Below are 57,671 nucleotides of genomic sequence, written 5' to 3' on the forward strand. Positions count from 1 at the left end.
ACGCGGGGCTGCCGCCCGCCGTGGCGCCCGCCGGCCCGGCGCTGACGATCTCAGACAGGTGAGCCTGCTAATGATGATCACGATCACAGAGCTGCAGAGCGAGCGCCTCATCCTGCGCGCCCTCGGCGCCGACGACGCCCCCGCCGTGCTGGAGTACCACCGGCGCTGCTGGCCCTCCGTGGCCCCCTGGATGCCGCTGGTCGAGCCGCAGTTCTTCACCGTGGAGGCGCACCGCGCCCGCCTGGAGTCCGAGCGCACCTCCCGGCTGGTCGGCAGCGCCGTGCGCTTCTACCTGTTCCGCCAGAGCGACCCCGCCGGCCCGATCATCGGCGACCTGAACTTCTCATCGATCATCCGCGGGGCCTTCCAGTCCTGCTTCGTCGGATACAAGATGGACGGCGCGGCGGCAGGCCAGGGCTATATGACCGAGGCGCTGCGACGCGGGGCCGAGTTTGCGCTTACGGAGCTGAGGCTCCACCGCCTAGAGGCCAATATCATCCCGCGCAACCTGCCCTCGCGCCGCGTCGCCGCCAAGGCCGGATTCGTCGAGGAGGGGCTGTCGCACAAGTACCTGAGGATCAACGGCGTCTGGGAGGACCACCTCCACTACGTCCTGCTAAACAATGACTACGATGACGATCCCAGCGCTGGTACTGGTCGATTCACCTTGGGGGCGCGGCTAACGATTGATAACTCGTCTAATGATTCTTGAGTTCGTTGCGTATCGCCTCCTCATAGACATTCTCGTCTGGTAGATTGCTCGGCGATGTGAAAGCTAATGCAACTTGGTCTACAGTAGTGGTGAGGTTTCCCTGCAATATGAGATCACGTGTAGCCCCATCGGCTACCGAAGCCCCCAAGTCATACCACATAAATGTCAGAGAGCCTGGCTGTAAGCCATAGCCTAATAACTTCCCACCTAATCGCTCACGGATCTTTTCATAAACTGGCTTGGGGCAGACGAAAAAGAGGCCGCTCTTGCACAGGCGTTCTCTTCGGAGAACATGCCCTTTATAGATGATTTGAGGGAGAATGCGCTTGTTGACATTCTCCCAGTTAAAACCGGCTGTGCTGTAACCTTCAAAAGAGCTTTCTTTTAAGTAGGCAGTTCGTTCAGATTGGTAATTTCCCGTTGTGTCAATGCTCTGAACTTCAATGGCGACAAATTCTTCTAGATCATTTCTAGAGTTTAGCTTCGCTAATACCCAATCTACAAAGTACCCCCCTGTTTTTCCTCGGTTAGGCAAGCGGAGTTCCTTTCCCCATCTCTTGCCAAAAACAGCAATCTTTGTCTTTCCTGACTCAACGCTCTTAGATCGCGCCTCTTGGCCTGATACTAGTTCTACGTTGTCACCAAATGCCTTGCGGGCAACATCTACCAATATACGATACCTGTTAGCATAGAGCCTATATGGACAGCAAATAACAGCGCCAGAAGTTGCGGGCTTTAGTGTGCAAGCCCCACTAATAGCGCCATCGCTAAGGTTCTTCTGGCAGGTATCACCTAGAAATGGGCACCGCTTGTCTTCGCGGGCCGCACGAGCCGCTGTAGAGCGATCATCAGGAGAGTAGCCGAAGAATTCGATGATATTGCTAGCCAACTTCTATGATCTCCCTATGATTAACTTCACCTTCAGGTTCAATGCTATGCAGATGTTCTCTTAGCTTTTGAGCAATAGCTTTAGCCATAAGAACCGGCACTGCATTTCCGACCTGCTCATACTGTGACACACGAGGCCCAAGGAACTGGTATGAGTCTGGGAAGGATTGAAAGCGAGCCGCTTCTCTTACGGTCAATGAACGGTCTTGATATGGTAAGAAGACAGCTCCCCAATGGGGATCGCATTTCGTCATGACAGTACCGGAAAGACCATCCGGTCTAAGGCGGCCATACCTCTTTGTGTGATCTGACTTACGTGCTCGCTGCATACCCTTCGGTAATAGCTCAAAGGGGATATCGCGCCAAGATCCGCCAGGTTTGATGTACTTCATTCGCTCTACATTCGTTTTAGATAATTGGGCTGCAAAATGATTAAAGGTGAAGCCCTTTTCATTGCGCATAAGCTTGGAATATTCGCTTTGCGGATCGCAATCATAGCGAATAACTTCGTCCCCTTCACCCATAGATAAGCGAGGTAAGTCGTCGATAGCCTCACTTACGGTGACTGCGGGCTCTAAGAGTTGTTGATCGCTTGGATCTAGGCGAAAGACTAACGTTCTGCCACCTCTAAAATTCGCCCGTCCCATTGCATAATGAGTTGGCTCGGGATGCTGTACTTCGCCAAAACGTGATCCGAGCAATATGAGCCGCCATCTCTCTTGAGGTACACCATAGTGTGCCGCGAAGAGGATCTTTACAGATACCTTGTATCCTAGACCCGAAAATATCTCGATGATTTGCCGAAAAACTTTGCCATCCTCAAGCGATAGCAGGCCAGGAACATTCTCGAAAAGAAAAACCTTAGGTTCGAATTCCTCTAGAAATCGCTCGTAATGCCGAAAGAGTTTGTTGCGAGGATCATCGAGAAATCTTTCAGGGGCGTTAATGGAAAACCCTTGGCACGGAGGGCCGCCAACAAGCACATCTAAATCGCCGCGATCCAAGCCTAAGCTTTTTCGAAGCGAATAAGAGTCAACGTCCTCAATAGGTCGATTATCTGCTATAGCCTCAGGATGGTTGTGCTGAAAGGTTTGTATGGCTTCTGGCATAATATCATTGCCATATAAGCACTTAAAACCAGTCTGTCTAAAGCCCTCAGTGATTCCACCTCCGCCACAGAAAAGGTCAAGCGAGGAAAGCACTCTGTAATTTGTATTTTTCGACGGGGTGTTAGCGTAAGATGGTACTGTCGCCTGACTCGGCTCTCGGTTGGGGTGATGCGGGTTTCGCCCGTTTACAGTCATGATCTGTGCTCCTTCATCAGACGGCAGGGTGATTATAACATGGAGAGCTAGGTGAATTGAGAGCAGCTTGCCCTCAATCAGTTGGCTGCCGCCTGCGCGGCAGCTTGCGCTCAAGGCGGCGCAACTCGCGCTGCATGCACGTTTCTTCTACGCGACGTGCAGGGGAAGGAGGTGCTGGGCGGATTGTTGCCGCCCTCGCCGCTCCCACTACAGCCCTGCATGAAGCATGTGCAGCCCTGCCCACCGCGTGCGCAATAACCTCCAGACGATCTCTGCCCTGCTGGCCATGCAGCTGCGCCGGGTCGAGCCGCACAGCCAGGGAGCTAAGGCCCTGCGCGAGAGCGCCGCGCGCATCCAGTCGATCGCCGCGATCCACAACCTGCTCTCCCGCGAGGATGTCGGCGTCACCACGGTCAACGCGGTGGCCCGCCAGGTGGTCGAGAGCGCCCAGGCCACCCTGGTCAGCAGCGACGCCCCAGTGAAGTTCGCGATCACCGGCGACGCCGTCCGGGTCGGCTCGCGCGATGCGACGGTCCTCGCCCTGGTGATCAATGAGCTGATCAGCAACGCCCTCACCCACGGCATGGCCGCCGAGGGCGGGCGCGTCGAGATCGTCGCCCTCCTGTCCGACGGCATGGTCACGGTGAAGGTACGCGACGACGGGCCGACCCACCCGCCGCCGCCCGCCAGCCACAGCAGCGGCCTCGGCCTCCAGATCATCGAGACCCTGGTACACGAGGATCTCGGCGGTAACTTCCTGCTCTTCCGCGAGGAGGACGGCGGCTGGATGTGCGCCCGCGTGCAATTCCCTCAGCGCATGATTACTGAGGAGAATTGAGAATTGGCAATACCGCAGAAGTCACGCTGTCACCCAGGAAGCCACATCTCCATGTCACCCTGAGCGCAGCGAAGGGTCTTCCCACAACGGTCATGGGAAGATTCCTCGCTGCGCTCGGAATGCACCATTGGCACGTGACTTCTGCGGTACTGCGAACATTGAGCATGTTCAATGCTCAATGTTCAATGCTCAATTCCTAATGGAGGATCTGTGGATATAAGCATCTGGGCCTGGGTGGGATTCCACGCAGTCATCTTCTTCCTGCTCGCCCTAGACCTGGGAGTCTTCCACCGCAGCGCCCACGAGGTGAAGGTTCAGGAGGCAGCGATCTGGACGGTCATCTGGATCTCGCTCTCGCTGCTCTTCAACCTGGGGCTCTCCTTCTGGCTCGGCCAGGAGGCCGGGCTGAACTTCCTCGCTGGCTACCTGATCGAGTACTCGCTCAGCGTCGATAATATCTTCATCTTCGTCCTGCTCTTCTCCTTCTTCCGCGTCCCCGCCGCCTACCAGCACCGCGTGCTCTTCTGGGGCATCCTCGGCGCCCTGATCATGCGCGGCAGCCTGATCCTGCTCGGCTCCGCCCTGATCGAGCGCTTCGAGTGGATCATCTATATCTTTGGGGCGTTCCTGGTCTTCACCGGCCTACGCATGTTCTTCAGCGGCGACGATGAGGAGGAGGATGTCCACCCCGAGGGCAACGTCCTCGTGCGGGTGGTGCGCCGCTTCCTGCCCGTCACCAAGGAGATGCGCGGGCCGCGCTTCTTTGTGAAGGAGGACGGGATGCTCATGGCCACACCGCTGCTGATCGTCCTGCTGATCGTCGAGAGCACCGACCTGATCTTCGCCGTCGACTCGATCCCGGCCATCTTCGGGATCACCCACGACGCCTTCATCGTCTACACCTCGAATATCTGCGCCATCCTCGGGCTGCGCTCGCTCTACTTCCTGCTCGCCGGCGTGATGGATAAGTTTCACTACCTGAAGACCGGCCTGGCCGTCATCCTGACCTTCGTCGGCATGAAGATGCTCTGGCCCGAGATCACCTACCTCGCCCTCCACGAGCGCTACGAGATCCCGAACCTGCTCTCGCTCGGCGTGATCATCGCCACCCTCTCGGTCGCCATCATCGCCTCGCTTATCCGCGCCCGCCGCCTGGAGGGGCAGCAGCCGGCCGAAGTCGGACAGTAGGGGACAGTAGGGGACAGGGGACAGCGCACAGGGGACAGGCCGGGCGCATCGCGCCTATAGATGTGCGTTTCCTCTCCCCTGTCCCCTGTCCCCTGTCCCCTGTCCCCTGTCCCCTGTCCCCTGTCCCCTAATTCATAGCAGCGAGGGTTCTCTCCATGTTCCAGGCGCTCCTCTCGACGATCCAGAACGAGGCCTCCGGCGTTGCGGCCAAGGGGCTGGCCGCGAAGATCAGCCAGTGGCACCGCATCCAGGCCAGCCCGATGTACCGCGAGGCGGCCCACTGGCTCCACACGACGCTGCGGGGCTGGGGGCTACAGAGCGAGCTGGAGTCCTACCCGGTGGCCGAGGGGGCGCTGGCATGGGGCGAGCTGCTGTTCGACGAGTGGAGCTGCGAGGAGGGCTGGCTCGACCTGCTCCAGCCGGGGGGCGGCGCGCTGCGCCTGGCCGACTACCGGGCGGTGCCGCTCTCGCTGCTGCCGCGCAGCATATCGGCCGACGGCGAGTATGAGCTGGTCGTGGTGGACGGCGGCGACCGCGAGGAGGACTACGCCGGCCGCGATGTGGCCGGCAGGCTGGTGCTCACCCGCTCCTCGCCGATGAGCGTCCACCGCATGGCGATCGAACGCTTCGGCGCGGCCGGCGTGATCTTCGACGGCATGCGCTCCATCCCCGAGATCTGCCCGCCCGGCGACCTGCCCGACGACATCCAGTACAGCTCGTGGTGGTGGTACGGCGGCGAGACGCGGGCCTTCGGCTTCGCGCTCAGCCCGCGGGCCGGGGCCGCCCTGCGCCGCCGCGCCGCCCAGAGCGACCGCCCGCTGCGCCTGCGCGCCCGCGTGCGTAGCCGCCTCGCCCCCGGAGCCATCGAGGCGGTCAGCGCGCGCATCCAGGGCGAGAGCGATGAGGAGGTGCTGCTGATGGCCCACCTCTGCCACCCCGCGCCCTGCGCCAACGATAACGCCAGCGGCGCCGCCGCCACCATGGAGGTGGCCCGCGCCCTCCACGAGCTGATCGGCTCTGGCCGCCTGCCCCGCCCGCGGCGCTCCATCCGCTTCCTCTGGGTGCCCGAGATGACCGGCACCTACCTCTACCTGGCCCACCACGAGGAGCTGATCGGCAGGGTCGTCGCCGCGCTCAACCTCGATATGGTCGGCGCCGACCAGGGCCTCTGCGGCAGCGTGAATATGGTCGTCCACACCAGCGACGCCCTGCCCAGCTTCGTGGGCGACCTGTTGGAGGCCATCCGCGACGGGATGGGCGGCGAGTACCACACCTTCAACGGTCGGGCCGACCCACCGCTCTTCCGCTACGCCTCGACCCCGATCTCCAACGGCAGCGACCACTACATCCTGGGCGACCCCTCGGTGGGCATCCCCACGCCGCTGATCATCGAGTGGCCCGACCGCTTCTACCACACCACGGCCGACACGATCGAGAAGGTCTCGCCCGTCACCCTGCGGCGCAACATGGCCCTGGCCGGCACCTATATCGCCTTCCTGGCCTCGGCGGGCGGGCGCGAGGTCGCCTGGCTGGCCCGCGAGATGAACGCCCGTTTCACCGAGGGCCTATCGCGCAAGCTACAGAGCGCGGTGACGGCGGCACTCGGCGACGAGCGGCCGATCGGCGCGCCATGGGAGGCGCGGGTGGCCTTCCGGATCGACCGGCAGCGGGCGGCCCTGGCCGACCTGCGCCGACTCGACCCGACCTTCGACCCGGCGCCCTTCCAGGCGGCCGCCCGGGCCAGCGGCGAGCTGCTCTGGGCGCAGTCCCGCGAGGTGCTGGCGGGATGGCACCCGGTCGGGCGCGAGGATCTGACTGCGGAGACGGCGGCCCTGGTGCCCCGGCGGCTCCAGCGCGGCCCGCTGAGCCTGGGCCCGCACCTGGCCCGCCTGCCCGCCGCCGAGCGCGAGGCGGCCATGGCCGAGCTGCGAAGACACCGCGGCTTCGACGGCCTCACCGCCGATATCGCCCTCTACTGGGCCGACGGCCGGCGCAGCCTGGGCGAGATCCTCGACCTGGTGGAGCTGGAGACGCAGACGCGCAGCCCCGGCGGGCTGCACGCCCACTTCGCACTGCTGGCCCGGCTGGGGCTGGTCGAGCTCGGGGGCGGGGGCGCGTAACAACACGCGCACCCGGCGTAAAGGGATCATCCCGCACCGCGCGCGCTGCGGGTGCTATGATCAGTGCAGGCGGCAACGTGGCCGCCTGTTAGGTATACCACCGAGCAGGGGGCTGCGCTGGCTAGCCATCTACTCCCTCTCACCTCTCAGATAATGCAGCTAACCGGCCACTCCCGCAGAGGCACAAGGGAGGTGGCATATGCTGTCCCGCACCATCCTCCTAACAATCTCACTCCTCATCGGCGTCATCCTCACGCTCCAGACACCTCCACAGCCCACCCCCGCAGATCCAGCCCTCGACGCCACGCCGGCATGGGAAAACCGCACCCTGATCATCACCAATATGCGACGCCTGCGCGGGCTCTACCCCGACGACCCACAGCTCGCAGCACTGGCGTGGCGGCTGGGTGAGCTTGCCGCCCGCCCGCAGGTGCGCGGGCGGCTGCTCGACATCGGCCTGGACCCGGAGACCTACCTGGCCTACAGCGACTGGGATCATGAGCTGGCGTTCTCAGACCAGAGCTTCTGGCGGGCCTCGGGCGAGAGGTGCGCGGTGAGCGCCCCGAGGGCGGCGGCCCAGCGGCGCTGGTCGGCGGCCAGCAGCACCACCGGCCAGTCGCTGCCAAAGGCCACCCGATCCTCGCCGAAGACCTCCAGGGCGTGGGCGACATAGGGGGCGAGGTCATCGACCGTCCAGCGCTGATGGTCGGCCTCGGTGACGAGGCCGCTCAGCTTGCACATGACATTGGGCAGGGCGGCGAGCTCGGCGATCTGGGCGCGCCAGGGCTCCAGCTCGCCGGCACGGGCGGCCGGCTTGCCCAGGTGGTCGAGGATGAACGACACCTCGGGGCAGCGGCGCACCAGCTCGGCGGTGGCGGGCAGCTGGCGGTGGGTGATGCAGAGGTCGCAGCTCAGGCCGTAGCTAGCCAGGATGCGCACGCCCGCCTCAAAGCCGGGTCGCAGACAGAAGGCCGGGTCGGACTCGCCCTGGGTGAGCCGGCGCACGCCCGTGATCAGGGGGCTGATCTGGGTCAGGGCGTCGAGGTAGGAGCGGGCCTGCGGGCCATCCTCAAGGGGCGCATAGGCCACGATCGCCTGGATGCGCGGGTCGCGCCGAGCCATATCGGCGACCAGCTGGGCCTCGACGAGGCCATAGGCCGGAGCGACATCGACCTGGACGTAGACGATGGCCTCGACATCGTCAGCGCTGGCGGCGTACTCGGCCATGCCGTAGGGCCGGTTGAGCGCGGGGATGCCGTCGAGCCAGGGGATGCGCATCTGGCCGGGGTCCCACAGGTGGACGTGCGAGTCGATGATGGGCATAGCCTCCTCCTCTCCCTGGGCGAGCGGGCAGCGCGCTGCGCCCTAGCGTACGACAGGGACACCCTGCAGCGCCCGCCGCAGGTCATCGATCTGCATCGGCTTGCCGAGGCATGCGTCCATGCCGGCCCGCAGGCACGCATCGCACCCAAACGCCAGATCGTGGGCAGTCAGGGCGATAATGTAGGGCTGATGGAGCGATCTGCCAAGCTGGCGGATATGCATCGTCGCCTCAAAGCCATCGAGCTCAGGCATCTCCAGATCCATCAGCACCACATCGTAGGATCCCTGGCGAACCATCTCGACGGCCTGGCGGCCATCCTTCGCCACATCGGCCGCGTAGCCGAGCCGCTCAAGGAAGCGCACCGTCACCAGCTGGTTGATCGGGTTATCCTCTGCCACAAGCACGCGCGTGGGGCGGGCGGCGCCCGCCCCACGCGCGGAGGCGAGCAACACGGCGGGGGCGTCCACCAGCCGAAGCGGCACCACAACCGTGAAGGTCGTGCCGACACCCAGCTCGCTCGCAACGCTGATCGTGCCGCCCATCAGCTCGACGAGCTGGCGGGATATCGCCAGGCCGAGGCCGGTGCCGCCGTAGCGGCGGGTGGTGGCGCTGTCGGCCTGGACAAACGGATCGAAGATCTGCGCGACCTGTGACTCGGCGATGCCGATCCCCGTATCGCGCACCTCAAAAGAGAGGGTCTCAGGGAGGGTTTCACCCTCCCTGAGACCCTCCCGAGTGACGCGCAGCGCCACCGTGCCGCGCGCGGTGAACTTGACGGCGTTGGACAGCAGGTTGATCAGCACCTGGCGCAGCCGGACGACATCGCCGAGCACCATGCGTGGCAGGTCGGGGGCGATCTCTTGGGTGAGATTCAGCCCCTTATGCTCGGCCCCATAGGAGAGCAGGGCGCAGGCATCGCCGACGCAGGCGATGAGGTCGAAGGGCTGCGACTCAAGCTCTAGGTGGCCAGACTCGATGCGCGAGAAGTCGAGGATGTGCGTGATCACCGCGAGCAGCGTCTCCCCGCCGGTGTGGATCGTCTCCACATAGCTGCGCTGCTCGGGGCTGAGCGGCGTGTCGATCAGCAGATCGGCCATGCCGATCACCGCGTTGAGCGGCGTGCGGATCTCGTGGCTCATGGTGGCAAGGAAGGAGGACTTGGCCCGGTCGGCGGCCTCGGCCGCATCCTTGGCCCGCAACATGGCGGCGGCGGCCTGGCGGGCCTCAGTGATATCGCGTATGACGCAGAGGATCTGGGTGGGGTCAATCGGCACCATGCGGGCCTCGAACATCCCCACCGTATCCGGCAGGCGCATCTCGTACTCGATGATCTGCATCGCCCCGCTCTGCATTACCGCGTGGATCGCCGCCACCAGCTGCGGCCCGACGGAGGAGGGCAGCACCGCATCCACCCTGCGGCCAAGGAAGGACTCCGGTGGGACGTAGAGCTGCCCAAGCGACGGCGAATGGTAGCTCAGAATAACCGCGTCACTATCCACCACAAAGAGCAAGTCGGGGAGGGCGTCGCGCAGGGCGCGCAGGCTGGCCTCACTGGCGGCCAGCGCCTGCCCAGACTCCCAGCCCTGGGTGAAGGTGACGATCATCTCGGCGGCGGTGCGCAGCAGCTGGAGGGCGCCGTCGTCCCAGCTGCGCTCGCGGCGGTGGTCGTTCACGCTGATATGGCCCCACCAGAGACCGGACACGAAGATCGGCACAAAGACCGCCGACCTGATGCCATTCGCAGCCTGGTAGCGTTCGAAGATCGGGTTGTTGGGGAAGCGTCCGGCGACCGGCCCGTTATAGCCTCGCCCATCTCGCAGGCATGAGCTCAGCCCCTCGGGAATGTCGCGAAGTTCCTCAAGGGTGGCTGCGCGATGGGGCGGCAGGTGGGGCGCGTCCACCGCACCGATCATGCGAAGCTGGAGCGAGGTGCGGGTGATGCACTCCGCCCAGTCGGGGTAGGCGTAGACCGCCACCCGATCGGCCTCGACGGCGACGCGCAGCACCTCCAGGGCCTCGGCCAGGATCGCGTGGTAGGCCTCGCCGCTGGGGTCGCGGGTGAGCATGATCCGCGAGCACTGGGCGAGGGCCTCGGCATAGCGTAGCTGGCGGGCCAGGGCCAGCTCGGCATCCTTGCGCACGGTGATGTCGCGGGCGAGGCCGACCATGCCCACCAGGTCGCCGGCCTCATCGTAGATAGGCGTGCGGCTGCTGTCGAACCAGCGCTCGACGCCGGCACGATCGCGGATAAACCGCTCGCCATAGTAGCTCTTGCCAGAGAAGACCTCACGGTCGCCGGCGGTGATGAAGCCGGCGAGATCGGGGGCGTAGACCTCATCGACCCTGCGTCCAACCATCTCCTCGGGGCGGTAGCCGTGGTAGGCGGCGAGGGCGCTGCTAACCATAAGGTAGCGGCCCTCGGCGTCCTTCAGCCAGAACTGCTCGGGGATGGTGCGCAGAATGAGCTGGAGATGACGCTGCGCCTCATCGAAACTGGCGGTGCGCTCCTGCACGCGCCGCTCAAGCTCGGCGTTCGCCGCCTCGGTGGCGGAGAGGCTCTCGCCCAGCCGACCGATCAGCGAGGTCAGGACAGCCAGCAGGAGCCAGACGATGTAGATGATGAACATCGCGTTCAGCAGGATCATGAGTGGATCTGCCAGGCGTTCGGCGAGGCCGGAAGAGGGCGTCACCAGCCCCACACCAACGCCGCCGAAGATGGCCACAACCGTGAGCGATACGAGCGAGACGATCAGGATGGCGCCCCGCGTCGAGAAGAGCAGGGTCGCCATCACCGCCGCTATCAGCAGAAGCAGGACACCGACGCCGGCAATGCCGTTCTGATAGGTCAGCGCCGCGCCAAGGAGGTAGCTGATCAGCACGATCATCTGCCCACGAACCTGCACCGAGAACTGCGGCAGCAGGGCGCCGGCGACCATGGTGATATAGCCGACCAGGGCAAAGAGCGCGGTGATCGGCCGCCCGACCTGCCAGTTATACCAGATGCCCATGAGTACGATCGGCAGAGTCACAGCCAGCGAGAGGCGCAGGAAGAGATCCAGGAGGGAGCGCCGCCACTGCTGGAGTGCGGGGGGGTCGGCGGGGCGATACAACAAACGATAAATATTCATAGCGTAGGCGCGCTCAGTCATCGAGTACTCATAAGGCAATGGAGCATACGTAACGCGGTCGCTCAGGAAACCACCTCCCCATGTCACCCTGAGCGAGGCGAAGGGTCTGCCGGCGCAAGGCTGGTAGATGCTTCGCTGCGCTCAGCGCGACAGAGCGCTCACCGCGTTCCTTCTGCGGTATTTCCTAATCAGGATCAGCGCCGCGGCGGTGGTTGGCAGCAGTGATGTGGGCATTGGGTATTATACGCGTTCTACCCGGCCCAGGTGGCTATCCGACACTCGTGACGGGCGAGGGTCCGACACCCCAGATGACACTTTTGTTATCAGGCTGTAACCATCCGTAACCATGGCGACATAGCGCGCGTTTTGAATTGTAAGTTACGTCTCACACATATATCACCGCGCACCCAGCAACACGAGCAATCACATCCCACACCACATCCCACCACGAGCGAAGCAGAACATCCGGTTCTGAGGCAACGAGCGGCGCTGCTCCACGCTCCAACGGCGTCCCCCACATATCGGGTATCTCTACCAGTGATCACCGTGTTGCTCGCCCACGCTAGCAGGGCTATGGCACCTGCGATCATGGTTGTGCATACCGCAACCTTCCGACATTTCGTAGTAGGCGCGGGTTGTCACCTGATAGGGTGTGGCTCCTCCACCACACCGCATCAGAGACAATGACGGGGGAGCTGTCATCGTGACAGCCGGAAGGCGTAATGGCAACGGCGCCATTATTCCTCCCAATCCACGTCATCCATCCGACAACAATCGATAATCGACGCCCTGGCTGAAGGCGGAGTGGGGACAGCCAGGCAAGCACAGAGGTTCCTATGCAGAAAGTCTTGGTCAGCGTAGTGGTGCCAGCCTGGAATGAGGCCGAGAATCTCCCGCATGTTCTACCGCGCATCCCGCACGACGTCCATGAGGTCATCCTTGTTGACGGGCACTCGACCGATGGGACACCCGAGGTCGCGATGCAGCTCCACCCCCAGGTGCGGGTTGTCTACCAAGATGGCAAAGGAAAGGGCGCGGCGCTGCGGACAGGGTTCGCGGCGGCGACTGGCGATGTGATCGTGATGCTTGACGCCGATGGCTCGACCGACCCGGCGGAGATCCCGGCCTATGTTGGCTCGCTCCTCTCCGGGGCAGACTTCGCCAAAGGGTCGCGCTTCCTCCAGGGCGGCGGCACAAGCGATATGTCGCCGCTGCGCTGGATGGGCAACATGGGCTTTGTGATGGCCGTGCGGGTGCTGTTCGGAGGCCAGTACAGCGACCTGTGCTACGGGTACAACGCGTTCTGGCGGCGGATCCTCCCCCAGCTCGACCTCGACGGGGACGGCTTTGAGATCGAGACGATGATGAATGTGCGGGCGCTCAAGGCCGGGCTGAGGATCACCGAGGTGCCGAGCTTCGAGCACGAGCGCATCCACGGCGAGAGCCACCTGCGCACCTTCGTCGACGGCTGGCGCGTGCTGCGGACGATCCTGCGCGAAGGGATGGGCAGTGTGATGGATGCGCCCAAGCCACAGCCGGCCATGCCCAGAATGCCAGCGCGGGATGCGATGTCCTACTTCTTGCCGAGCCACGATCCCCAGCACGGGATCATCCACCCGGTGGAGCTTGAGCGCGAGGTAGGTGGCGTGTGACAAAGGTTGCGCGCCCCATCTCGGTTATTATCTGCGCCTACACGGAGGCCCGCTGGGATGATCTGCTGGCGGCGGTGGAGTCGGTGCGCCGGCAGACGCTGCCGCCCGACGAGATTATCGTGGTGATCGACCACAACCCCGCCCTGCTCGCGCGCGCCAGATCGATGATCGGCGGCGCGCAGGTTATCGCCAACAGCGAGGCGCGCGGGCTCTCGGGGGCGCGCAACACGGGCCTGTCCGTCGCACGCGGGGCAATCATCGCCTTTATGGACGAGGACGCCGTGGCCGCCGAGGACTGGCTCGCGACGCTGGACACCCACTACGCCGAGCCCGAGGTGGTGGGGGCAGGCGGCGCGATCAAAGCCGCATGGGCGCATGGGCGCCCCAGCTGGTTCCCCGAGGAGTTCGACTGGGTGGTGGGCTGCACCTACACGGGCATGCCCGTGGCGCCCGCGCCGGTGCGCAACCTGATCGGCTGCAATATGTCGTTTCGGCGTGAGGTGTTTGCGCGGGCCGGCAGCTTCAAGGACGGGATCGGCCGGATCGGCACCCTCCCGGTTGGCTGCGAGGAGACCGAGCTCTGCATCAGACTGGCCCAGATCTGGCCGCAGAGCGTCCTCCGCTACGACCCGCAGGCCCGCGTGCGTCACACGGTGCCGGCGGCGCGGGCGCGCTGGGGCTACTTCCGCTCGCGCTGCTACAATGAGGGGCGGTCGAAGGCGCTGGTAGCCAAGCTGGTCGGATCGCGCGACGGGCTCGCGACAGAGCGATCATACACGCTGCGCACGCTTCCCCTCGGGGTGGCCCGTGGCATCGGCGACGCCCTGCGCGGCGACGGCGCGGGACTCCTGCGCGCCGGCGCCATCATCGCGGGGCTGATCGTCACGACGGCCGGCTATGGGGTCGGCCAGGTTGAGTCTCTGCTAGAGGCGCGCCGCGCCCCCGTCACCATAGCCACGGCGCCAGAGCCCGCGAGCGACACCGGATCACGATGAAGATCTTGCAGATCACGCCACACTACTATCCGCAGCGCGGCGGGGTCGAGCGACACGTCCAGTCGATCAGCGAGGGGCTCGCCGCGCACGGTCACGAGGTGGCGGTGCTGACGATGGCCGCCCCCGGGTCGGGCGGGGCCGTAGAGGAGATTGGCGGAGTCCTTGTCTTTCGGCTGCTGGCAACGGGGCCAGCGCCGGCCTACCATGTGCCCATGGGGCTGCTCAGCTGCCTTGGCAGCAGCGGCGGGTATGACATCATCCACGTCCACAACTATCATGCGGCGCTGCTGCCGATCGTCGCCGCCCTCGCGCCGCAGCGTATGGTGGTAACGCCGCACCTGAATGATCGGCCGCACAGCCGCCTGGCCGAGCTCCTGCACGTGCCATACCGGCTGATCGGCGGCTGGAGCCTGCGCCGTGCCCGCGCCATCATCTGTGTCAGCGAGGCCGAACGCGAGCGCCTGATTGGCCGGTTCGGCCTGCGGGCGTCGGTCGCCACCGTGATCCCCAACGGCGTCGATATCGCGCGGGCTATGCGGGGCGAGACAGAGGCCCGCGACCCGCGACAGCTCCTGGCCGTCGGGCGGCTCCAGGCCTACAAGGGGGCGAGCCGCGCCGTCGCGGCGATGGCCGATCTCCCGTCAGGCTACCGCCTGACGATCATCGGCACAGGCCCATGCCACAACGACCTACAGCGTCAGGCCCAGGCGCTTGGCGTGGCCGACCGGGTCGAGCTCATCGGCGAGGTCGGCGATACAGCGCTGAGCAGCTGGTATCGACGATCAGGCGTGGTGCTGAATATGTCATCGGCCGAGGCATTCGGGATCACGGTCATCGAGGCGCTCGCGCACGGATGTCGGGTTGTCTGCAACGACATCCCGGCATTTCGCGACCTCGCGTCCCGTTTCCCCGCCAACATCGCCCTCGTCGATGCAGCGCGCGCCCCCAGTGTGGCCGCCGCAGCGCGCCAGGCGGCCGATACGCCCGCCCCATGCGCTGATGTGTCGGTCTTTAGCTGGGAGCATATTGTGGGGCAGCTTCTATCCACCTATGCGATCGTGCGTGCGGCGGAGGGCGCAGACGCCCCCTCACGGTATACGTCAACCCTGGTATAGCAGAAGAGCGTGCGGCGCAGATGAGACGTAGCGCCCCCGGCGCGCATCACTGGCGCACATGCACCTCTATGAGGCACGGATATCTTCCAGGAGGGGGGCAGCGGAGACAGTCATACGTCAATCAACCTCCCAGCGAGATACAAAGGATCTATCGGTTGAATAAGCGAGCGACAATTGCACGAATATCGAGCGGGGCCATCTTCTCAGTGGGCGCGCACGGTGCAGATCACAATACCCACGCGACGACCCAGTCGACCACATGGGAGCCCGGCTGGTTGCCAGCCATCACCGCCTTGGGAGCATTCGGGCTGCTGCTGGTGGCGCTGGCCTATAATGGCTCACGCCAGAGCGCGCCATGGGCGCTGCTTGCCTTCTGGGCCGGCGTGACAACGATGATCGCCCCGATTGCGCTGCGGCAGCTGGCACCTGGGGTGGGGCGTGGAGAGCGCGCCGGGCTGGTGATATGGCTCGGGCTGAGCCTCTACCTTATCAAGGTGCTCCAGAGCCCGCTAGGGTTCGCCCTCCACGATGAGTTCCCGCACTACCGCACCGCCAACGACATCCTGCTCAGCGACCACCTCTTCCACATCAACGCCCTCCAGAATGTCAGCGCCCTCTTCCCAGGGATGCAGATTGTGGTGAGCGCCATCGCGCAGATGAGTGGCCTGCCAATCTACCCGACGGCGCTGATCATCATCGGCGCGGCGCGGCTGCTGGCCACCGTGTCGGCCTTCCTGATCCACGAGCGGATCAGCGGCTCGGCGCGGGTGGCGGGGGTGGCCTCGCTGATCTACTGCTCCTACCCGAACTTCGTCTACTGGAGCGCGCAGTTCGGCTACGAGTCGCTGGCGCTGCCGCTGGCGACGGCGGCGCTGTTCATGATCCTCATGGGTGAGCCGATCCAGGCCCGCTGGCGCTGGCCCTGGATGCTCGCCCTGATGACCATCGGCGCGGTGGTGGTGAGCCACCACGTGACATCCTATGTGATGACCACCCTCCTGATCCTGCTGGCGGTGATCACCTTCTTTCACCGGCAACTGCTGATCATCGGCGAGCGGGTGTTCGGGCTCGCCCTGGCGAACCGGCTCGTCCGACCGCTGGCGCGCTGGGCGGGCGGGCCGATCTTCCCATCGCTGCGCGAGCGCGACCCTTCGGCCGGGCAGGTGCCAGAGCGGCGGCGCGTCGGGATCTTCTGGATCTTCTCGCTCTCGCTCGTGGTCATCTGGCTGTTCACCGTGGCCCAGCAGACGATCCCCTATCTGGGGCCGCATATTGTGAAGGCGGCGAACTCGGTGGTCAAGCTGATCATCCGCGAGGAGAGCAGCCGCACGCTCTTTCGCTCGGCGGCCCCCGAGTACACGCTGCCAACCTTCGAGCGAATCATGGCCCTCGCCTGCGTGGGGCTGATCGCCGTGGCCATCCACTTCGGGTTGGTCTTCGCCTGGCGACGCTACCGCCGGCACCCGATGGCCATGCTGCTCATGGTTGTTGGCGGGATCTACCCGGCCACCCTGATCCTGCGGATCACATCGAGCGGCGCCGAGATCTCGAACCGCTCATCGGACTACCTATTTATCGGGGTCTCGTTTGTCGTGGCGGTGGCGATCGTCGAGTTCGTGTCGGCGCTGCGGCTCACAGGCCTGCGCCGGGGCATCGCCACAGGCGTGATCGGGCTGATCCTGATGGGCGCGATCGTGATCGGCATCCCGCCCTGGGCGCGGATGCCCGGCCCCTACGCGCTGATGGGCGATACGCGCGGGATCCAGCCCGAGAGCATCGCGGCGGCCGACTGGGCCCGCCCGCGGCTTGATCGCTCCTACAACCTCGTCGCCGACAAGACGAACTGGCTGCTGATGGGCTCCTACGGCGAGCAGAACCCGGTCGAGACGCTCTCGTGGATCTACTTCTCGCCGCGCATCGCGCAGCTTGAGCGGCGAGACATGCGGCGCGACAATGTGCGCTATGTTGTCGCCGACTACCGGATCACCCGTGGGATTCCGGTGAGCGGGATCTGGTTCGCCTCAGGCGAGCCAGAGGCGAAGCAGCACGAGGATCCGTTTCCGGTCGAGAAGCTCGCCAAATTCGACAGCGTGCCACAGCTCAGCCGGATCTTCGACAGCGGCAATATCCAGATCTATGATACGGTGTTACTGCTCCAGCCGGAACCCAGCGTCTCGCCGTAGCCTGCTCTGCAACCTTTGGATTGGAGATCGTCCCATGCGCGTGCTCCTGGTCTCGAATATGTACGCCTACCCGGGCAACTGGGACAAGCTCGACGAGCTGGGCAAGCGGGTAGAGCTCGGCGTGGTGATGCCCTCGGACTGGCATACGATCGAGCTGCACCCGATGCAGGCGGTGCCAGCCAACGCGCCTGACGCGAGCTGGACCCAGTACCGGCTCGACACGCTGTTCCAGTTTCAGGGCAACCCCTTCCGCTACTTCTATCGGCCGCAACAGCTGGCTGCGGCGATCGCCGAGTTCCAGCCAGACCTGGTGCATGTGGAGCAGGAGCCCGAGAGCCTGAGCCTGCTTCAGCTGAGCGCGCTGAAGCGCCGCTATGGCTACCACATGATCTTCGTGGCGTGGGAGAACATCCACCCGCTGCGGCTGGGGGCGCTCTTCCGCAAGCTGAACTATGCCGCCGCCGACGCCGGGATCGTGGGCAACCAGGCGGCGCTGGAGCGCAGCCGGAGGCTGGGCTTCCACAAGCGGCTCGATGTCATCCCGCAGTATGGCTTCGCCATCGACGAGGAGCTGCGGTCGGCGGGCACCGCCGAGCGCCCCTTCACCGTGGGCTACGCCGGCCGGCTGGTGCCCGAGAAGGGCATCCACTCGCTGCACGCGGCCGCACGGATGCTGCCCGATATACATGTGCGCGTGGCCGGCGACGGCCCCCTGGGCGATATGCTGCGGCCCGAGCCGCAGTTCGAGCTGCTCGGCATTATGCCGCGCCGTGAGATGCGGCAGTTCTGGCAGAGCATCGATGTGCTGGCCGTGCCCTCGCTCACCACACCGCGCTGGGCCGAGCAGTTCGGCCGGGTGATCGTGGAGGCGATGGCCGCCGGCGTGCCGGTGATCGGGTCGAGCTCGGGGGCTATCCCCGAGGTGATCGGCGACGCCGGGCTGGTCTTCCCCGAGGGCGACGCGGCGGCCCTGGCAGACGCGATCCGGCGGGTGCGCGATCAGCGTGATGAGCGCGCTGCCCTGATCGCAAGGGGCTATGAGCGCGTGCGTACCTGCTACAGCTATGAGGCGATTATGGGGCAGACGGTTGCCTTCTATCAGGATGTGCTCGCCACATCGAGGGCCGCTGCGCCATGTGCGCCATAGGGAGAGCTTCTGTGCCGCGCAAGTCTATCGATCTGCTTCTGGTGATCGCCTTGGCGGCGGTTGGGGCGGCCGTCGCCCTCGCTCCGGGCCTGCCCACGCTCCTGCGTGCCCCGTTCACGATCACCCTGACCCTAGCCCTGCCGGGCTACGCGCTGCTCGCCGCGCTCGACCCGGGCCGGGAGATCGGCGGCATCGAGCTGCTGGTGCTGCGACTGGGGTCAAGCATGGTCATCGTGATCCTTGGCGGCCTGCTCCTCAACCTGACGCCCTGGGGTCTGCGCAACGATCTCTGGGCCGCCCTGCTCATGACGGTGACGATGGTCGCGGCAGGTGTGGCGCTGGCCCGCCGACGACTGGCCGCTGAAGAGCGGGGCTCCGCCGAGCGGGCGGCTCACCGGCCAGCCCTGCGCCTACGCCCAATCCAGCTGGCCCTGCTCGCCCTGGCCGCCCTGCTGCTGGCGAACGCCGTCGGCACGGCCCGATCCGGGGCGCTCACGCAGCACACCACCGGGTTCACGCAGCTCTGGATGCTCGAGGTGAGCGGCGCCGCCCCGGGGACGGTGCGCCTCGGCGTGAGCAACCAGGAGCTGCGGCCGATGAGCTATGTGCTGCGCCTCACGGAGGGCGGCCGTGTACTGAACGAGTGGGCCGACCTGGAGCTTCAGGCGGGGGCGCAGTGGGAGATCACCGAGGTGCTCCCCATCGCGGACCAGCAGAAGAGGCCGGTGGAGGCGAGCCTGTACGTGGCCGATGACCCGAACACGATCTACCGCCACACTGTCCTCTGGCCCGGGACGGACGATATCAGCCAGTAGCCAAAGCGCCTCCGCCGCCTTCCGATATCGTACTATGGACACATCGATGCACGCCTTACGCACACGACTCAAGCGGATCAGCAACCTGGATATTCTGCTGAACACCGGCTCGCTCGTCGCGACCACCGGAGTCTCGGCGGCGCTGGGGTTTCTCTACTGGTGGCTAGCGGCGCGCGCGTTCACCCCGGCAGAGGTGGGGTTTGCGGCTGCGGCAATCTCGACGATGACCCTGATCGGCACGGTGAGCATGCTGGGCCTGGGGACGATGCTGATCGGCGAGCTGCCGCGCCGATCCGGCCATCGGGCCGCGCTGATCGCCACGTCCCTGGTCGTGGCCGGGCTGGCGGCCACCCTGATCGGCGCGATCTTCGCGATGCTGTCGCCCTACCTGACGAGCGACCTGGCGCTGCTCTCATCGAGCCTCGGGATGGTGGCGACCTTCGCCCTCGGGGCCGGGCTGACGGCGGTGGCCCTGGTGCTCGACCAGGCGCTGATCGGGCTGCTGCGGGGCGGGCTCCAGTTCTCGCGCAACACGATCTTCGGGCTGGTGAAGCTCGGGTCGCTCTGGCTGGCGGCCGCCCTGATCGTCGACACCACCGGGATGAGCATCTACGTCACATGGCTGGTTGGGAACCTGGCGGCGCTGGCGGCGCTGGCGGCCTATGTGGTGGCCCGGCGCGGCCTCAGCGGGATCACGATGCAGTGGGCGGTGCTGCGCAGCCTGGGCTGGACATCGCTCCAGCACCACATGCTCAACATGGTGGTGCTCGCCCCCGGCATGATCCTGCCGCTGATCGTCACTGCGGTGCTCTCGGTCTCGGCGAACGCCTACTTCTACACGGCGTGGATGCTGGCAAGCTTCGTCTCGGTCGGCCCGGTGTCGCTGGCGACCGTGCTCTTCGCGGTGGGGTCGGGCAACCCGGCGGCGCTGGCGCAGCGGCTGCGCTTCACCCTGGCGGCGGGGTTAGCTATCGCCCTGGCGGCGAACCTGGTGCTCTTCCCCGGCGGCCACCTGCTGCTCTCGCTGTTCGGCAAGGCCTACGTGGCCGAGTCGCTCTGGCCGCTGCGCATCCTGGGGTTGTCGGTCTTCCCGCTGATCATCCGCGAGCACTACGCGACGATTGCGCGCATCCACGGGCGTACGCTCCAGGCCACCAAGCTGATAGCGGTGGTAAGCCTGCTCCGCCTACTGGCGGCCGCAATCGGCGCCTCACTCGATGGGCTGGTTGGACTGTGCCTCGGCCTGCTGATTGTCGAGACGATCGCCGCCGTGATCATGTCCCCGCTGGTCTACCGGACGGCGATCTTCGACCAGGGGGCGACGCCAACACACACTGAGCAGGTCGGGAAGCATATCGCGTGATCGGAGCGAAGCTTGTGGGAGATCTGCCCGACATTATCGACGCCGCGAGGATCGCCCTGGCGCTCGCCCTGACACTGTACGCGCTCTACCGAGCCGCCCAGGCATACGGGCGCGGCACGCAGGCGCGCGCCGCGCGGCGCTGGGCCCCGCCGCCGCCGCCACAGCGCTGGCCATTGGCCACGCTGATCATCCCATCATGGCGCGAGCGCGGCACCATCGAGATCCTTATGCGCCAGCTGCGCGCCCTCGACTATCCGAAGTGGACGGCGGTGGTGGTGGCCGGGGGGCCTGACGGCACCTACGCGGCAGCCCAGGCCGCCGCCGCTGACCCGCGGATCGTGGTGATCGAGCAGCGCCCGCGCGGGAAGAACGCGGCGCTCAACGATGGGCTGCGGCTCGCCACAGGCGAGGTTGTTGTCATCCTCGACGCCGACACGCAGATCGAAGCGGGATGGCTGCGCACCATGGTCGCGCCGCTTGCCGCTGGCGCGGCTGTGGCCAGCACCGGGAACTACCTGCCGCTGCGCCGCACGCCTTTCTCACTTCACGGTCAGATGGAGAAGATCGCCGCCTACCAGATCCACGGCCACGCCCACCTCCAGGGCAGCGGTGGCATCGCTATGCGCCGCACGCTGATCGATCAGCTCGGCGGCTTCCCCGAAGATGTCCCGGTCGGCGTAGACTGGGATCTCGACGCGCGGGTGGCCGCCGCCGGCGCGGCGCGGGCCTACTGCCCCGACGCACTCGCCTACACTGAGCGCCCGGCGACCCTGGGCGAGTGGTGCAAGAACGAGCTGCGCTGGCGGCGGGCGCACCTCGCCTCGCTGTTCCGGCACCGGACCTATTTCTTCCGCAGCCCGATGGAGACCCTGGGCAGCATCTACCCCTACGCCGTCGGCTGGCTCTGCGCCATCGCAACACTGGCGGCCGTGGCGCTCGCCATCGCCGGCCCGCCCGACCTGGCCGCCGCTGGGCTGACAGTATGGGCCGCCCTGATCGCATGGGCCGGCCTCTCACGGATCGGGCTCGCCATCGAGGTCGCCGCCTATACCCGCGAGTCGCGCTGGCTCGCCCTGATCTGGGCCCCACCATTTCTTTGGTACCTCACTCTGGCCGCCTCCTGCATCGCAACCCTCACGATGCGCGCGACCACGATGCACTTCAAAGGCCCGCGCCACCATATTGAGCACGAGCAGCCCTCAGCGCACTCGTAGGCGGCGTGAGCGCTGCTGAGCAGCAACGAGCGTCACTCCATTAGCTCGCAGCTCGCGCTGGTTTTTTCGTCCGGCCATGGCGTATGATGGAGGAAGATGATGGGCCCAGGAGAGGCGTTAGGGAAGTGGAAGAATTTAACTATCCCGATGGATGCGTGATGCGTGATGCGTGGCCGAGTTACGGATCACGCATCACGCATCACGACGGGACGATTAAAAAGATCCGTTTCCCTTATTGAAGAGGTGCGATGGCACGACCGGATCGAACGCACAACACAGGACGGGCGGCCATGATCATCGGGATCGCAGTGATAGTTATCACCCTAGCGCAGTGTGGTGACGCAGCCCGGCCAGCGACACCGGCCCCAGCCGCCCCGCCGACACCCTCGCCCATCCCGACCCCGACCATCGCCGCCACCTTCGTAGAGCGCCAGGGGAGCACCCTCACCCTCGCCGCACAGCCATTCCGCTTCGCTGGCAGCAATATCTACTGGCTCGGCCTCGATGAGAATGTCGGCGGGGTCGATTACCCGAGCCCCTTCCGGGTGAGCGACGCCCTCGCAACCGCCCGCGAGATGGGCGCAACGGTTGTGCGCACGCACGCTGTCATCTCTGCTGGCTGCCCACGCTGCATCAAGCCTACCCTCAACAGCATCAATGAGCAGGCCCTCGTCCACGTCGATTATGCCATCGCGGCGGCGCAAACCTACGGCCTGCGGCTGATCATGCCGCTGGTGGATAACTACAACTACTATCACGGCGGCACTGGCACCTTCGCCCGCTGGCGCGACAAGCCCAACGAGGCCTTCTACACCGACCCCGAGGTGATCGCAGACTTCAAGGAATATGTCGCGCTCATCCTGAACCGGGTCAACACCTATACCGGCGTGGCATACAAAGACGACCCAACGATCATGGCCTGGGAGACTGGCAATGAGATCCGCCCGCCGACATCGTGGACGCGCGAGATCGCCAGCTACATCAAGCAGATCGCCCCGAGGCAGCTCATCATCGACGGCAACGTGCGAGTCGATGAGGCGGCCCTGTCGATCCCTGCGGTCGATATCTACACCCTGCACTTTTACCCGATGGATCGCAGCAGGCTCGCTGCGGTCGCCCTACAGGTCGCCATCGCCGACAAGGCATTCTTCGTGGGCGAGTTCGACTGGAGCAACACCAAGGGCGGCGACAGCCTCGAGAGCTTCCTCAGGGTGATCGAGGAAACCCCTACGATCGCTGGCGATATGTACTGGGCGCTCTTCGGCCATCTCGACGATCATGGGTATGTCAATAGTAATGGTGGCTATAAGCTGCACTACCCCGGCGAGACCGAGGAGATGCGCCGGCGCGCCCGGCTGCTGCGCGATCACGCCTATGTCATGCGCGGAGTCGCACCGCCCGCCAGCGGCATCCCTGTCGCGCCGCTGATCACGGAGCTGGGTGAGCGCATCGCCTGGCGCGGCGTGGCCGGCGCCGACACCTACAGCATTGAGCGGGCGACGGCCGGGCCAGATGGGCCGTGGCAGGTGATCTGCGACCGCTGTGCCACCGACTACGACACCCCCTGGTCCGGACTGCCGCCGGCCAATGGCCCCGCCTGGTATCGGGTCAGGGCCTATAACCTCGATGGGGTCGCTGGGCCGTACTCGGTAGCGCAGGAGGCGCCCACGCCCTAAGAGCTTCCTCAGAAGATCGAGCGTGTGGATCTCGCTGGGGCTCTATGGTGTGCCGTCAGGACGCAGCGCGCTGCGTCCTGACGCAGATGCCCGGGGTTTTGTCGAGCCCGTCTCCCAACCTGCCAGCATAGCTCGGACGGAGTACTAGCCAGAGCGACACGCCAGGAGCCAGCGATGCTGGCTCCTGGCGTGTCGCTCTGGCGCATGTCGGGGCGTGGAGTCGCGTATGATAACATTGGCCAGGATGACGTTTTCTTAACCAGATTTAAATTTTTTGTCATCTCCGCGAGGCACATCATGAGACATCACACCCCGCTCATATGGGCTATGCTCACCGTCACGCTGCTAAGCCTCAGCATCTCACAGCCCAACCAGGCCGCCACAACCTACCGCGTCAACCTGCCCATCGTCATCAGCACAGGCTCCGGGCCAGACCTCTACTGGGGCGCCGCCGTAAAAGGGCCGCCCTATGACATGAGCAAGCTGGACGCCTTCGAGGCCAACGTGGGCAAGAAGGTGTCGATCTTCCACTGGACGCACTCATGGGTGGAGCAGGGCGCCTACCGCGGCTTCCTAAAGGGCGAGTTTAACGCCATCCGCGCCCACGGGTCGCTCCCGATGATGACCTGGACCACCGACGCGCAGGGCCAGGGGATCAGCCAGCCCGACTTCCAGCTGCGCGCCATCTACGAGGGCAAGCACGACGCCTTCATCCGCCAGTGGGCCACCGACGCAAAGAGCTGGGGCCACCCGCTCTTCTTGCGGCTCAACCACGAGATGAATGGCTGGTGGTACGTCTGGAGCGAGCAGGCCAACGACAATCAGCCCGGCGACTTTGTAAAGGCGTGGCGCCACATCCACGATATCTTCACCCAGGTTGGCGTGACGAACGTTACCTGGGTCTGGTGCCTAAACGCCACTGGATACGGTCGACTCACGCCGGCGGCCTCGCTCTACCCTGGCGACGACTACGTCGACTGGGTGGCCCTGGACGGCTACAACTTCGGCGCCGACGGGGTCGACGGCTGGCTGACGGCGGAGCAGATCTTTCGCCCGCTGTACGACGAGCTGGCCCGCATCGCGCCGAGCAAGCCGGTGATGATCGCCGAGGTGGCCTCGGCAGAGAATGGCGGCCCGATCGGTCGGCCGGGGTCGAAGGCGGCCTGGATCGCCGCCTCGCTCGCCGGCATGCCCGCACAGTTCCCGAAGGTGCGGGCGCTGCTCTGGTTCAACCAGGACGGCGGCGCGGGCAAGTACGAGTGGCCGATCGAGAGCTCTACGCAGGCGGCGCGGGCATTCGCCGGCGAGATCGCGTCGAGCCGCTACGCCGCCAATCTGTTTGGCGACGCCGGCCCGACGACGATCGCGCCCCTGCGGCCGTAGCCTACAGCAGCACCACCTTCGCGCGCAGCGCCTCGGGCAGCCCCCGCGTCGCGTTGCGCGTGTCCACCACCGCCGGGGCCAGCTCGACGATCCGCGCGTAGGGGAAGGCGCTGTGGTTGGTGATGATCACCGCGCAGTCGCAGCCGGCCAGCAGCGCGTCGTCGAGCGGCGTCGTCGCGAAGACCTGCCCCTGATGCGACTCGAAGCGCGTCACGTGGGGGTCGCAGGCAATCACCTCGGCCCCATCCTCGATCAGCAGATCCATCACCTTAAAGGCCGGCGACTCGCGGTAGTCGTCCACATCGGGCTTATAGGCCACGCCCAGCAGCAGCACCCGCGAGCCGTTGAGCGCCTTGCGCTGCCGGTTGAGCGCCCGCACCACCAGATCGTGGACGTGGCGCGGCATCTGCGTGTTGATCTCGCCGGCCAGCTCGATGAAGCGGGTGGTCAGATCATACTCGCGGGCCTTCCAGGTCAGGTAGAACGGGTCGATCGGGATGCAGTGGCCGCCGAGGCCGGGGCCGGGGGTGAACTTCATAAAGCCGTAGGGCTTAGATGCGGCGGCATCGACCACCTCCCACACATCCAGGCCCATGCGGTCGCAGAGCAGGGCCAGCTCGTTCACCAGGGCGATGTTCACCGCCCGAAAGATGTTCTCGAAGAGCTTGGTGATCTCGGCGACCGCCGGCGACGATACCGGCACCACGCGGCTGGTGATCTGGCCGTAGAAGGCGCTGGTCAGCTCGGTGCAGGCCGGCGTCGTCCCGCCGACCACCTTCGGCGTGTTCTCCACGCCCCAGCCCTTGCTGTTGGTCTGGCCGGGGTCGATCCGCTCGGGCGAGAAGGCCAGGAAGATCTCTTGGCCGACAGTGAGCCCGCCGGCCTCAAGCCGCGGCTGCACCACCTCGCGGGTGGTGCCGGGGTAGGTGGTGCTCTCCAGGATGACCAGCTGGCCGGGGCGCAGGCTGGCGGCGATCGCGTCGATGGCCGACACGATGAAGCTCAGGTCAGGGTCGCGGGTCTGGTTCAGCGGGGTGGGGACACAGATCACCAGCAGGTCGCACTCGGCCATGCGGGCGGTGTCGGTGGTGGCCTCAATCCGGCCATCGGCGCGCAGGCGGGCCATCACCTCGCCCGGCACATCGCCGATATAGCTCTCGCCACGGTTCAGCACCGCAGCCCGCTCGGCGCTCACATCGAAGCCGATCACCGGGAAGCCCAGCCCGGCGGTGCGGGCGGCCAGCGGCAGGCCAACATACCCCATCCCGATCACGCCGACGCGGGCGCTGCGCTCAGTGATCATGCGCCGCAGGTCGTTCATAGCATCCATTATGTCTCTATCCTTCAGCGAAACATGCAGCATATCGCGCCAAGGATAGCACAGGTTCCTCTACCCGATAAAAGACAGGGCTGGTGCTTCGCACCAGCCCTGTCTTTTATCGGGGGTGGCTTCGCCACCCCCAAACCCCCGCCTGGCGGCGGTTTTGCATCAGCCCTGAGATAAGAGCAGGCGGCAGGCAGCGCGTTGCGCTGCCTGCCGCCTGCTCTTATCGAGGAACCGCCAGCGCCTGGCCGGTCTCCGCCGACGTGATCGCCGCGAAGGTCAGCCCAATACTGCCGAGGTTCTCGCGCCCGCTGGAGGGCGGCGTCTCCCCGCTGCGGATGGCGTGGGCGAACGCCGCCATCGAGCCGGCCCGATCCCAGTGGGCCATGTCGGGCAGGCGCACGCGGCGGGCCCGCGCGCCGCGCCGGCGCACCGTGACCTCCTCGCCCTCCGGCGTGTTGGCGTCATCGCGGCTCGTCCAGCTGATCACCCCCTCCGCGCACTCGATCTGCCACTCGCCGGCCCACAGCGTCTTCGACGCCGGGCTGACCCAGCTGCCCTGGTAGCTCACCACCGCCCCGCCGTCGAAGGTGATCGTGGCCGAGGCCGCCGCCGGCTCGGCGAAGTTGCTCCAGGCCGGGTTCCAGGCGTGGCAGCTCACCGCCGTCGGCTCCTGGCCCAGCACGAAGCGCATCAGGTCGAAGTGGTGGATCGACATATCGAGCAGCAGCGGGTGGCGCAGGCTGAAGTGCGAATGCCCGGGCTCGCGGCCGTTGGCGTCGCGGCGGAACTGCAGGCTCACCGCGCCCACCGGGCCGAGCTCGCCGCCGCGCACCAGGGCGGCGGCCGCCTGCGCGGCCGGGAAGAATCGGTAGTTCTGGCTGACCATCAGCGCCAGGCCGGCGGCCTCGGCCTGGGCCACCAGCCGCGCGGCCTCGGCGACCGACGGCGCGAAGGGCTTCTCCACCAGCACGTGCTTGCCCGCCGCGAGGGCGGCCTCGGCCACCGGGACGTGGCCGCCGAGCGCCGCCGTCACCAGAACCGCCTCGGCGTCCGTCGCCGCCAGGGCCGCATCTAGCGTGGCGAAGCAGCGCTCGGCGGGGGCGCCGCCCTCCTGCTGGAGCAGCCGCAGCATCTCGGGCGCAATATCGACATAGGCTGCCACCTCGACCAGCTCGGGCCGGCCGGCCAGCATCTTCGCCCAGTCGCGGCCCCAGCCGCCCATCCCAACCTGCACGATCCGTATCGGTGTCATGGTCTCCCCTCGTAAACGTCCTCTTGCCCCTCCAGATGATACCCCATGTACGGGCGCAGCAGGCGCTTTGCGCCTGCTGCGCCCGTACTAGCCCCAGCTCCCCCGTGGTATCATAGAGAAACCCCGCAGCGAGAGTAACGAAAGGTAGCCCCCCATGGCATACGCCGCCCTGATCGGCGCCGAGGTGAAGCGCAAAGAAGACCCGCGGCTCATCCGCGGCGCCGGCTCCTATGTCGGCGACCTGAAGCTCCCCGGCATGCTCCACGTGGCCTTGGTGCGCAGCCCCTACCCCCACGCCCGCGTCGGCGCGATCGACCGCGCCGCCGCCGAGGCCATGCCCGGCGTGGTAGCCGTGATCACCGGCGAGGACCTGCGGGCCAGCTACGGGCTGCTGCCCAGCGCCAGCTCCGGCGAGGGCGGCGGCGGCGCCGTGCAGACGGCCCGCACCCGCTACCCGCTCTCGGTGGGGGTCGTGCGCCACGCCGGCGAGGCCGTCGCCGCCGTGGTCGCCGCCAGCATGCCCGAGGCGATCGACGCCGCCGAGGCCGTCCAGGTGGACTGGGAGCCCCTGCCCAGCGTGGCCGACCCGCGGCGCGCCCTGGAGCCCGACGCCCCGATCCTCTTTGAGGGCATGGCCAATAACATCGACCACTCGCGCAGGCGGGCCAAGGGTGACGCCGACGCCGCCTTCGCCGCGGCCCACCGCGTCGTCAGGCAGCGCATGGTTAACCAGCGCCTCTTCGGCATGCCCATGGAGGGCCGGGCCGTGGCCGCCGCCCCCGACGCCGCCACCGGCGGCTTCACCCTCTGGACGAGCACCCAGACCCCGCACCAGGTGCGCGGTGAGGTCGCCGCCGTCCTGCGCATGCACGAGAGCCAGGTGCGCGTGATCGCCCCCGACGTGGGCGGCGGCTTCGGCGTGAAGATCGGCGTCTACCCCGAGGAGGCGCTGATCCCGGCCCTGGCCATGCGCCTGGGCGCGCCGGTGCGCTGGGTCGAGAGCCGCCTGGAGCACGTCTTCGCCACCACCCACGGCCGCGACCAGGTGACGGACATGGAGGCCGCCGTCGAAGCCGACGGCACGATCAGCGCCCTGCGCATGCGCGTACTGGCCAACATCGGCGCCTACCCGCTGGCCCCCGGCCTGCCCGACCTGACCACCGCCATGGCCACGGGCGTCTACAAGATTCCGGTGGTCGACCTTGAGACAACCTGCGTCTACACCAACACCACCCCGGTGGCCGCCTACCGCGGGGCCGGCCGCCCCGAGGCCGCCTACTATATCGAGCGCATGATCGACCTGGTGGCCGCCGAGCTCGACCTCGACCCGGCCCAGGTGCGCCGCGTCAACTTCGTCCCGCCCGACGCCTTCCCCTACAAGACGGCCACCGGCCTGAACTACGACAGCGGAGAGTACGACAAGGCGCTCACCAAGGCCCTGGAGATCTCCGGCTACGCGGGGCTGCGCGCCGAGCAGGCGGCAAGGAGGGGACAGGGGACAGGGGACAGGGGACAGCCCGAAGGTGCTGGTGCGGATCCTGTTCCCTCTCCCCTGTCCCCTGTCCCCTTGCTCGGCATCGGCATCGCTTGCTACGTCGAGATGTGCGGCTTCGGCCCCTACGAGAGCGCCCAGATCAAGGTCGAGCCCAGCGGCAGCGTCACCGTGACCACCGGGATCTCGCCGCACGGCCAGGGCACCGGCACCACCTTCGCCCAGATCGTCGCCGACCAGATCGGCGCCGACTTCGAGCGGATCGTCTTCAAGTCCGGCGACACGGCCACCACGCCGATGGGCGTGGGCACCATGGGCTCGCGCTCGCTGGCCGTGGGCGGCGGTGCGCTGGCCCGCGCGGCCACCCGCCTGCGCGACAAGCTGCGCAAGATCGCCGCCTACATGCTTGAGGCCAACGAGGCCGACGTCGAGCTGATCGAGGGCAGCTACCAGGTGCGCGGCGCCCCCGACGCCAGCCTGACCCTGTCCCAGCTCGCCAAGCGCGCCTACAGCAGCAAGCTGCCCGACGACATCGACAGCGGCCTGGAGGAGACCGACTTCTTCCGCCCGGCCGACCTGATCTACCCCTTCGGCGCGCACGTCGCCGTGGTCGAGGTGGAGCCGGACACCGGCGTGGTGCGGGTGCGCAGCTACTTCTCGGTGGACGACTGCGGCCCGCGGATCAGCCCCATAATCGTGGCCGGGCAGGTCCACGGCGGCCTGGCCCAGGGCATCGCCCAGGCCCTGCTGGAGGAGGTCGTCTACGACGAGAGCGGCCAGCTGATCACCGGCTCGCTGATGGACTACGCCCTGCCCAAGGCCAGCTTCTTCCCGGCCTTCACCCTCGACCAGACCGTCACGCCCACCCCGCTCAACCCGCTGGGGGTCAAGGGCATCGGTGAGGCGGCCACCGTCGGCTCCACGCCGGCGATCGCCAACGCGGTGGTGGACGCCCTGCGCCACGCCGGGGTGCGCCACATCGACATCCCCATGCGCTCGGAGAAGGTCTGGCGGGCGATCAACGCGAAGTAGGGACGAAGCATTCCGTTCTGGCGCTACGCGCCAGAACGGAATGCTTCGTCCCTACGGTGCCCCCACCACCCCCGCGATCGCCGCAAGCAGCTCGGCTGCGGTGAAGGGCTTGGCCAGCAGGGGCCGGCCCGCCTCAGCCAAGAAGGCCCGCGTCATCGCGCTGCTCGTGTCCCCGCTGATAAACAGAAAGTGCGCCGCTGCCTCGGGGCGAATCGCCGCCACCAGGCGGTAGAGCTGCTCGCCGCTCAGCTCGGGCATCCTCAGGTCACAGAGCACCAGATCGAAGGTCTCCGACACGATCAGCCGTAGCGCCTCCGCGCCGCCGCTGGCCAGCACCAGATCATTCTGATCGCCCAGGGTGCGCCGGATCACCGCCCGCACCACCGGGTCATCGTCCACCGAGAGGATGCGCAGACCGATGTGCCGCGCCGCCGGCGGCGCGGGTGTCGCCGGCGCGGGCGCCGGGGCGTGCGGCATGGCGCGGAGCGGCAGATCGATGGTAAACTCCGCGCCCGCGCCAGGCTCAGAGGCGACCCTGATCGCACCGCCGTGATGCTGGATGATCTCCGCGCAGATGCTCAGGCCCAGGCCAGTGCCCTGGCCGGGCGGGCGGGTGGTGAAGAAGGGCTCGAAGATCCGCCCGATCACCGCGGGCGCGATGCCCGGGCCGTTATCGCGCACGCTGAGCAGCAGCCGGGCCGGCGCGCCCTCGCCGCCCTCCCGCCAGGTGCGGAGCGTCAGCTGGCGCGGCGGCTGGCGCTGGCGCAGGGCGTGCTGCGCGTTCACGAGCAGGTTGAGCAGCACCTGGCTCAGCTGCCCGCCGTCGCCCCAGAGCAGCGGCAGATCCGGGTGCAGGTCGGTCTGCACCTCGATCATATCGAGGGTGTAGTCGCCGCGCTTGAGGGTGAGCGCCTGCTCAGCGATCTGGCTCAGGCTCACCGGCATCTCGCCGCTCTTCTGCTGGCGGGCGAAGATCTGCAGGTTGCGCACGATCGCCCGCACCCGCTCGGCGCCCGCCCGCACCTGGCCGAGCATCTCTTGGCTGTCGAGGCTCATCTCGGCCTCAGCCAGAAAGTCGCTGTAGCCGATCACCGCCGTGAGCGGGTTGTTGATCTCGTGGGCGATGTTGGCGATGAATCGGCCGAGCCCGGCCAGCTTCTCCGACTCGACCAGCCTCGTGTTCGCCTGATGCAGCCGCTCGATCAGCAGCGCCTGCTCCAGCAGCGCGCCGGCATGCTCGGCCAGCAGCAGCGCCAGCGCCTCGGCCTCGGGCGGGAAGGGGGCCGGGTCGTGCAGGTTGTCGAGCGTGAGCGTGCCATAGAACGCCCCGCCGAGCATGATCGCCGTCACCATCGAGCGCCGGATCGCAGCCACGTGGCCGTGCTCCAGCATGATCTGATAGGCCTCCGCGCCCAGGAAGGCCTGATCCAGCTCGGTAAGATTACAGATCTGGATGACCCGATCGCCGTGAAACAGTGCGTCGCAGACATTGTCGGCAGGAAAGCTCACTGCGCGCAGCTGATCCAGGTCGTAGCCGAAGGCCACCCGGTAGCACATCACGTCGCCCTCCAGCACCATCAGGCTGCCGCGCTGGGCGCCCGGCACATAGGCGATGGCGGTGTCAAGGATGGCCTGGAGCAGGCTATCGAGGGGTCGCGGCGTGCGCAGCATCTGGTAGAGGTCGATCAGGGCGAGCAGGAGCTGCTGGCTCGTGGCGGCGGTGTGCTTGCGGTAGCGTGAGCGGCGGCGTGATCGCATAGCGAAAGAGCCCTAAGTACGATATGTGGCCGGAGCCTCACTATAGCATAGGATGCGGCGGGCGTAGCGGGTGTGACGTAAACTCTTGCATGCGGGCCTGCGGCTGAAGCCGCGCCGGGGGGGGCCTGCGGCCGCCCGCCCGCCTTCGCGGGCGGTTCCGGCGTCGGCGCAGGCCGACGCTCGGCGCGCAGCGCCCCGGCGACGCGGTTTTAGCCGCCCGCCAGAGCACCGCTGCAAGACTATACGCCGCACCCGGGCGTAGCGGGGGCAGGTATAATAGCGGACAAATGAACAGGAGGTGTCAATGGACGATATCGTCATTGTGGGCACGGCCCGCACGCCGATCGGCAAGTTCAACGGGGCGTTTGCCGGCCTGACCGCCACCCAGCTCGGCGCGGAGGCCGTGCGCGCCGCCGTTGAGCGCGCCGGGGTCGACCCAGCCAGCGTGAGCGAGTGCATCATGGGCAACGTGGTGGGCGCCGGCCTCGGCCAGGCCCCCGCCCGCCAGGCCGCCATCGGCGCCGGCCTGCCTGACAGCGTCGGCGCCCTGACGATCAATAAGGTCTGCGGCAGCGGCATGAAGGCGGCCATGATCGGCGCCGCGATGATCCGCGGCGGCGACGCCGAGGTGATCGCCGCCGGCGGCATGGAGAGCATGAGCCGCGCGCCCTACCTGCTGCCCGAGGCCCGCCACGGCTACCGCCTCGGCGGCGGCGAGCTGGTGGACGCGCTGGTCCACGACGGGCTCTGGTGCCCCTTCGAGCACCACCACATGGGCAGCTCGGCCGAGTGGATCGCCCAGAGCCACCACGTCACCCGCGAGCAGCAGGACGCCTTCGCCCTCCAGTCGCAGCAGCGCGCCATCGCCGCGATCGACGCCGGGCGCCTGCGCGATGAGATCGCCCCGGTGTCCGCGCCCGGCCCGAGGGGCCAGCGCGCCCTGGTGGACACCGACGAGGGGCCGCGCCGCGACACGAACATGGATGCCCTGGCCCGGCTCCGGCCGGCCTTCGCCGCCGACGGCACCGTCACCGCCGGCAACGCCCCCGGGATCACCGACGGCGCGGCGGCCCTGGTGCTGATGGGCGCGTCACGCGCGGCCGCCCTCGGCCTGACGCCCCTGGCCCGCATCGTCGGCTACGCCCAGGCCGCCGTGAGGCCGCTGGAGCTGTTCACCGCTCCGGCCTTCGCCGTGGCGCGGCTCTTGCAGCACACCGGCACCAGCATCGACAACTACGACCTATTCGAGATCAACGAGGCCTTCGCCGCCCAGGTGGTGGCCAACGCGCGCGCCCTCGACATCGACCCCGACCGGCTCAACGTCAACGGCGGGGCGATCGCCCTCGGCCACCCGATCGGGGCCAGCGGCGCCCGCGTGATCGTCACCCTCATCCACGCACTGCGCCAGCGCGGCGGGCGCCGCGGCCTCGCCGCCCTCTGCCTCGGCGGCGGCGAGGCCGTCGCGATGGCGATCGAGCTGGCGTAGCAGGATGTAGCAGCCACTCCACTGTAAGGGCGCAGCAGCGCGGCGCTGCTGCGCCCTTACGACTAGCAGGTGCAATGACAGCATCTCAGACACACACATCCCTCACTCGCTTCGCATGGCTCTCGATCGCCGCGGCGGTCGTCACGATCGGCCTGAAGGCCGGGGCCTACCTGATCACCGGCTCGGTCGGCCTGCTCTCCGACGCCCTGGAGTCGGTCGTCAACCTGGTGGCGGCGATCGTCGCCCTGGTGGTGCTCACCGTGGCCGCCCGCCCGCCCGACGAGGATCACGCCTACGGCCACGGCAAGGCCGAGTACTTCTCCAGTGGTGTCGAGGGCTCCCTGATCCTGGTGGCGGCCGCCAGCATCGCCTACGCCGCCGTCGGCCGCCTGCTCAACCCGCAGCCGATCGAGGGGGTCGGGCTAGGCCTGGCGATCTCGGTGAGCGCCTCGGCGATCAACTTCGCCGTGGCCCGCGTGCTCATGCGGGCCGGCCGCCACTACCACTCGATCACCCTGGAGGCCGACTCGCACCACCTGATGACCGATGTCTGGACATCGGCGGGCGTGATCGTCGGCGTGGCCCTGGTGGCGCTCACCGGCTGGGAGCTGCTCGACCCGGTCATCGCCCTGATCGTGGCCGCCAACATTGTCTGGACGGGCGCGCGCATCCTCCAGCGCTCGGCCCTCGGCCTGCTCGACACCGCCCTGCCCGCCGCAGAGCGCCAGCATGTGCTCGCCATCCTCAACCGCTACGCCGAGGCCGAGGGCATCCAGTACCACGCCCTGCGCACCCGCGAGGCCGCATCCCGCCGCTTCGTCTCCGTCCACATCCTCGTGCCCGGCTCCTGGAGCGTGCTGCGCGGCCACCACCTGCTCGAGCAGATCGAGCAGGAGGTGCGCGCCGCCCTGCCCAACACCACGATCTTCACCCACCTGGAGCCGATCGAGGACCCGGCATCCTTCGACGACCAGACCCTCGACCGGGTGCGGTGATGATTGCAGATTGTAGATTGCTGATTGCAGATTGCGCTCCGGACATCCCGACAATCTGCAATCTGCAATCTGCAATCTACAATCCCTACCCCTCGCCCCGGGCGATGTACGAGAGCACCAGGCTCCGCACGTCGCCGAGCAGATCCTCGTGGCTGTACGAGCCCTTCTGGAGCACCTTCTCCACATAGCCGTTCAGGCGCATCCGGTCGGTCGCGCTCAGATCCATCGCTGTCAGGACAACGATCGGGATGCTGCGCCAGAGGGCCGTCGAGCGCAGGGCGCTGATCACCTCGAAGCCGTCCATCTTCGGCATCATCAGGTCGAGCAGGATCAGGTCGGGCCGGCGCTCGGCCACCCGGCCCAGGGCCACCTCGCCGTTGTCGGCCTCGGCCACCTGCCAGCCCTCGCGCTCCAGCATGCGCCGCAGCATCTCGCGGGTGCCCGGGTCGTCCTCCACCACCAGGATGTTCGAGGCGGCCGCGACGGACGGCCGGTGCGACTCCACCACGCGCAGCAGGCGCTCGCGGTCCACCGGCTTCATGAGGTAGTCGTCCGCGCCCAGGGCGAAGCCGCGCTGCCGGTCGTCCACCATCGTCATCATGATCACCGGCACGTCGTGCAGATCGGGGTCGGCCTTGATCTTGGCCAGGACAGCCCAGCCGTCCAGCTCCGGCATCATCACGTCCAGCGTGATCACCGCCGGCCGGGCCGCGCGGGCCATGGCCAGCCCCTCTGCGCCGCCGCTCGCCAGCATCACCTGGATGCCCTCGCGCGCCAGAGTGCGCCGGATCAGCTCGCGGGCCTCGGGGTCGTCGTCGATCACCAGCACCGCCGCCTGCGTCAGCGCCGCCGGCCCGACGCCGCCCGCATCGACGCCGGCATCGTGCGCCGGCACGATCGGCAGCCCCAGCGGCAGCGTCACCCGGAAGGTGGAGCCCTCGCCGGGCACGCTCGTCACCGCGATGTCGCCGCCCATCATCTGGCAGAAGCGCCGGCTGATCGCCAGGCCCAGCCCGGTGCCGCCGTACCTGCGCGTCGTGCTCGCGTCGGCCTGGCTGAACTCCCTGAACAGCCCGTCCATCTGATCCGCGCTCATGCCGATGCCGGTGTCGATCACCTCGAACACAATTGCAGATTGCAGATTGTAGATTGCAGATTGCGCCGCGCTCAAGCCCGATTCTGCAATCTGCAATCTGCAATCTGCAATCAAACTGACGCGCAGCGTCACCGTGCCGCCCTCGGTGAACTTGCTGGCGTTCGAGAGCAGGTTCAGCAGCACCTGGCGCACCTTGGTCACATCGGCGTTGAGGATATCGACCGCCGGGTCCTGCGCGATCACCAGGAGGTTGTGGTTGCGCTCCACCATGGGCGCGATCGTGGCCGCCACCTCATCGACCAGGCTGCGCACCGTGAATCGCTCGTAGTAGAGGTCCATGCGCCCGGCCTCGATCTTCGAGAGGTCGAGGATGTTGTTGATCAGCTCCAGCAGGTGCTTGCCGGCGGTGCGGATCTTCTCCAGGTCGGGCACCAGATCCTCGCTGCCGGTCTCCTCGGCCTCCTCGCGCAGCATCTCGCTGTAGCCGATGATCGCGTTGAGCGGGGTGCGCAGCTCGTGGCTCATGTTGGCCAGGAAGGTGCTCTTGGCCCGGTTGGCCGCCTCGGCGGCCTCCTTGGCCTGGATCAGCTCGGCCTCGGCCCGCTTGCGCTCGGTGATGTCGCGGAAGGTGCCAGTGAAGAAGGGCTCCTTGCCCAGCCGGGCCTCGGTGAACTGGGCCTCGACCGGGAAGGTGCTGCCGTCAGCCCGCCGCCCGGTGATCTCGCGCCGCGCCGCGGTGGCCGCCGTCTCGCCGATCAGCGCCGTCGCCGCCAGGGCCGAGATCGCCCCGCCCGCGATGTCGCCGAGCAGCACCGGCGCCGGCTGGCCCGCCAGCTGCGCCTCGCGGTAGCCGAAGATCGCCTCGGCCGCCGGGTTCACCGTGCTGATCTGCAGCCCCTGCCGGCTAAAGGTCACGATGCCGTCCATCGCCGTCTGCACGATCGTCTCGGTGCGCGCCACCGCCCGCTCCAGGGTCTCCATCACGCTGTTGTAGCGCGTCGCGATCTGGCCGACCTCGGTGAAGGGGTCCGCCGGCACGCGCAGGCTCAGGTCGCCCGTGCGCGACTGGCGGTCCATCACCATAAACAGATCGAGCATGTCGGTCGTGGCGCCGTGCTCCGACACATTCAGCCCGATCTCCTCGTCCTCGGGGCTGGCCCGCAGCGGGAAGACCCGGTCGATCAGGCGCAGGGCCAGGTAGGTGATGCCGAAAGTCCACACGCCGCAGACCAGGATGCCGAGCAGCTGCACGCCGACCTGCGAGAGGAACGAGAGCCCGGTGTTCAGCCGGCCCGGCTCGCCGAAGAGGCCGACCGCCAGGGTGCCCCAGATCCCGGCCGCCAGGTGGACCGGGATGGCGCCCACGGCGTCGTCGATCCGCCAGCGGATGAGCAGATAGTCGCAGGCCAGCATGAGCAGGCCGCCGATGCCGCCGATGATCACCGCGCTGAGCGAGGAGACGACGTGGGCGTTGGCGGTGACGGCGACCAGCCCGGCCAGGGCGCCGTTGAGCGCCAGGTCGACCTCGGCCCGGCCGCGCACGCGCCAGCCGGCCACCAGGGTGAAGATCAGCCCGGCCGACCCGCCCAGGACGGTGTTGATCAGCACGCCCGGCACGCGGCCGTCCATGCCCAGGGTGCTGCCGCCGTTAAATCCGAACCAGCCGAACCAGAGCAGGAGCGTGCCGAGGGTGGCCAGGGGGATGTCGGCGCCCTGCATGCGCTGGGGCGGCCCGCCCTTGGGGAAGCGGCCGATGCGCGGGCCGATCACCAGCAGCGCCGCCAGCGAGGTCCACCCGCCGAAGCTATGCACCACCGACGAGCCGGCGAAGTCCACGAAGCCCATGCTGTTCAGCCAGCCGGCCGGCCGCCCGTCGACGCCCAGGTTCCAGACCCAGTGGCCGAAGATCGGGTAGGTGAAGCCGGCGATCAGCACCATGATGATCAGGTAGGAGGCGAAGCGCATGCGCTCGGCCACCGCGCCGGCCAGGATGGTCGCCGCCGTGCCGCAGAACATCACCTGGAAGAAGAAGTAGGCGGCGGCCCAGGGCTGCTGCCGGCCGAGGTCGAGGGCCATCCCGCTCGACCCGAAGAGGCCGCCCCGGCTCAGGCCGAACATCAGCCCGTAGCCGATCAGCCAGTAGACCAGCGTCGAGACCCCGAAGTCCGAGAGGTTCTTCATCGCGACGTTGATGTTGTTCTTGCGCCGCGTGACCCCCGCCTCCAGGCACATAAAGCCGGCCTGCATCATAAAGACGAGCCCGGCACAGATGACCAGCCACATGATGTCCGTCGCCGACTTCGTCACAGCCAGACCCTCCGCGCGCTCAGCGTCAACCCATCAGCTTTAGGCATAAGCATAACACGCAATACCGCAGAAGGAACGCTGCGCGACGCCGCCCGCCGGGGGCTGAAGCCCCCGGCTCAATCTACGAAGGCCGCTGAAGCGGCCTCGGACAGGCCGCTTCAGCGGCCTTCGTAGCCGGGCGACTCAGGGTGACAGCGTTCCTTCTGCGCTACTGCCATAACACTATCCTGGCGGCTCTGAAGCCGCAGTCCCCTCAGGGCAAACCTCTGGTAAAATGGTGCGATATGATGGGCGACGACGTATTTGATCGAACGGCGATACTGGCCGATCTTCGCACAGCAACGCTGCCGCGCGCGGTGCGCTCCTACGCGCAGGTCGGCTCGACGATGGACGTGGCACGCCAGTTGCTACCATCGCTCGCAGACGACGATCTGCCGCTGCTGGTGCTGGCCGACGAGCAGACGAGCGGGCGCGGGCGGCGCGGGCGGGTCTGGGTGGCCCCCCCCGGCAGCGCCCTGCTGCTCTCGCTGGCCCTCAGGCCGGCATGGCTGGCCCCCGAGCGGGCGATCAGCATGGTCTGGATGGCCGCGGTCGCCCTCTGCGACGCGGTGGCCGAGCAGACCGGGATGGCGGCCGCGCTGAAGTGGCCGAACGACCTGCTGCTGCCGACTTCCGCCGGCGGCCACGCCAAGGCGGCGGGCATCCTGCTGGAGGCCAGCGGCGGCCAGGCGATCGACTGGGTGATCATCGGCATGGGCCTGAACGTGAGCGCGGCGCCGCCGCCCGAGGCCACGCCCTACCCGGCCACCAGCCTGAGCGCGGCGGCCGGGCGGCCCGTGGATCGCCTGGCCGTGCTGCGCGCCCTGCTGCGCCACCTGGACACCTGGCACGCCAGGCTGATCGCCGGCGAGGATCTGGCCCTGTTCACGGCCTGGCGCGGGCGGCTCCACACGCTCGGGCAGACGATCACGGTGCAGGCGCCGCAGGGGCCGATCACTGGACTGGCCGAGTCGGTCGATCCGAGCGGAGCGCTCCTCCTGCGCGATCAGGCCGGGGCGCTGCACACCATCACCACAGGCGATGTCGGAATGTAGGGGCGACACATGTGGCCGCCCGGTGGCCGCCCGGTGGCCGCGCTCACCCCCCTCTCACCCTCATCTCATCGCCGCCACCGTTGGCCTCTGACAACCTGTGGTATAGTAAAGGGCATCAAAATCTTGAATAACCGGAGAGATGGAGGTATGCCGTTCTCTCGTAGGCGCCTCGTTCTCAGCGCCGTTATCTTCGTCAGTCTGATAGTCGCAGCCACGATGCTGCGCCTCGCCTATGAGTGGCGACAGGCCCTTGACGATATCGATTCCATGATCGTAACGCCGGCAGTGATCCAGCTGCCTACGGACACCTCTCTATCTGCCAGCGCAGCCTCCCAGACACCCCCGGCGTCGAGCCAAGCATCTGGCGATGCCCAGGCCCAGCCTGAGGCCGCCGCCAATGCTCCCAGCGACGGGAGCGCCCCCGTCTCCGCCGCCAGTGGCGGCGAAGCCGCGGCCAGCCTCAGCCAGGAGACGCTGAACATCCTGCTGCTCGGCACCGACGCCCGCCCCACCGACACCGAGCCCACCCGCACCGACGCGATCGTGCTCGTCCGACTCGAGCGCGACAGCGGCCGGGTCAGCATGCTCTCCATCCCGCGCGACCTGTGGGTGACCTACCCCAGCGGCGGCGAGGGCCGGATCAACGCGGCCTTCGCCGTGGGCGAGAAGAAGTACGGCCCCGGCGGCGGCGCGGCCCTGGCCAAGTCCACCGTGGGCAAGCTGCTCGGCGTCGAGGTCGACCAGTTCGTGCTGATCAACTTCCAGGGCTTCAAGACCCTGATCGACCAGCTCGGCGGGATCACCGTCGATGTGCCCGAGGCGATCAGCGACCCGGCCTACCCCACCGACGACTTCCGCACGATCAGCGTGAGCTTCGCCGCCGGCCCGCAGCAGATGGACGGCGAGCACGCCCTGATCTACGCGCGCACCCGCCACGCCGACAGCGACTTCGGGCGCAACCAGCGCCAGCAGCTGGTGCTGATGGCGATCTTCAACCGCGTCCGCGAGCGCGGCCTGCTCCAGCAGCTCACCAGCCTCGACGACTACACCGGCGCCCTGCGCGGCTATGTGAAGACGGACCTCGACCTGAAGGACCGCGGGCGCATGCTTGCGCTGGCCAACTTCGCCCGCGGCATCAGCCCCGAGGATGTGCTGCGCTACGCGATCGACTCGACGACGATCGTCGAGCTGCGCCCCCCGGCGACCTTCGCCGCCGAGCCGCGCTCGCTGAAGCGGATCGTGGCCCAGTTCACCGGCGAGGCCACCTCCACCGCCGGTGGAGAGTAAAAAGAAGGGGTTTGGGGGAGGGCTTGGCCCTCCCCCAGCCTCTCCCAGCAGCGCGATGAGGAGCGTGGCGGTCGCCGCGCTCCTCATCGGCGTGGGCAACATCGCCAGCCGCGCCCTCGGCCTCATCCGCGAGCCGACCATCGCCTACTACTTCGGCCGCGGCGCCGCCACCGACGCCTTCACCCTGGCCTGGACGGTGCCCAACACGGTCTACGACATGCTGATCAACGGGGCGGTCAGCGCGGCCCTCGTGCCGGTGTTCAGCGAGTACGCCGAGGGCGACCAGGACGAGTTCTGGCGCGTGGTCTCCGGGGTGATCAGCATCGCCCTGGCCGCCCTGACCATCCTGACGGCCCTGGTGGTCTGGCAGGCCCCGGCGGTGGTGCGCCTGCTGGTGCAGCCCGGCCAGGAGGGCCTGCGCGACCAGACGACATCCCTGGTGCGCCTGCTCATGCCCGCCGTGCTGCTCATGGGCGTCTCCGGGCTGACGACGGCGATCCTCTACGCCCGCCAGAGGTTCCTGCTGCCGGCCTTCGTCGGCGCGGCCTTCAACGCCGGCATGATCGCCGGGATCGTGCTGCTCCACGGGCGGCTGGGCGTGAGCAGCCTGGCCGCCGGCGCGGTGGCGGGCGCCCTGGGCCAGGTGCTGCTCCAGCTGCCCGGCCTGCGCGGCTCCCGCCTGCGGCCCAGCCTCAGCCTGGAGCACCCGGCCGTGCGGCGCATCCTGCGGCTCTACGCCCCCGTGGCGCTCGGCATCGGCTTCTCGATCATCGGCACGCTGATCGACCGCTGGCTCGCCTCGGGCCTGCCCGCCGCGCCCACCACCATGCGCTACGCGACCACGCTCATCCAGTTCCCGCTCGGCCTGGTGGCCTCGGCGGTCTCCCTGGCCGTCCTGCCCACCCTCTCGCGGCAGAGCGCCGCAGGCGACGACGACGCCTTCCGGGCGACCCTGGCGATGGGCTTGAAGGTGGTGCTGCTGCTCATCCTGCCGGCCAGCGCCGGGCTGCTGGCCCTGGCCGGGCCGATCACCCGCCTGCTCTTCGAGCGCGGGGCCTTCGGCAGCGCCGACTCGGCGGCCACGGCGACGGCACTGCTCTTCTACCTGCCCGGCCTGCCGGCCGCCGCGATCGACCAGGTGCTGATCTTCGCCTTCTACGCGCGCAAGAATACGCTCACGCCGAACCTCATCCAGGGCGCGGCGATCGGCTTCTACCTGCTGACCGCCCTGCCGCTGCTGGCCCTCAGCCAGCTCGGCTTCCTGGCCCTGGTGCTCGGCAACTCGGCCCAGTGGGTCGGCCACGCCCTGCTGGCGGCATGGCTGCTGCACCGCGCCGTGCCCATGGGCGGCCAGCGCCTCGGCGAGGCGGCGGCCAAGGCGCTCCTGGCCAGCCTGCTCATGGCCGCCGCCGTCTATGGCCTGGCCGCCCTGCTCGGCGGCGCGCCCGCCCTCGTCCAGGTGGCCGCGGCCGGCGGCCTCGGCGGCCTGATCTACCTCGGCGCCTGCGCCGCCCTGCGCGTCGAGGCCCTCGGCTTCTTCCTCGGCGCCCTGCGCGCGCGCTTCGCGAGGCGTCAGGCATAATCCATCACGCCTCACGCCCGATCAATCAGCGCCTCGATCCGGGTCAGGAAGTGCTCCACGAAGCCCTCGCCGTCGAACTGCTCCACCAGGCGCACGTTCGGCGCGCGGTCGGTCTTGCCCAGGAAGTCGGCCACCGTCTTGCCCACCGAGAGCTCGCCGGAAAGCTCGACCTCCACATTCACCGGGCGGGTCACGGCCAGCTCGGGCACGTAGGCCAGGGCCAGCGCCGCCGGGTCGTTCAGCGAGCAGCCCGCGAAGCCCAGGCGCACGCGGTGCATCTCCATGTAGTAGCGGGTCGACTCGGCCACGAAGTGGGCGATCGGGCCGCCGCGCTCCAGCAGGCGCCCGATATGCACATCGGTGATCCGCACCCCGCGCGTGATATCCCAGGGCATGATCGTGATCGGCGCGCCGCTCGTGAAGACGATCTGGGCCGCGTGCGGGTCGGCGTAGACATTGAACTCGGCCAGGGGCGAGGCGTTCCCCTCGATGCGGAAGGCCCCGCCCATATAGATCAGCTCGCGCAGGGAGCCGGCGAGGCGCGGCTCCTTGCGCATCGCCAGGGCCACGTTGGTCAGCGGGCCGACCGCGACCAGAGTCACCTCGCCGGGCGCGGCCATAACCTCGCGGATGAGCAGATCCACCGCGTGCTCGGCGACCGCCGCCGCCGGCGACGGCGGCAGGGCCGCGTAGCCCAGGCCCGACACCCCGTGGACCTCGGGGGCGTGGAAGCGCGGCCGCAGCAGCGGCCGGTCGCAGCCGGCGGCCACCGGGATATGCGCGGCCCCGCCGAGGGCCAGCACATCGAGGCCGTTGCGCACCGCCTCGCTCAGCGCGCAGTTGCCGTGTACCACCGCGAGCGCGGCCAGATCGATCTCGGGCGAGGCCAGGGCCAGCAGGATCGCCAGGGCATCGTCGATGCCGGGGTCGGTGTCGAGCAGGACGCGCAGCGGGCGAGAGGGAAGGCTCATGGGGCAACTCCTGGGAGATGAGGCGGGCGACTCGGTCTACTATAGCAGATGGCAGAGCGCAGAGCGTAGAGCGCAGAGCGCAGAGCGTAGGGCGCAGAGCGTAGGGCGTAGAGCGTCCTTCGTGGTCAGCTTGACGCCCCGTAGCGCGCCGTGCCATAATGGGCGCAGCGAAGCCATTGGTCGGCGCGTGTCATCGGGGGCGAGTGGGGGATGCGGGCCTACCTAGATATTGAGACCACCTTCGCCGGCAGCATCAGCGTCATCGGCATCTACCGGCCCGACAGCGGCACCACCCAGCTCGTCGGCGGCGGCGTGAGCGATGTGAACCTCTACGACGCCCTGGAGGGCGTCTCGACGATCATCACCTTCGCCGGCAGCAGCTTCGACCTGCCCGTGATCCGCAAGCGGCTCTTCGCCGACCTGCGCAGCGAGTTCGACCACCGCGACCTGCTCTATGTCTGCCGCAGGCGCGGCCTGCGCGGCGGGCTGAAGGTCGTCGAGCAGCGCCTCGGCATCGACCGCGACACCGCCGGCATCACCGGCTACGACGCCCCGCGGCTCTGGGATCGCTACGAGACGCGCGGGGAGCAGTCGGCGCTCGACACGCTCCTCAGGTACAACTATGAGGACGTGGTCAACCTCGCGCTCCTGGAGGCGATCCTCGACGGCGCGCCCGCGGCCCAGCTCGCCCCCGCAGTCACCGTCCTGATGACCTAATACTCCGGCCCTGGGATCCCCCTCGGCCAGCAGATAGATTGACCTCGATGCAGCAGAAAGTTCTCGACGGCCGCTATGAGCTCGACCGCAAGATCGGCGAGGGCGGCATGGCCCGCGTCTACCTCGGCCGCGACCTGCGGCTGAATCGGCGCGTCGCCATCAAGATCCCGCATCGCCACGCCAGCGGCGACGCCGACTTCCTCGACCGGTTCCGCCACGAGGCCCAGGCCGCCGCCATCCTCGCCCACCCCAATATCGTCGATGTCTACGATGTCGGCCAGGACGGCGACATCCACTATATCGTCATGGAGTACGTCGAGGGCACCGACCTGAAGGCGGTGATCAACCGCGAGGCGCCCCTCACCGCCGCCCGCGCCGTCGATATCGCCGGGCAGATCGCCCGCGGGCTCTCGGCCGCGCACAAGGCGGGCATGGTCCACCGCGACATCAAGCCCCAGAATGTGATCGTCACCGCCGATGGCCGGGCGCGCATCACCGACTTCGGCGTCGCCAAGAGCCACCTCAGCACCGCCCTCACCGAGACCGGCGTCTCCTTCGGCACCGTGGACTACATCTCGCCCGAGCAGGCCCAGGGCCGCGCGGCGACCCCGCAGTCGGACATCTACGCCCTCGGCATTGTGCTCTACGAGATGCTCACGGCCCGGCTGCCATTTAAGGGCGACTCCGCCGTGGCCGTGGCGATGAAGCACGTCACTGAGGAGCCGCCCCCGCCGCGCCAGATCAACCCGCAGATTCCGGCCCAGCTCGAGGCGCTGATCCTGCGCGCCATGGATAAGGACCCGGCCCGCCGCCCGCGCAGCGCGATGGAGTTCGCCGACCTGATCGCCGGCTACACCCAGATCGCGCAGCAGGAGACGGTGGTCAACCCGGCGCTCGCCGGCGTGGGCGGGCGGCCGGCCCAGCGCGGCCCGACGACGCAGCCCCCGCGCCAGGCCGGCGGATCGAGCGGCACCGGCGCCACCGGGCGGGTGAGCATCCCCATGCCCAGGCAGACCCCGGCCCGCGCCCCGCGCCAGGAGGGCCTGGGCTGCGGCATCTTCCTGGTGGGCATGCTCATCCTCGCGGGCGTCCTCGGCATCGTGATGCTCTTCAGCACCGGCGCCCTGAACGGCCTGTTCGGCAGCATCGGCGGCGACCCGCGGCCCACCACGTCGGCCCCGCCCCCGGGCGGCACCGCCGCCCCCGGCGAGCCGAGCCCCACGCCCGACCAGCGGATCAGCGTGCCCACGCTGGTCGGGCTGAGCGACGGCGCGGCGCAGGAGCAGCTGCTCAAGCTCCAGCTCATCCCCGCGCCGCAGGGCGAGAATAACCCGACCGTCAGCCAGGGCCTTGTGATCAGCCAGACGGTCGCGCCCGGCGAGCTGCTGGCCCCCGGCCTGACGGTGACTTACACCGTCAGCCTCGGGCCGCTCCTGGTGACGGTGCTCGATGTCACCAATACCCGTGTCGAGATCGCCCGCTCGCAGCTCACCGCCCTTGGGATCCAGGTCGCCGTCGTGGAGGTGCCGAGCGTCGCCATCGATGCGGGCTTTGTGATCGATCAGTCGCCGCGCTCCGGCCTGCGCATCGCCCAGGGCGAGACCGTGACGATCCGGGTGAGCCAGGGCGATGTGGTCCGCTTCCCCGATGTGATCGGCAAGACCCGCGCCGAGGCCGAGGCCATCCTGGCGGCGACGCCGGGGATGACCCTGGAGTTTGTTGACGTGCAGGGGCGCGATCGGCTGATCGACTTCGACACGTTTGCGCCTGGCGAAGTGGTGAGCGCGCAGATCCAGGGCGGGTCGGGGATCAGCAACGGTGAGCTGATACCGCGCGGCAGCAGGATCATCCTCGGGGTGCGGGCGGAGAGCTAACATAGAGAATGGAGCATGGGACAAGTCCCAAGCTCCATTCTCAATTCGAGATAGTGGCTCCGGTACCCCGCCTCCCCCCGGCGCGGGGCACGGTGCCATTCCTTGATGTCCACACTCTACTACACCACCGTGAAAACTCGCTGTCTAAGGGTAGTGAGTTTTGTAACAAAAGCGTCATCTTCGGATAGGAAGGGCATCCTCTTGGAGGCGGCCGTCGCTGACCCGGAAGACCCGGTCGGCCATGCCGACGACCTCAGGGCTGTGGGTGACCATCACCATGGTGCGGTTGGCCTGGCGGGTGAGCCGGTCGAGCAGGGCCAGCACCTGCTGGCCGGTGTCGGCGTCGAGGTTGCCGGTCGGCTCATCGGCCAGGATGAGCGCCGGGCTATGTACAAGGGCGCGGGCGATGGCCACCCGCTGCTGCTCGCCGCCGCTCAGGCGGTCGGGGTAGCTGGCGTCGCGGTCGGCCAGGCCCACCTCGGCCAGCATTGCCGCGGCCGTCGTGCGGGCCTCGGGGCCGCCGCGCCCGTTCAGCTCAAGTGGCAGCAGCACATTCTCCAGCACCGTCAGGGTCGGCACCAGGTTGAAGAACTGAAAGATGAATCCCACGCTGCGCCGGCGGAAGAGCGTGCGCTCGCGCTCGGAGAGCCGGGTCAGGTTCTGCCCGTCCACCCAGACCTCGCCCGCGCTCGGCGTGTCGATCCCGCTGACCAGGTTGAGCAGTGTGCTCTTGCCGCTGCCGCTCCTGCCAAGCAGCACGGCTATCTCGCCCCGGCCGACGCGCAGGCTCACCTCGTGCAGCACCGCCCGCGTGGCCCCGGCCTCCTCGTATGATTTGCTGACGCCCGCAAGCCGCAGCAGCGGCTCGCCCACAGGCGGATCGCGACGATCGCTCATTGAGACTCCCCCTACAACATGTATGATGTGCAAGGGGCTTGCCAGCTTCGCTGGCAAGCCCCTTGCACATCATACACACTATCTGCTGCCGCTGCCCGCAGGGTAAACGAAACGACGGCAGGAATCCTGCCGCCGTGGTCGTCGTTGAAACAAGATTGGCGCTGACCCCGCCGGCCTTCTGGCAAGCGGCGCGGGGGGGGGAGAGGGTTTAGAGGGAAAAAGGGGAATAAGTGCGGAGTTGTCGTCCGGGGCTTATTCGCAAGCCGTTTTCCTTTGGGGCCGCGCTTCTCTGTTACCAACAGCATACGTCATAGGGGCCGGTGACTTCAATAGTCCCTTTCTCCCCCGTCATGATGGCCCATCTGGGAGCGCCAGTACTGGGAGGCGGGATGACCTATGCTACAATGAAGATAACGTTCGAGCGCCCCCTTTTGTTTCAGCGCCATTGCAAGATCGGGCGGCCCCCTGGGTGTGGGCCGGGCCGCATCGCGCGTCCAGATGCGCAGTCTGCCATCTGCAATCTGTAATCTGCACTCACACTATGCCCCCAAAACGCGGCCCGACCCTCTTCGACGCCCAGCGCGACGCGACTCTCCAGAGCCAGGCGCCCCTGGCCGCGCGCATGCGCCCGCGCAGCCTGGAGGAGTACGCCGGCCAGCAGCACATCGTCGGCGAGGGCCGCCTGCTGCGCCGGGCCATCGCCGGCGACAAGCTCTTCTCGATCATCCTCTGGGGGCCGCCCGGCAGCGGGAAGACGACCCTGGCCCAGATCATCGCCAGCGGCACCAACGCCCACTTCGAGCAGGTGAGCGCCGTCAGCGCCGGCGTGGCCGACCTGCGCAAGGTGATCCAGGAGGCCAAAGATCGCCTGGGCATGTTCCAGCAGCGCACGGTGCTCTTCATCGACGAGATCCACCGCTTCAACAAGGCCCAGCAGGACGCGGTGCTGCCCTATGTCGAGGACGGCACGGTGATTCTGATCGGCGCCACCACCGAGAACCCCTCGTTTGAAGTCAACGGCGCCCTGCTCTCGCGCTCCCGCGTCTTCACCCTGGAGGCCCTGAGCGATGAGGATGTCGGCCAGCTAGTGGACCGGGCGCTGGCCGACGGCGAGCGCGGCCTGGCCGGCTACAGCCCCATGCTCGCCGCCGACGCCCGCGGCTACCTGGTGAATATGGCCAACGGCGACGCGCGCACCGCGCTCAACGCCCTTGAGGCGGCCGTCATGGCCAAGGCGCCCAGCATCGGCGAGAAGCGCCTGATCACCCTCGACGACATCCGCGACGCGCTGCAGGGCCGGGCCACCCGCTACGATAGGAACGGCGAGCTGCACTACGACGCGATCTCGGCCCTGCACAAGAGCGTCCGCGACAGCGACCCCGACGGGGCGCTCTACTGGCTCGGCCGCATGCTCGATGGCGGCGAGGACGCGCTGTATATCGCCCGGCGCGTCGTGCGTATGGCCGTCGAGGATATCGGCCTGGCCGACCCGCAGGCCCTCCCGCAGGTGATGGCGGCCCAGCAGGCCGTCCACTTCCTGGGCCAGCCCGAGGGCGAGCTGGCGTTGGCCCAGGCCGTCGTCTATCTCTGCCAGGCCCCGAAGAGCAACGCGGTCTACCGGGCCTACGGCGCGGCCCAGAAGGACGTGGCCGAGACGCGCAACGAGCCGGTGCCCCTGCACCTGCGCAACGCGCCCACCCGCCTGATGAAGGGAATGGGATTCGGCAAGGGCTACGAGTACGCCCACGATCTAGCCGATGGCCGGTCGGAGCAGGCCCACCTGCCACCGAACCTGGAGGGCCGGATCTACTACGAGCCGACCGACCACGGCTTCGAGGCTCTGGTGCGCGAGCGTCTGGCGTGGCGCTCTGCGCGAAGCGCGCAGAGCGCCGAACAGAAAGCGCCGGCAGCGCCACAGGGCGGGCCGCCTGAGGGCGGTGCGCCAGACCAGCTCGCCCCCGGCGAGGAGCCGCAGCTGGCGCCCGACGACATCCCGCCGCCGGATGGCGCGGGCGCCCCGCCGCCCGCGCGGCCGCGCAAAGGGCCGCGCAAGAGCTGAGTGGCAATAGCGCAGAAGGCGCGCACAAAAAACTGATGGTGCAGCATGTGCCTGCTGGACAATTGCGGGCTACTTGACGACCTTCTCGCCGGTGTAGGGGTCGTACTGCCACTCGCCGGTCTGGTCGATAATCTGGTTCGCCTGGGTGGGCTGCGCGGCGCCCTGCTCGGGCATCACCACCCACAGGATGACGTAGATCAGCGGGCTGAGGCCGCTGAGCACGGCCAGCACGAACACCAGGCGCACGAGGGTGCTGTCGACGCCGAAGTAGCGGGCCAGGCCGCCGCAGACGCCGCCGAGCATGCGGTCGCTCTGGCTGCGGGAAAGCTGGTTGCTCATGGTGTGTCTCCTTATCTGTGCGCCGCGCCACCTGCGCGGCGTTGTTCGTTCCCTGCCCATACGACGACGACGCCCGCCGAATGTTGCGCCCCCTGATGCATGATGCGTGATGCGTGATCGGCACAGACGGATCACCGATCACGGATCACGCATCACCGTAAACCAGAGTGTAAGCCATGCTGTAGCCTGTTTTATCTAGAACATGGCTTAGATCTGGCATGAAATCGCCGCCAGGGCATACACAAGCTCCAACTTTTGCGCTACAATAGGAGCAGATCCACCTGGAGCGCAAGAGGAGCACGGAGACCCATGGCGATCGCCAAGCTGCCCACGCTCGCGCCGCCCGATCTTGCGGGCGCGCCCGAGGCCCCGCCGGCCGAGCCCGCCGATGTGACGCTGCGGCTGCGCCGCGACCTGCTGGTAGAGTGTCTCGCTGCGCTGACCGACGCCCCCACCGTCGCCGCGCTGCGCCAGAGTCTCGGCGCCCTGCGCGACCGGCTAGGCGAGCTGGGCGACCCGATCTACGCCGGGCGCGAGGCGGAGCAGGTGCGCTTCTCGGCGGCCTACCTGGAGGGCGAGTTCGCCCAGATCGGCGGCGCCCTGACGATCGAGCGGGCGCGCTACTACGTCGACCGGCTGCGGCGGGCCGCCGCCGTCGAGCGCACCGGGGCGATCAACGAGATCAACCTGAACCGCTGGAAGGAGTACGACGACATCCTCACCGACAGCCTGTGGATGATCGACCGCCGCGACAGCAGCGGCGTCCACACGGCCGGCTACTGGGGCAACTTCATCCCGCAGATCCCCAACCAGCTCATGCGCCGCTACACCCGCCGGGGCGACTGGGTGATCGACCCCTTCGCCGGCTCGGGCACCACGCTGATCGAGGGGCAGCGCCTTGGCCGCAACACCCTCGGCGTCGACCTCCAGCCGCAGATGGTTGAGCACGCCCGCGCACTCGTCGCCGCCGAGCCCAACCGCCACGGCGCGATCTCTCAGGTTGTGGCCGGCGACAGCACCTCCACCGACTTCCGCGCGCTGCTGGCCTCCCAGGGCGCCCGCAGCGCCCAGCTGGCAATCCTGCACCCGCCCTACCACGACATCATCCGCTTCAGCGACGACCCGCGCGACCTCTCGAACTCGCCGTCGATCGATGAGTTCCTGCACCTCATGGGCCGCGTCGTGGAGAACATCGCCCCGGCCCTCGACCGTGGGCGCTACCTGGCCCTCGTCATCGGCGATAAGTACGCCAGGGGCGAGTGGTTCCCCATGGGATTTCAGACCATGAGCGAGGTGCAGGAGCGCGGCTTTCTGCTCAAGAGCATCGTGGTGAAGAACATCGACGGCACCGCCGGCAAGCGCAGCCAGAAGGAGCTCTGGCGCTACCGCGCCCTCGCCGGCGGCTTCTATGTCTTCAAGCACGAGTACATGTTCCTCTTCAAGAAGCGGTAGGGCACAGCAGCGCGGCGCTGCTGCGCCCTTACGGCGGTGTGTCATCCCAGGCGGCGCGCAGCAGCGCCGGCAGCAGCTCGCCGGAGCGCGCGTTGAGCGTGTAGAGCGGCGGGCGGGCGGCGGTGGTCACGTCCAGGTTGATCACCGCCACGGTGGCCCCGGCCTGCATGGCCGCGCGCGGCAGCGAGGCGGCCGGCTCCACCAGGCCCGAGGTGCCGATCGAGAGGAAGAGGTCGCAGCTGCGGGCGGCCGCCCACGCCGCCGCCATGGCCGCCTCCGGCAGCAGCTCGCCGAACCAGACCACATCGGGGCGCAGGTGGGCGCCGCAGCGCGGGCAGCGCGGCGGCAGCTCGCCGCCGGACTCGTCCCACTGCTCGACCACGCCCCCCTCCTCCGCGCACACCACCCGCCCGATATTCCCGTGCAGCTCGATCACGGCCTCGCTGCCGGCGCGCTGGTGCAGCCCGTCCACATTCTGGGTGATCAGGGTCAGCTGCGGCACATAGCGCGCAAGCTCGGCCAGGGCCAGGTGGCCGGGGTTGGGCGCGGCCTGGGCCACCAGCTCGCGGCGCCAGGCGTACCACTCCCAGACGCGCCGAGGGTTGCGGCGGAAGCCCGCCGGCGAGGCCAGATCCTCGGGGCTGAAGCTCGCCCACAGCCCCGTCTGCGCGTCGCGGAAGGTCGGGATGCCGCTCTCCGCCGAGACCCCCGCCCCCGTCAGCACGGCCACGTGGCGGGCGCGCCGCAGCGCCGCCACCAGGCCAGGGTCGATCAAGAGATCCGCGCTCATGGCGTTGGCTTGAAGATGAGCTCGAAGCGCAGCTGCTGCGCGTCGAGGCGCTGGACATGCCAGATCCCGCAGGTCGGCGCGGCGTTGCCGCCGGGGTAGTTGTGCTTCGTCAGGTCGATCTTCTCCTTGCTCAGCTCCAGCAGGGCGGCGCGGATCGGCGAGCCGTGGGAGACGAAGGCCACCCGCTGCTGCGGCGAGTCGGCGGCGGCGGACAGCAGATCGCGCACCCGCCCGCGCACCGTGTCGAAGGTCTCGCCCGGCCCGTGCTCCTGGAGCAGCGTCGTGAAGGTCGCCGGCAGGCCGAGGACATCGATGATCACCTCGGCCGTCTGCGTGGTGCGGGCGAAGGGCGAGACGAACAGCTGCTCCACGCCCTTGTCGGCCAGGAAGGCGGCCGCCTGTCGCGCCTCGGCCCGCCCGCGCTCCGAGAGGTCCGGCCCGGGCGGCGTGTTGTAGGGGATGGCCGGGTTCTGCGCCGGCGTGCCGTGCCGGATGAGGTAGATATCGCTGAGCAAGCATCACTCCTTAGTATAGACAAGATTGCAGATTGTAGATTGCAGATTGCAGATTTGGTGTAGTAGAACGCCATTCACGGTATCAAAGTGTAAAGCAACCCGAAACCTTGTCATAGCTAGGGATTGCTGGCTTCGCCAGCAATCCCTAGCTATGAAGGTACCACGTCCCCGTGCCGCGTGTCAACGGCGGGCGGCCCCGATTGACGCGCCGCAGCGCAACATTTACAATGCAGGCTACGTCGATTCTAGGAGTCTGTACTGGGGGCACGCGCCCCTCGCGCAATTAATTAAGGACGGAGCGATGCGCCTCATACTCTATCTTGGCAAGGGCGGTGTTGGTAAGACGACGACGGCGGCCGCCACGGCGGTGCGCGCCGCCGAGCTGGGCTACCGCACGCTGGTGGTGAGCACCGATGTGGCCCACAGCCTCGCCGACGCCCTCGATGCGCCCCTCGGGTCGCTGCCCACCCAGCTCTCCGATAGGCTCTGGGGCCAGGAGATCAATGTGCTGGACGAGGTGCGCGAGCACTGGGGCCAGCTGCGCAGCTACCTCTCGACCCTGCTGCGCCGCCGCGGCGTCGATGAGGTCGCCGCCGAGGAGCTGGCGATCATCCCCGGCATGGAGGAGGTGGTCAGCCTGCTGCACATCCGCCGCCAGGCCAGGGACGGCAACTTCGACGCCGTGATCGTTGACGCCGCCCCCACCGGCGAGACGGTGCGCCTGCTCACTATGCCCGAGACCTTCCAGTGGTACGCGGCCCGCGTGATGGACTGGGAGCCGACGACGATGAAGGCCGCCCGGCCCCTGGTCAAGGCGCTCATCCCCGCCACCGATATGTTCGAGACGATCGAGCGGCTCACCAAGGGCGTCGAGGCCCTGCGCGACACGCTGACCGACGCCAGCGTCAGCTCCTACCGCCTCGTGGTCAACCCCGAGCGCATGGTGATCAAGGAGGCCCAGCGCGCCGCCACTTACCTGGCCCTCTTCGGCTACCCGGTGGACGGCGTGGTGCTCAACCGGGTGCTGCCCGTCGAGGCGGCCGAGGGCGAGTTCATGAAGGAGCTGGCCCGCATCCAGCAGGGCTACCGCCAGCAGGTCTACGACATCTTCCAGCCCCTACCGATCTGGGAGGGGCCGCACTACGCCCGCGACCTCGCCGGGATCGCGGATCTCTCTATGGTCGGCGCGAAGCTCTTCGGCGACACCGACCCGGTCAAGGTGCAGTTCACCGGGAAGACCCAGGAGATCATCCGCGACGGCAACGAGTATGTGATGAAGCTGCCGCTGCCCCACGTCGAGATCGGCAAGGTGCAGATGGTCAAGCGCGGCGACGAGCTGTTCATCGAGATCGGCAACTTCCGCCGCGACATGATCCTGCCGACCACGCTGGCCGAGCGCCCGGCCACGCGGGCGGTCTTCCGCAACGGCGTGCTTGAGGTGCGCTTCGGCGAGCCCGAGGCTCTGCCGCTAGAGGCGTGACCCGAGTGTAGGGCCGAAGCAGTCGCCTGGGATGCCTACGGTTATAGGATGATCCATCCGGGGCGGCATGTGTAGGGCCGAAGCAGTCGCCTGGGATGCCTACGGTTATAGGATGATCCATCCGGGGCGACATGTGTAGGGCCGAAGCAGTCGCCTGGGATGCCTACGGTTATAGGATGATCCATCCGGGGCGACTGCTTCGGCCCTACGTTATATCGAAAGGCAACGACGCCATGAGCAAGATCGCCCTGATCGGCGTGCCGATCGACCTGGGCGCCGGCCGGCGCGGCGTGGGGCCTGTGACGTGGCGGTGAATAGCGCCGGCCCCTGGGCCGGCGCGGTGGCCGCCCTGGCCGGGCTCAACGTCCCGGTGATGCCCTACCGGCGCAATATCTATATGACCACGCCCTTCCCCCAGATCCCGCGGCCGATGCCCTTCACCTTCGATGTCGGCAGCGGCTTCTACATGCGGCCCGAGGGGGCCAGCATCCTGATGGGCGAGGCGAACCCCGCCGAGCCCAGCAGCTACACCACGACGGTGGACTGGGAGTGGCTCGATACGGTGCTGGAGCACGGGCTGGCCCGCTTCCCCATCCTAGAGCAGGCCGGCCTGGCCGAGCAGCAGTGCTGGGCCGGGCTCTACGAGGTCACGCCCGACCACAACCCCATCCTGGGCAGCAACCCGGCCCTGGCGGGCTACGTGGACGCCAGCGGCTTCAGCGGCCACGGGATCATGCACGCCCCGGGCTGCGGCCTGCTGATCGCCGAGGAGATCCTCGACGGCCGCGCCCATACGATCAACATCGATGAGCTGCGGATCGACCGCTTCGCCAACGGCCCGACCCACGCGGAGCGCAATGTCTTTTAGGCGAGGCTGTGTGGGCCGGGCCATCAGGCTCTGTGAAAACAATGGCAACCCGCTCGTTGCAAGAGCTGTTCGTGGATCGACTGAAGCAACTTGACCGCTTCCGCAGAAGCCTGGATGGCACCGCCAGCAGGCGCATTATTCTCGTCTCCGCCGGATCAGGGATGGGCAAGTCCTGGCTCCTCAAGCAGTTTGCCAGCGAGGCGGAGGGGCGGGGCGCCCGCAGCGTCCTGATCGACTTCAGCGACGGCCAGGCCTACGATGTGCTCACCCTGGTGCGGCGCTTCCGCGACTCGCTCGGGGAGACTCACTTCAACAAGCTCACGGCGGCGATCAACGAGGCCACCGCGCCGCGTTTAGTGATCAGCGATAGCGGCGGCGGCGGCACCGGGGTGAACTTCGGCAGCAGCCAGATCGGCGACGTGAGCATCGGCGATGTCGCCGGGCGTAACGTCATCAAGGATAATCTCTTCATCTTTCAGGCGGACAACCCGCTGGTCATCCAGGCGATCGAGGATCGGATCACTCAGGTCTTCTTCGCGTGCCTCAGCGAGATCGAGGCCGCCGGCCCGGCGCTCTTCCTCTTCGATACCTACGAGCGAACCTCCCAGTCGAGCGAGGCCTGGTCGCCAAACGTGACCGACCGCTGGATCACCCGCGAGCTGCTCACGCGCATCCGCGACGGGCGGCTGAGGAACACCGTCGTTGTGCTAGCCGGCCGCCGGCTGCCGAGCTTCGGCGTGGAGTGGTCCCAGGTGATCGGCGTCATGCCGATCGATCTGTTCACCCAGGCCGATGTGTCCGCCTACCTGCGCGAGAACCGCGGGCTGAGCAGCCTCACCGACGCCGAGGTGCAGACGCTCTACAACGCGGTGCAGGGCAGCCCGCAGCTCCTCGGGATTATTGGCGACAACCTAGAGCAGACGGTGCGCCCAGGCGACGAAGATGACTGGTGACATCCACAACTACCTGAGCGATATGCTCATCGCGGCGAAGAGCAAGAGCGGCGACGCGCTGCTCACCTTTAATATCGACCAGGTGCTCAAGAGCGTCAAGCCGGGCAAGGCCGAGGTGCTGCGCCGCTGCGCCATCCCGCGCTGGTTCGACATCTCGATCCTGCGCGTGCTGCGCGAGAGCGAGGATGGCAACGAGCGGATCATCGAGCAGATGCGCGCGTTCAGCTTCATCCGCGACTTGGGCGACGGGCGGATGGCCTATCACGAGCAGGTGCGCCAGATCCTGCTGGCCGAGTGGCTCGACCAGCGCCCCGATGCGCTGAACCAGCTCCACCGGCGGCTCTACAGCTACTTCAACAACCGCACGACGCCGCCCGGATCGACCCGGCGCGCGATGCAGCTGGTGCCCGAGAGCAATATGCTCAGCGTGGTGCCGATGAGCCCCCAGTCGGACATGTTCCGCCGCGAGGCGCTCTACCACCTGATCAACGCCGACCCGATCCGCGGCATGGACGAGCTGCGGGCCGCCTTCAACGATCTGGAGCGCGCGCACCGGCTGGCCGAGGCCGAGATGCTGCTGCTGGTGGCCAGCGAGGCGCCGCTGAACTCGCTCCAGCGGCGCTGGCTCCAGTATATGCAGGCGCGCACCCAGCAGGGCAGCCTGAACCTGGCGGCGGCCGCCCAGCAGTTTGAGGCGCTGCGGGCGCTGAAGGATCTGGACCCCGAGCTGGGCGCGGAGACGAGCCGGTCGCTGGCCGAGGTCTACTCGGAGACGGGGCAGTGGGCGCGGGCCACCCAGCTCTTCCGCCAGAGCCTCGCGTACTTCCGGCGCACCGGCAACCAGCGGGCCGCGGCCGACACGATGCTGATGCTGGGCGAGGCCTACCAGGGCATCGGGATCAGCACGGGCAGCTGGCATGTGGCGCATGTGCCCGAGAACGAGCTGCTGCGCTATGTCCAGATCATCTGGATCTGGCTGATCGGCCTGCCCTTTCAGGTCGGCGCGCTGGCGCTGGGGCCGCACAACCGCCTGCTGCCGATCCCCGAGTACTGCGCCCGCTACCAGAACTGGCTGCTGATCCGGCTCTACAACACCGCCCGCACCTGGTACGCCCAGGCCCGCGAGGCCTACCGCCGCCTCGGCGATGAGGGCAGCATGCTGCGCGCCGAGCAGCGGCTGATCGACATCCTGCGGCTCTACGGCTACCACGAGGAGGCTAGGGCGCAGGTCGAGTCGCTGCTGAAGCGCAAGCCCGCCCGCGACCCATACTGGCGGGCGTGGCTGGAGCGCACCCTCGCCGAGTGCTACCTGGCCGCGAACAATATCGGCAGCGCCCAGGTGCTGCTCGCGAACGCCCTGGCGGTCTTCCGCGAGTTTGGCGATGTGCGGCGCGAGGCGACGATCCTGATGATCCAGGGCCAGGCGGCTATGCAGGCCGGCAACATCGACGGGGCGCTGGACGGCTTCGTGAAGAGCCTGGAGCGCTACCGCACGCTGGGCTACGCGGCCGCCCGCGAGCGCATCCTCCATGAGCTGCGGGCATGGAAGCATCGCCCGGGGGTCTCCGAGGGCGTGCGCCAGCGCATCGCGACGCTGATCGCCGCCGAGCCGGAGAAGCGCTATGTCGGCCGCTTTATCAGCAGCTATCTGCGCCTGCTCCAGATCGTGTCGGTCGTCGCCATGCCCCTCGCGCTGCTCATGCTGGCGGTGGTCGCGCCCACCGCCACGCTGATCCGGCTGCCGAACGAGGTGCTCTCGATGAGCACCTTCTACGACCCGCTGCGGATCACGGTGGTGCTGGCGCTGCTGGCGGTCTTCTATCTGGGCATCTACGCCGCGATGGCCGCGGCGGTGATCTATGTGCTGCCGATCAGCCGGATCGAGCGCGAGCAGCCCGATGTGATCGTGACCCGGCCCGACCGGATCGCGCGCTACGATAGCCTGGGCAACGTGGATCTGGAGATGCCCTGGCCCCAGGTGCGCCGCTGGCTGGCCATGGATCGCTGCGTCTGGGACCGGCCGATGGCGCTCTACTCGCGCACCTTCCTTGAGGATGCCGAGGGGCGCGACCTGGCGATCGACGGGATCACCGGCTGGTACGGCGATGTGCAGACCGACGTCGGGCAGCGCCTCGCGGCGGCGGGCAGCCCGGTCGAGCGACGAAGCCTCGGCTACCGCCTGCTGCTGAGCGCGAGCGGCGCGGTCGCGACAACGGGGGCGGCCCTGCTGCTGCTGGTGACGATGTTCGAGAACCAGTGGCTATCGCTGCCGACATGGTTTCCGGCCGGGCTCTACGCCCTGGTCTTCGTTATCGCCATGAGCGGCGCGCTGATGCTTTGGCCGCTGGCCTACTGGCTGGCCAACCGCCCCCTGACCTTCCAGCACATGCTGCAGCTTAGCGAGAGCTGGCCACATGTGCTGCTGGTGCTCGGCGCGCTGCCCGTGCTGCTCTACATCCTCAGCGGCGGCACGGCGCTGCCGATCGATGTGATGAACTACAGCACCTTTATCTGGGGCGTCTATGTGCTGGCCGAGGCGCTGGTGGCGCGCTCCCCTGCCGCGCTGCGCGGGCTGCGGCTGCCGGTCGTGGCCCTGGCGACGCTCCTTGCGCTCCTGATCGTGGCCCAGCCGGCCTACGCCAGCTACCGCTGGCAGGTGGGCTACACCGCCAAGGGCCAGGTCTCCGACGCGGCCGCCGTCGGCGCTGCGCCCTCGGCGGTGAGCGAGACGGACTGCGCCGCCGCCGCCGAGGCCCGCGCCCTCGGCACCGACCCGCTCAGCACCTACACGGTCCAGGGCGACTGCGCCGCCGTGGCCGGAGATTGGCAGGCGGCGACAGACTACTACGCCCAGGCCGTCGATAGCGCGGCCCCCGGCTCCGGCGAGCATGCCCTTGCCCTCTACAACCTCTGGAACACCCTCCGGCGCTACGACACCGCCCAGGCGGCTGAGATCAGCCGCCAGCTCGATGCGGTCTGCGCGGCCTCGCCGCAGATCTCGCC

At 67.7% G+C, this 57,671-nt stretch carries 41 protein-coding genes (1 of these 41 only partly in view); 28 read left to right on the forward strand and 13 right to left on the reverse strand.

All coding sequences use genetic code 11. The features are described 5' to 3' along the window. Positions 1-712 (forward strand): GNAT family N-acetyltransferase (locus tag K2Z83_RS01190; protein WP_220593354.1); only part of this gene is annotated, 712 nt, incomplete at its 5' end. Here the strand turns inward: K2Z83_RS01190 and K2Z83_RS01195 are convergent. Then, entirely contained in the window at positions 699-1,601 is a 903-nt protein-coding gene (locus tag K2Z83_RS01195) for a NotI family restriction endonuclease (RefSeq protein ID WP_220593355.1), read from the reverse strand. The two genes, K2Z83_RS01190 and K2Z83_RS01195, sit on opposite strands and share 14 nt — an antisense overlap. Continuing rightward, entirely contained in the window at positions 1,594-2,904 is a 1,311-nt protein-coding gene (locus K2Z83_RS01200; RefSeq protein ID WP_220593356.1) for a DNA cytosine methyltransferase, read from the reverse strand. The genes K2Z83_RS01195 and K2Z83_RS01200 overlap by 8 nt, the downstream gene beginning before the upstream one ends. 226 nt (positions 2,905-3,130) lie before the next feature. Between K2Z83_RS01200 and K2Z83_RS01205 the strand changes: the two genes are divergently transcribed. The 3 genes from K2Z83_RS01205 to K2Z83_RS01215 all read left to right on the forward strand — a co-directional run bounded on the left by K2Z83_RS01205 (position 3,131) and on the right by K2Z83_RS01215 (position 7,050). Then, the gene (locus tag K2Z83_RS01205; RefSeq protein WP_255603086.1) at positions 3,131-3,742 is read left to right on the forward strand and encodes a sensor histidine kinase; all 612 of its coding nucleotides are present in this window, start codon (positions 3,131-3,133) and stop codon (positions 3,740-3,742) included. 210 nt (positions 3,743-3,952) lie between these two features. After that, positions 3,953-4,930, forward strand: coding sequence for a TerC family protein (locus tag K2Z83_RS01210; RefSeq protein ID WP_220593357.1), 978 nt, complete (start codon positions 3,953-3,955; stop codon positions 4,928-4,930). A gap of 155 nt (positions 4,931-5,085) precedes the next feature. Beyond that, the gene (locus tag K2Z83_RS01215) at positions 5,086-7,050 is read left to right on the forward strand and encodes a DUF4910 domain-containing protein (RefSeq protein ID WP_220593358.1); all 1,965 of its coding nucleotides are present in this window, start codon (positions 5,086-5,088) and stop codon (positions 7,048-7,050) included. A 495-nt stretch (positions 7,051-7,545) separates the two neighbouring features. Here the strand turns inward: K2Z83_RS01215 and K2Z83_RS01220 are convergent, their stop codons facing one another. Both K2Z83_RS01220 and K2Z83_RS01225 read right to left on the reverse strand, forming a co-directional pair. Further along, positions 7,546-8,373 carry an amidohydrolase gene (locus tag K2Z83_RS01220; protein WP_220593359.1) on the reverse strand — a complete coding sequence of 276 codons (828 nt, stop codon included), beginning with the start codon at positions 8,371-8,373 and terminating at the stop codon, positions 7,546-7,548. A gap of 42 nt (positions 8,374-8,415) precedes the next feature. After that, complete coding sequence (locus K2Z83_RS01225; RefSeq protein ID WP_220593360.1) at positions 8,416-11,523, reverse strand: ATP-binding protein; 3,108 nt, start codon at positions 11,521-11,523, stop codon at positions 8,416-8,418. An 815-nt stretch (positions 11,524-12,338) separates the two neighbouring features. On the opposite strand from K2Z83_RS01225, the gene K2Z83_RS01230 reads away from it, so the two are divergent. The 10 genes from K2Z83_RS01230 (at position 12,339) to K2Z83_RS01275 (ending at position 25,045) form a co-directional block, all read left to right on the forward strand. Then, positions 12,339-13,154, forward strand: coding sequence for a glycosyltransferase family 2 protein (locus K2Z83_RS01230; RefSeq protein WP_220593361.1), 816 nt, complete (start codon positions 12,339-12,341; stop codon positions 13,152-13,154). Continuing rightward, positions 13,151-14,149: a glycosyltransferase family 2 protein gene (locus K2Z83_RS01235; protein ID WP_220593362.1), complete on the forward strand. Its 999-nt coding sequence runs from the start codon at positions 13,151-13,153 to the stop codon at positions 14,147-14,149. The genes K2Z83_RS01230 and K2Z83_RS01235 overlap by 4 nt, the downstream gene beginning before the upstream one ends. Then, positions 14,146-15,264, forward strand: coding sequence for a glycosyltransferase family 4 protein (locus K2Z83_RS01240; protein WP_220593363.1), 1,119 nt, complete (start codon positions 14,146-14,148; stop codon positions 15,262-15,264). The genes K2Z83_RS01235 and K2Z83_RS01240 overlap by 4 nt, the downstream gene beginning before the upstream one ends. Positions 15,265-15,539: 275 nt before the next feature. After that, positions 15,540-17,447 (forward strand): hypothetical protein, encoded by a 1,908-nt coding sequence (locus K2Z83_RS01245; protein WP_220593364.1) that lies wholly within the window; start codon positions 15,540-15,542, stop codon positions 17,445-17,447. A 34-nt stretch (positions 17,448-17,481) separates the two neighbouring features. After that, complete coding sequence (locus K2Z83_RS01250) at positions 17,482-18,594, forward strand: glycosyltransferase family 4 protein (protein ID WP_220593365.1); 1,113 nt, start codon at positions 17,482-17,484, stop codon at positions 18,592-18,594. Positions 18,595-18,605: 11 nt separating this feature from the next. Further along, positions 18,606-19,409 carry a DUF1616 domain-containing protein gene (locus tag K2Z83_RS01255; protein WP_220593366.1) on the forward strand — a complete coding sequence of 268 codons (804 nt, stop codon included), beginning with the start codon at positions 18,606-18,608 and terminating at the stop codon, positions 19,407-19,409. 46 nt (positions 19,410-19,455) lie between these two features. Continuing rightward, positions 19,456-20,772, forward strand: coding sequence for a lipopolysaccharide biosynthesis protein (locus K2Z83_RS01260; protein WP_220593367.1), 1,317 nt, complete (start codon positions 19,456-19,458; stop codon positions 20,770-20,772). Continuing rightward, complete coding sequence (locus K2Z83_RS01265) at positions 20,769-21,986, forward strand: glycosyltransferase family 2 protein (RefSeq protein WP_220593368.1); 1,218 nt, start codon at positions 20,769-20,771, stop codon at positions 21,984-21,986. Before K2Z83_RS01260 ends, K2Z83_RS01265 begins: the two co-directional genes overlap by 4 nt. Positions 21,987-22,276: 290 nt before the next feature. Beyond that, positions 22,277-23,662, forward strand: coding sequence for a cellulase family glycosylhydrolase (locus K2Z83_RS01270; RefSeq protein WP_220593369.1), 1,386 nt, complete (start codon positions 22,277-22,279; stop codon positions 23,660-23,662). 297 nt (positions 23,663-23,959) lie between these two features. Beyond that, positions 23,960-25,045: a glycoside hydrolase family 26 protein gene (locus K2Z83_RS01275; protein WP_220593370.1), complete on the forward strand. Its 1,086-nt coding sequence runs from the start codon at positions 23,960-23,962 to the stop codon at positions 25,043-25,045. Position 25,046: 1 nt separating this feature from the next. Here K2Z83_RS01275 and K2Z83_RS01280 read toward each other — a convergent pair whose 3' ends face one another. Together K2Z83_RS01280 and K2Z83_RS01285 are read right to left on the reverse strand one after the other, a co-directional pair. Then, positions 25,047-26,375 (reverse strand): nucleotide sugar dehydrogenase, encoded by a 1,329-nt coding sequence (locus K2Z83_RS01280; RefSeq protein WP_255603089.1) that lies wholly within the window; start codon positions 26,373-26,375, stop codon positions 25,047-25,049. A gap of 217 nt (positions 26,376-26,592) precedes the next feature. After that, the gene (locus K2Z83_RS01285) at positions 26,593-27,624 is read right to left on the reverse strand and encodes a Gfo/Idh/MocA family protein (RefSeq protein WP_220593371.1); all 1,032 of its coding nucleotides are present in this window, start codon (positions 27,622-27,624) and stop codon (positions 26,593-26,595) included. Positions 27,625-27,778: 154 nt separating this feature from the next. Between K2Z83_RS01285 and K2Z83_RS01290 the strand changes: the two genes are divergently transcribed. Further along, positions 27,779-30,148: a xanthine dehydrogenase family protein molybdopterin-binding subunit gene (locus tag K2Z83_RS01290; RefSeq protein ID WP_220593372.1), complete on the forward strand. Its 2,370-nt coding sequence runs from the start codon at positions 27,779-27,781 to the stop codon at positions 30,146-30,148. 51 nt (positions 30,149-30,199) lie between these two features. Here K2Z83_RS01290 and K2Z83_RS01295 read toward each other — a convergent pair whose 3' ends face one another. Further along, the gene (locus K2Z83_RS01295; protein ID WP_220593373.1) at positions 30,200-31,906 is read right to left on the reverse strand and encodes an ATP-binding protein; all 1,707 of its coding nucleotides are present in this window, start codon (positions 31,904-31,906) and stop codon (positions 30,200-30,202) included. 304 nt (positions 31,907-32,210) lie between these two features. Between K2Z83_RS01295 and K2Z83_RS01300 the strand changes: the two genes are divergently transcribed. Together K2Z83_RS01300 and K2Z83_RS01305 are read left to right on the forward strand one after the other, a co-directional pair. After that, the gene (locus tag K2Z83_RS01300; protein WP_220593374.1) at positions 32,211-33,392 is read left to right on the forward strand and encodes an acetyl-CoA C-acetyltransferase; all 1,182 of its coding nucleotides are present in this window, start codon (positions 32,211-32,213) and stop codon (positions 33,390-33,392) included. 74 nt (positions 33,393-33,466) lie between these two features. Continuing rightward, entirely contained in the window at positions 33,467-34,387 is a 921-nt protein-coding gene (locus K2Z83_RS01305) for a cation diffusion facilitator family transporter (protein ID WP_220593375.1), read from the forward strand. Positions 34,388-34,472: 85 nt separating this feature from the next. Here K2Z83_RS01305 and amt read toward each other — a convergent pair whose 3' ends face one another. Further along, the gene (gene amt / locus K2Z83_RS01310) at positions 34,473-37,790 is read right to left on the reverse strand and encodes an ammonium transporter (protein ID WP_220593376.1); all 3,318 of its coding nucleotides are present in this window, start codon (positions 37,788-37,790) and stop codon (positions 34,473-34,475) included. A gap of 284 nt (positions 37,791-38,074) precedes the next feature. Between amt and K2Z83_RS01315 the strand changes: the two genes are divergently transcribed. From K2Z83_RS01315 to murJ, 3 genes are all read left to right on the forward strand, one after another. Then, entirely contained in the window at positions 38,075-38,884 is an 810-nt protein-coding gene (locus tag K2Z83_RS01315) for a biotin--[acetyl-CoA-carboxylase] ligase (protein ID WP_255603090.1), read from the forward strand. Positions 38,885-39,151: 267 nt separating this feature from the next. Further along, positions 39,152-40,171 carry an LCP family protein gene (locus K2Z83_RS01320; RefSeq protein ID WP_255603091.1) on the forward strand — a complete coding sequence of 340 codons (1,020 nt, stop codon included), beginning with the start codon at positions 39,152-39,154 and terminating at the stop codon, positions 40,169-40,171. Between the two features lie 55 nt (positions 40,172-40,226). Further along, the gene (murJ, locus tag K2Z83_RS01325) at positions 40,227-41,753 is read left to right on the forward strand and encodes a murein biosynthesis integral membrane protein MurJ (protein WP_220593378.1); all 1,527 of its coding nucleotides are present in this window, start codon (positions 40,227-40,229) and stop codon (positions 41,751-41,753) included. Positions 41,754-41,764: 11 nt separating this feature from the next. Here murJ and K2Z83_RS01330 read toward each other — a convergent pair whose 3' ends face one another. Next, positions 41,765-42,724, reverse strand: coding sequence for a nucleoside hydrolase (locus tag K2Z83_RS01330; protein WP_220593379.1), 960 nt, complete (start codon positions 42,722-42,724; stop codon positions 41,765-41,767). Between the two features lie 210 nt (positions 42,725-42,934). Between K2Z83_RS01330 and K2Z83_RS01335 the strand changes: the two genes are divergently transcribed. Together K2Z83_RS01335 and pknB are read left to right on the forward strand one after the other, a co-directional pair. Then, complete coding sequence (locus K2Z83_RS01335) at positions 42,935-43,441, forward strand: ribonuclease H-like domain-containing protein (protein ID WP_220593380.1); 507 nt, start codon at positions 42,935-42,937, stop codon at positions 43,439-43,441. Between the two features lie 47 nt (positions 43,442-43,488). Further along, a complete protein-coding gene (gene pknB, locus K2Z83_RS01340) occupies positions 43,489-45,315 on the forward strand; it encodes a Stk1 family PASTA domain-containing Ser/Thr kinase (protein WP_220593381.1) in 1,827 nt (608 codons plus the stop codon). A 174-nt stretch (positions 45,316-45,489) separates the two neighbouring features. Here pknB and K2Z83_RS01345 read toward each other — a convergent pair whose 3' ends face one another. Continuing rightward, positions 45,490-46,212 (reverse strand): ABC transporter ATP-binding protein, encoded by a 723-nt coding sequence (locus tag K2Z83_RS01345; RefSeq protein ID WP_220593382.1) that lies wholly within the window; start codon positions 46,210-46,212, stop codon positions 45,490-45,492. A gap of 541 nt (positions 46,213-46,753) precedes the next feature. Here K2Z83_RS01345 and K2Z83_RS01350 point away from each other — a divergent pair. Further along, positions 46,754-48,271 (forward strand): replication-associated recombination protein A, encoded by a 1,518-nt coding sequence (locus tag K2Z83_RS01350; protein ID WP_220593383.1) that lies wholly within the window; start codon positions 46,754-46,756, stop codon positions 48,269-48,271. 69 nt (positions 48,272-48,340) lie between these two features. Here the strand turns inward: K2Z83_RS01350 and K2Z83_RS01355 are convergent, their stop codons facing one another. Beyond that, the gene (locus K2Z83_RS01355; protein ID WP_220593384.1) at positions 48,341-48,610 is read right to left on the reverse strand and encodes a PspC domain-containing protein; all 270 of its coding nucleotides are present in this window, start codon (positions 48,608-48,610) and stop codon (positions 48,341-48,343) included. Between the two features lie 309 nt (positions 48,611-48,919). Here K2Z83_RS01355 and K2Z83_RS01360 point away from each other — a divergent pair, with 309 nt between their 5' ends. Further along, the gene (locus K2Z83_RS01360; RefSeq protein WP_220593385.1) at positions 48,920-50,062 is read left to right on the forward strand and encodes a DNA methyltransferase; all 1,143 of its coding nucleotides are present in this window, start codon (positions 48,920-48,922) and stop codon (positions 50,060-50,062) included. 28 nt (positions 50,063-50,090) lie between these two features. Here K2Z83_RS01360 and K2Z83_RS01365 read toward each other — a convergent pair whose 3' ends face one another. Both K2Z83_RS01365 and K2Z83_RS01370 read right to left on the reverse strand, forming a co-directional pair. Continuing rightward, positions 50,091-50,852: an NAD-dependent deacylase gene (locus K2Z83_RS01365; protein WP_220593386.1), complete on the reverse strand. Its 762-nt coding sequence runs from the start codon at positions 50,850-50,852 to the stop codon at positions 50,091-50,093. After that, entirely contained in the window at positions 50,849-51,367 is a 519-nt protein-coding gene (locus K2Z83_RS01370) for a histidine phosphatase family protein (protein WP_220593387.1), read from the reverse strand. Before K2Z83_RS01370 ends, K2Z83_RS01365 begins: the two co-directional genes overlap by 4 nt. 301 nt (positions 51,368-51,668) lie before the next feature. On the opposite strand from K2Z83_RS01370, the gene K2Z83_RS01375 reads away from it, so the two are divergent. From K2Z83_RS01375 to K2Z83_RS01390, 4 genes are all read left to right on the forward strand, one after another. Beyond that, a complete protein-coding gene (locus K2Z83_RS01375) occupies positions 51,669-52,847 on the forward strand; it encodes an ArsA family ATPase (RefSeq protein WP_220593388.1) in 1,179 nt (392 codons plus the stop codon). A 304-nt stretch (positions 52,848-53,151) separates the two neighbouring features. Then, complete coding sequence (locus K2Z83_RS01380; protein ID WP_370650009.1) at positions 53,152-53,715, forward strand: NAD(P)/FAD-dependent oxidoreductase; 564 nt, start codon at positions 53,152-53,154, stop codon at positions 53,713-53,715. A gap of 71 nt (positions 53,716-53,786) precedes the next feature. Continuing rightward, positions 53,787-54,668, forward strand: coding sequence for an ATP-binding protein (locus K2Z83_RS01385; RefSeq protein ID WP_220593389.1), 882 nt, complete (start codon positions 53,787-53,789; stop codon positions 54,666-54,668). Next, positions 54,658-57,671, forward strand: partial view of a hypothetical protein gene (locus tag K2Z83_RS01390; protein ID WP_220593390.1) — the 5' portion only. It continues 22 nt past the right edge of the window; the window shows 3,014 of its 3,036 coding nt (coding positions 1-3,014); the start codon lies at positions 54,658-54,660; the stop codon falls past the right edge of the window. Before K2Z83_RS01385 ends, K2Z83_RS01390 begins: the two co-directional genes overlap by 11 nt.

It is taken from the genome of Oscillochloris sp. ZM17-4 (assembly GCF_019599295.1).
Taxonomy (GTDB): domain Bacteria; phylum Chloroflexota; class Chloroflexia; order Chloroflexales; family Chloroflexaceae; genus Oscillochloris.

Bases quoted from the DNA above. Each gene is read 5' to 3' on its own strand.
- K2Z83_RS01200 (WP_220593356.1), bottom strand. From the start codon at position 2,904: ATGACTGTAAACGGGCGAAACCCGCATCACCCCAACCGAGAGCCGAGT.
- K2Z83_RS01205 (WP_255603086.1), top strand. From the start codon at position 3,131: ATGTGCAGCCCTGCCCACCGCGTGCGCAATAACCTCCAGACGATCTCT.
- K2Z83_RS01215 (WP_220593358.1), top strand. From the start codon at position 5,086: ATGTTCCAGGCGCTCCTCTCGACGATCCAGAACGAGGCCTCCGGCGTT.
- K2Z83_RS01220 (WP_220593359.1), bottom strand. From the start codon at position 8,373: ATGCCCATCATCGACTCGCACGTCCACCTGTGGGACCCCGGCCAGATG.
- K2Z83_RS01225 (WP_220593360.1), bottom strand. From the start codon at position 11,523: ATGACTGAGCGCGCCTACGCTATGAATATTTATCGTTTGTTGTATCGC.
- K2Z83_RS01230 (WP_220593361.1), top strand. From the start codon at position 12,339: ATGCAGAAAGTCTTGGTCAGCGTAGTGGTGCCAGCCTGGAATGAGGCC.
- K2Z83_RS01240 (WP_220593363.1), top strand. From the start codon at position 14,146: ATGAAGATCTTGCAGATCACGCCACACTACTATCCGCAGCGCGGCGGG.
- K2Z83_RS01250 (WP_220593365.1), top strand. From the start codon at position 17,482: ATGCGCGTGCTCCTGGTCTCGAATATGTACGCCTACCCGGGCAACTGG.
- K2Z83_RS01260 (WP_220593367.1), top strand. From the start codon at position 19,456: ATGCACGCCTTACGCACACGACTCAAGCGGATCAGCAACCTGGATATT.
- K2Z83_RS01270 (WP_220593369.1), top strand. From the start codon at position 22,277: ATGATCATCGGGATCGCAGTGATAGTTATCACCCTAGCGCAGTGTGGT.
- K2Z83_RS01275 (WP_220593370.1), top strand. From the start codon at position 23,960: ATGAGACATCACACCCCGCTCATATGGGCTATGCTCACCGTCACGCTG.
- K2Z83_RS01280 (WP_255603089.1), bottom strand. From the start codon at position 26,375: ATGGATGCTATGAACGACCTGCGGCGCATGATCACTGAGCGCAGCGCC.
- K2Z83_RS01285 (WP_220593371.1), bottom strand. From the start codon at position 27,624: ATGACACCGATACGGATCGTGCAGGTTGGGATGGGCGGCTGGGGCCGC.
- K2Z83_RS01290 (WP_220593372.1), top strand. From the start codon at position 27,779: ATGGCATACGCCGCCCTGATCGGCGCCGAGGTGAAGCGCAAAGAAGAC.
- K2Z83_RS01295 (WP_220593373.1), bottom strand. From the start codon at position 31,906: ATGCGATCACGCCGCCGCTCACGCTACCGCAAGCACACCGCCGCCACG.
- K2Z83_RS01300 (WP_220593374.1), top strand. From the start codon at position 32,211: ATGGACGATATCGTCATTGTGGGCACGGCCCGCACGCCGATCGGCAAG.
- K2Z83_RS01305 (WP_220593375.1), top strand. From the start codon at position 33,467: ATGACAGCATCTCAGACACACACATCCCTCACTCGCTTCGCATGGCTC.
- K2Z83_RS01315 (WP_255603090.1), top strand. From the start codon at position 38,075: ATGATGGGCGACGACGTATTTGATCGAACGGCGATACTGGCCGATCTT.
- K2Z83_RS01320 (WP_255603091.1), top strand. From the start codon at position 39,152: ATGATCGTAACGCCGGCAGTGATCCAGCTGCCTACGGACACCTCTCTA.
- murJ (WP_220593378.1), top strand. From the start codon at position 40,227: ATGAGGAGCGTGGCGGTCGCCGCGCTCCTCATCGGCGTGGGCAACATC.
- K2Z83_RS01330 (WP_220593379.1), bottom strand. From the start codon at position 42,724: ATGAGCCTTCCCTCTCGCCCGCTGCGCGTCCTGCTCGACACCGACCCC.
- K2Z83_RS01335 (WP_220593380.1), top strand. From the start codon at position 42,935: ATGCGGGCCTACCTAGATATTGAGACCACCTTCGCCGGCAGCATCAGC.
- pknB (WP_220593381.1), top strand. From the start codon at position 43,489: ATGCAGCAGAAAGTTCTCGACGGCCGCTATGAGCTCGACCGCAAGATC.
- K2Z83_RS01345 (WP_220593382.1), bottom strand. From the start codon at position 46,212: ATGAGCGATCGTCGCGATCCGCCTGTGGGCGAGCCGCTGCTGCGGCTT.
- K2Z83_RS01350 (WP_220593383.1), top strand. From the start codon at position 46,754: ATGCCCCCAAAACGCGGCCCGACCCTCTTCGACGCCCAGCGCGACGCG.
- K2Z83_RS01355 (WP_220593384.1), bottom strand. From the start codon at position 48,610: ATGAGCAACCAGCTTTCCCGCAGCCAGAGCGACCGCATGCTCGGCGGC.
- K2Z83_RS01360 (WP_220593385.1), top strand. From the start codon at position 48,920: ATGGCGATCGCCAAGCTGCCCACGCTCGCGCCGCCCGATCTTGCGGGC.
- K2Z83_RS01365 (WP_220593386.1), bottom strand. From the start codon at position 50,852: ATGAGCGCGGATCTCTTGATCGACCCTGGCCTGGTGGCGGCGCTGCGG.
- K2Z83_RS01375 (WP_220593388.1), top strand. From the start codon at position 51,669: ATGCGCCTCATACTCTATCTTGGCAAGGGCGGTGTTGGTAAGACGACG.